We start from the raw sequence: 55437 nt of genomic DNA, 5'->3' as shown, positions 1-55437 counted from the left end.
ACTCTTTGTATTCGTGGTCCCCAATACGCTTGAGCCCCCAGTGGCCGTACATGCGCGCGTGGAGGAAATACTGGTTGATAGCGGTCAGCTCGTTCTTGAGCTGGGCGTTCAGATATTGGATGACCTTCTTATCGCCTTTCATTCTTGGGGCTCCTGCAGGTGCAAGTGATGGACGCACGCACGCGTCCGTTCAAGGCGAGCCCTGTGCTGACCCCAAGCAACAAATGCCACCGAGGCTATGAAGCCCGGGCGGCAGATCGCGGCGAATCAAGAAAAACGAGAAACGGAAAAACTGGGGGGGTCAGGCAGCCAACGCGCTGGCCGTAATGGCTTGATCGTTGGCAACGGGCTCGTCGCGACGCTCGATTATGGCATGCGTGCTTGCACGGCCCAACACCTGATCAACGGGGATGCAGCTCACCGCTTCGGCGAGCACCTGCTTGGCGCAGTCCCGGCATTGTCCACAGCAGGTGCCGACGCCCAGCGTCTCGGCGAGTTCGTCCATTGTCGACACACCCAGACGGGCGGCGCCATGGATTTCGCGGTCGGTCACTTGGTTGCAGATGCAGACGTACACGGGATTCCTCCGCAGCGCTCAAAACGCGCTGTGAAACCAGAATAACAGAGAATGGTAATGAGAACAATTCTTGTTCGACCCCATTCGATCGACAGGGACATGCGGGTGCGCGCGAGCCGTCTTTTCATGGAAAGACGTGCAATTTCAATCACTTAGCGGAGAGATTTCCCTGAAACGGGCGATGCGCCGGCACGACAGTCGCGTGGCCTCGGCGCTTAAAAATTCAGCAGGTCAGGCGCGAGCCAGCGCGCCCAGTGCATCCTGGATTTCAGTGGGTTCACAGGTGTGCAGCAGGCGGTCGGCCTCGCGCATCAGACGCGGGCGGTCTGAGCGCAGGATCTGCTGCTTCACGCTGAGCAGCTGCGATGGATGCATCGAGAACTCGGTGAGCCCCATGCCGAGCAGCAGGCGCGTCATTGCCGAATCCCCCGCCATCTCGCCGCACACCGACACCGGCTTGCCGGCCTGATGCCCTTCGCGGATGGTGCGTGCGATCAACTGCAGCACCGCCGGATGCAGCGGGTCGTACAGATGCGCGACCGCATTGTCGGCGCGATCAATGGCCAGCGTGTACTGGATCAGGTCGTTCGTGCCGATCGAGAGAAAATCCATGCGGCGCAGGAACACCGGCAGGATCAGCACGGCGGCCGGAATCTCGATCATGGCGCCGACCTTGACAGTCGGGTCGTAGGCAATGCCATCGGCGTCAAGCGAGGCCTTGGCTCGCGCGAGCAAGTCCAGCGTCTGGTCGATCTCGCGGGCGTGGGCGAGCATCGGCACGAGAATCTTCACCGGCCCGAAGGCAGATGCCCGCAGCAGCGCGCGCAGTTGCGTGAGGAACATCGCCGGCTCCGACAGCGACCAGCGAATCGCACGCAGCCCCAGCGCCGGGTTGGGCGCGGTCTCGAATACATCGTCGCGGATGTCGAGCGGCTTGTCGGCGCCGATGTCGATCGTGCGGATCGTCACCGGCAAGCCCTGCATCGACTCGACCGCCGTGCGGTACGCGCGGAACTGTTCTTCCTCATCGGGCAGGGCGCCACGCCGGTTCATGAAGAGGAATTCCGAGCGGAACAGGCCCACGCCCACGGCGCCGGCCTTCACGGCAGCGGCTGCGTCCTCCGGCATCTCGATGTTGGCGAGCAGGTCGATCTGCGTGCCGTCGAGCGTGACGGTAGGCGTGTGGCGCAGGCGCTCGAGGCGCTTCTTCTGCAGTTCGCCCTCGCTGCGGCGGTGACGGTATTCCTCGAGGATGGCCTCGCTCGGGTCGACGATGACGATGCCGTTGTCGCCATCAATCACGATGACGTCGTCCTGGCGGATCAGCGCGCTGGCATTGTGCACGCCCACCGCAGCCGGAATATCCAGGCTGCGCGCAACGATGGCGGTATGTGAGGTGCGCCCGCCGAGGTCGGTGACAAAACCTGCGAACGTTTGGCCGCGAAACTGCAGCATGTCGGCCGGAGCAATGTCGTGTGCGACAACGATCATGCCAGCGTCCGGATCGCAGCCCACCGCCACCGGTGCAGGCGCCAGTGCGGGCGCACCGGCCAGCACCTTCAGGATGCGCTCGACCACCTGTTCGATGTCGGCTTTGCGCTCGCGCAGGTATTCGTCTTCGATCTCGCCGAACTGACGGATCAGTTCTTCAAGCTGCGTGGTGAGCGCCCACTCGGCGTTGTAGCGGCGCGTGCGGATCAGTGTCTCGGGCACCTGCGAGAGCAGCGCGTCATCCAGAATCATCGCGTGCACATCGAGGAAGGCGCCCATCTCCTCCGGTGCATCGGCAGGCAGATCGCGCTTGAGCGCAACCAGCTCGCCGCGCACAGCGGCCCGGGCGCTGCGCAGGCGCTCGACCTCGGCATCCAGCTTGTCTTCGTCGACGAGGTAGTGCGACACATCCAGTGCCGCGCGCGCCAGCATGTGCGCACGGCCGATGGCAATGCCGCGCGAAACCGGGATGCCGTGCAGGGTGAATGGCATAGAGACGCTGGCCGAGAACTGCGTTGTGTTGTGGGTTACTCGCCTTCGCCGAAGCGGTCGTTGATGAGTCCGACCAGCCCGTCCATGGCAGCCTGCTCGTCAGGGCCTTCGATCTCCAGCGTGACGGTGGAGCCGATGCCTGCTGCCAGCATCATCACGCCCATGATGCTCTTGGCGTCGACCTGACGGCCGTTGCGCGACATCTTGATCTGGCTGTCGAACTTGCTGGCGAGCTGCGTGAGTTTGGCGGAGGCGCGGGCATGCAGCCCGAGCTTATTGATGATGGTGATATCCCTCTGCAGCATATTTGTCCGGATGGTTGGCAACCTGATTCTGAACGGCTGTCGAGCCGACCTGCAGTACGCCTTGCGCGCCACCGGCCAGTGCCTTGGCAGCAAGTTGTTCGAGTTTTTCGGTGCGATAGCAGATGGCGCGCACCAGCATCGGCAGGTTCACGCCGGCCAGCACGCGCACGCGGCCTGGATCAGCCAGGCGCGAAGCGATGTTGGCGGGCGTGGCCCCGAAGATGTCGGTCAGCACCAGCGCGCCGTTGTCCTCGATCAACTCTGCGAGCTTGGCGCGCGCCTGGGCCAGCACGGCAGCCGGCTCGGCGTCGGGCAGGACGTCGATTGCACCCAGCCGTTCGGGCTGACCGCAATACACGTGTGCAGCACAATCGCGCAGTGCGCTGGCCAACGGCGCATGAGCGATGATCAGAATCCCTGCCATGATCGAAAAGCGAATCGGTGTGACCTCGATTGTATCAGGGCCATTTGGGGCGATTGCGCGCAGTGTGCGGAACTCCCCCGAGCGGAGGACACCCGCCGGAGAGGCTATGCCACCTTTCTAGGCCGAATTCCGGCCAGCCCCACCTAACCCCGCGCCCGGCGACTTGCCCGCAGCCCGCTCGAGCGCGTCGATGAACATGCCGGCCACATTGAAGCCGGTCTGCTGGGTGATTTCCTGGAAGCACGTCGGGCTGGTGACGTTGACCTCGGTCAGGTAGTCCCCGATGACGTCCAGGCCGACCAGCAGCAGGCCGCGCTGCCACAGCACCGGCGCGAGTGCATGCGCAATCACTTGATCACGCTCGGACAGGGGCTGTGCGCGCCCCGTACCGCCGGCAGCCAGATTGCCACGCACTTCGCCAGCCATCGGGATGCGCGCCAGCGAATGCGGCACCGGCGAGCCACCGATCAGCAGGATGCGCTTGTCGCCCTCGCGGATGGCGGGAATGTACTGCTGGGCCATGATCGTGCGCACGCCGTTGTCAGTGAGCGTTTCGATGACGGCACCGAGGTTCATGCCGTCCGGCCCGACGCGGAAAATGCCTGTACCGCCCATGCCGTCGAGCGGCTTGAAGATGACGTCGCCCTGCTCCGCGTGAAAGTCGCGCAGGCGCTTGGCATCGCGCGACACGATGGTCGGCACGGTGAACTCCCGAAACTGCGCAATCGCCAGCTTCTCGGAGTGGTCACGAATCGCCTGCGGCTTATTGAACACGCGTGCGCCCTGCCGCTCGGCAATCTCCAGCAGCCATGTGCTGGTGACGTATTCCATATCGAACGGCGGGTCCTTGCGCATCAGCACGGCGTCAAAGCCGGTGAGCGGCAGCAGACGTGCATCGCCTGCGCGATACCACTCCTGCCCGTCTTCTTCATTGCCGGTCAGGGCGATGGGCGTGGCAACGGTCTCGACCACGTTGCCCGCCAGCGTCAGCTGCGACTGCAGGCACGTGTAGATCGCGTAGCCGCGTGCCGTCGCCTCGCGCATCATCGCGAAGGTGGAATCCTTGTAGATCTTGAACGTCGACAGCGGATCGACGATGAACAGGATGCGCATGGCGGCTCCCTCAACAGCTTGTGCTTAGATCAGCGGGTTCGGGTCGGTCTTCTCAAGCTCGAGCGACGCGGCCAGCAGAGCGAGGCGCGCCACCACGCCATACATGTAGAAGCGGTTCGGCTCGCCGGCGCCCGGCTTGGCGTGGCTGTCGGGCAGCGAGTTCGATGCAAACGGCAGCGGCACGAAATGCATGCCCGGCGCGTTCAAATTCTCGTCCACGCCACGGCCCGTGTGAACCCGGTAGAAACCGCCAACCACATAGCGGTCGATCATATAGACGACGGGCTCGGCCACGGCTTCGTTGATCTTCTCGAAGGTGTGCACGCCTTCCTGCACGATCACTTCGGAGACCTCCAGGCCTTCCTTGACCACGCTCATCTTGTTGCGCTCCTTCCGGTTCAGGCCCTTGACCTCGGAAGGATCGCGCACGGTCATCACACCCATGCCGTAGGTGCCGGCATCAGCCTTGACCACCACGTATGGGGTCTCGGTCACGCCGTACTCCTTGTACTTCTTGGCGGTCTTCTTGAGCACGGTCTCGACCGCGTGGGCGAGTTCTTCCTCGCCGGCGCGCTCATGGAAGTCAAGGCCGCCGCACTTGGTGAAGTACGGGTTGACCATCCACGGGTCAATGTCGATCAGCTTGGCGAACTTCTTGGCCACTTCATCATAGGCGGCGAAGTGGTTGGTCTTGCGACGCTGCGACCAGCCCGCGTGCAGCGGCGGCAGCAGGTACTGCTCGTTAATGTTTTCGAGGATGGGCGGCACGCCAGCCGACAGATCGTTGTTCAGCAGGATCGAGCACGGATCGAAATTCTCCATACCCAGGCGGCGGCCCTTGGTGCCGATGCGCGAAATCGGCTCGATCACCAGGTGCTGTCCATCGGGCAGGTCGATCGGCGTCGGTTCCTTGATGTCTTCGGACAGCGAGCCCAGGCGCACGTTGAGCCCAGCCTGGCGCATGATCTGCGACAGGCGCGCCACGTTCTGCAGATAGAACATGTTGCGCGTATGGCGCTCGGGAATCAGCAGCAGGTTCTTGGCGTCCGGGCAGATCTTCTCGATGGCGGCCATGGCAGCCTGCACGGCCAGCGGCAGCATCTCGGGCGACAAGTTGTTGAAGCCGCCCGGGAACAGGTTCGTGTCGACCGGCGCCAGCTTGAAGCCGGCGTTGCGCAAATCGACCGAACAGTAGAACGGCGGCGTATGTTCCTGCCACTCCAGGCGGAACCAGCGTTCGATGGCGGGCGTGGCGTCAAGAATCTTCTGCTCGAGCTCCAGCAGCGGCCCGTTCAGCGCGGTGATCAGGTGCGGAACCATACCCTTCCTATTGATGTAATTTATCGCCCGATCCGATTGTAGAGGAACAGGCAATAGCTTGCAGACGACAGCGGGCTATCGATATGCGGTCAATGGACGGTTTCGCAAGGGGAGGTGTGTGGCAACGCACAAAACCACACAGAAAACGTGGACAAAAAAAAAGCGCGGGGCTGCCGCGCTTGGGGAATAGCCTGACAGATACGGGGAGCGTTCTGCAGGTGGAGGAAACCACGTCTGCAATGTAAGCGTCCGCATAACGAGAGGCAATTGAAGGTTTTTTACATCGGAGTTAAGGCTCGGTGGCTCAAGCGCCACGCCAACAAAAAACCCGGCACGTGGCCGGGTCTTTTGTTTGATCAGGCAGAGGATCAGTCTTCGTAGGCAGTTTCGCCGTGAGACGTGATGTCCAGACCTTCGCGCTCCTCTTCTTCCGGCACGCGCAGACCGACGATCGCATCGACGATCTTGTACGAGATGAAGGCCACCACGCCAGACCAGATGATCGTGGTCAGCACGCCTTGGAGCTGGATCCACAGCTGGCCGCCGATCGAGTAGCCGTCGGCCACCTTGTTGGCAACGTAGTCGTAGATGCCGGTGCCGCCCAGGCTCGGCGAGGCGAACACGCCAGTCAGCAGCGCGCCGAGGATACCGCCCACGCCGTGCACGCCGAACACGTCGAGCGTGTCGTCCATGCCCAGCATGCGCTTGAGGCCGTTCACGCCCCACAGGCACAGCAGGCCGGCGAGGATACCCAGGGCGATCGAACCCATCGGGCCGACGAAACCGGCAGCCGGGGTGATGGCCACCAGGCCTGCCACGGCACCCGAAGCTGCACCCAGCATCGACGGCTTGCTCTTGCCGATCCACTCGCCGAAGCTCCACGACAGCACGGCAGCGGCGGTAGCCAGCAGCGTGTTGACGAAGGCCAGCGCGGCGGAGCCGTTGGCTTCCAGGGCCGAACCGGCGTTGAAGCCGAACCAGCCGAACCACAGCAGCGAGGCGCCAACCATCGTCAGCGTCAGGCTGTGCGGCTTGAGGGCTTCACGGCCAAAGCCGATGCGCTTGCCGAACAGGAAGGCACCCACCAGACCGGCAACGGCGGCGTTGATGTGCACCACGGTACCGCCGGCAAAGTCCAGCGCGCCCTTCTGGAACAGCCAGCCCGACTTGGACGTCATCACCTCAGCCGCCTTGGCGTCGGTAAAGCCATCCGGACCCGGCCAGAACCAGACCATGTGGGCGATCGGCAGGTAGCTGAAGGTGAACCACAGCACCACGAACAGCAGCACGGCCGAGAACTTGGCACGCTCGGCGAAGGCACCGATGATCAGCGCGCAGGTGATCGCGGCGAACGCGCCCTGGAAGGCGAAGTACGCAAACTCCGGCACCACCACGCCCTTGCTGAAGGTGGCGGCCACCGAATCCGGCGTCAGGCCTTTCAGGAACAGGCGATCAAGCCCGCCGAAGAAGGCGTTGCCCTCGGTGAACGCGAAGCTGTAGCCGTAGATGGCCCACAGGATGATGATGAGCGAGAAGATGCCCGTGCACTGCATCAGCACCGACAGCATGTTCTTCTTGCGCACCAGGCCACCGTAGAACAGCGCCAGGCCCGGCAGCGTCATCAGAATGACGAAGGCAGTAGAGACCAGCAGCCATGCCGTGTCGCCCTTGTTGGGCACGGGCGTGGCCGCAGCCGGAGCCGAGGCAGCAGCCGGCGCAGCAGCAGCGGCTGCTGCCGGAGCGGCGGCGGCATCGGACGCGGGCGCTGCCGCAGGCGCAGCAGCAGCCGGTGCCGACGCTTCGGCAGCCGGCTTGTCCTGCGCAACGGCGGGTGCCGACATCACGGCGCCCGCAAGCACCGCAACAACGGCCCCTGCGGTCAGGAATCGTGTGAACCAGGTTTTCATGTTTTGACCTCTTCCTTGGCAGATTGGGCTTATAGAGCGTCGCCGCCGGTCTCGCCGGTGCGGATGCGGATGACTTGTTCAACGTCGGCCACGAAGATCTTGCCGTCGCCGATCTTGCCGGTGCGCGCAGATTTTTCGATGGCTTCAACTGCGCGCTCGAGCACGTCGTCGGGCACGGCCACTTCGATCTTCACTTTAGGCAGGAAGTCGACGATGTACTCGGCGCCGCGATACAGCTCGGTGTGGCCCTTCTGGCGCCCGAAACCCTTGACTTCCGTCACGGTGATGCCCGACACGCCGACCTCGGACAACGCCTCGCGGACCTCGTCGAGCTTGAACGGCTTGATGACCGCCATGATCAGTTTCATGCTGATTCCTCCTCGATTGGCGACGCCCGACTCGTGAATGGACGCCGCCTCGCCTCGTTGATTAGAAAGTCTTGGTGACCGACAGCAGGGCCGTCGCCTTGCCCATGTAGCTGTTGCGCGTGTTGGTGTAGAACGCGCGTGAAGCATTGGTGTCGATGTACGCCAGCGATGCCGTCCAGCCGCTGCCGAAGTCCTTCGTCACGCCGACCTTCCAGTCGGCATACGAGGCACGCACGGTCTGGTGCGGCACTTGCTGATAGCCGACGTGCAGGTTCAGCGTCAGGCCCCAGAAGCCGGTGTCGAAGTTGCCCGACAGGTCGAAGTACTGGCTATGGTGCGAATCCGGCGTGCCGAACAGGTTCGAGAACGCGTGCGAGTACTTGAACGTGACCGGACCGTAGCCGACTTGCGCGTAGCCTTCCGTGGTGTGCGGGCGCGTGAAACCGTCGGGATAGCTGCCCGGGTAGTAGTACTGCAGCACGCCCACGTCGATGGGCACGTCCTTGACGATCTCGGTCTTGTAGCCGCCGTAGAAGTCCATCTCGATGGGTGCAGACACGCTCGAGTTGGAATCGCTCAGCCAGCTGATCGACGAGTTCCAGTTGCCGACGTAGAAGCCTTCAGGCAGCACGCCACCCGGAATGGCGTAGTCAACCCCGCCCTGGATGGCGGGCTTGTTGTTGGTCTGCATGATGCCGCGATAGCGGTATTGGCTGGCCAGCGTGACGTTGGCAGTCAGTGCAGGTGCCGGAGCGGGTGCTGCGGCAGGTGCATCGGCCGCCGGCGCGGCGGGCGCAGTCTGGGCGATGGCGCTTTGAGTCATACCGGCGGCGGCACCGGTCAACAACACCACACTGGCTGCGTACGCAAATTTCTTCATAACGGCTCTCCCCCTTTTAGAAAGTCGCAACAACGGAACGTTGAAACGTGAAAAAAAGTCGCACCAGTTCTGCAACTGTCATGCCATGTCGATGTAGTGAAGTTAGAGCGAATCTTCGACGGCGATGCCTAGCCCGACTCAGGACTTGCACCAAGGGAATTGGGGACGGATCCGCCAGCGTGATTTGCGCCACCCACCAACGCTTGCAGCAGGCGGCTCCGACCAATGCGGCCTCAGACCGTCATGGCGCGATAAAAGCCATGTGATAGAGTGATTTCAGCGCCGTGCTGCTTAGCGTCGCCCCAGATTTCCAGGTTTCGGATGCTGATCTGTCCCCGTTTGGATGACGCCTGCAATGCCGCATCGCAGCGAGACTTGCCGGGATTTGTGGAGTTGGAGGCGCTCAACGGGTAGCATCCACGCCTTCGGCACTGAAACCACGCGCCTTGTGCCGCTCTGCGCACCATGGCACGGCAATCCACGCGCACAAAAGCGGTGCATGCACCGGCTTGGCGCGGGCAGCACGACCCTCGGAGAACCTCAATGAAACCCACCGATCTCTTTACCGACTTTCAGAACCGCGTCACCGAGGCACTGCGCAACTCGCCGGCCGCCGACATCGAGAAGAACGTGCGCGCGATGATGACCCAGGGCTTCTCCAAGCTTGATCTGGTCACGCGTGAGGAATTTGATGTGCAGTCGCAGGTGCTGGCCCGTACCCGCGCCCGCCTGGAAGAGCTGGAGACGCGCGTGGCCGCGCTCGAAGCGCAGCTCAAGACTGCTGCCCCAGCAAGCACTGGCCAGTAACGCGCAAGCGCCCGGCATCACGCCGGGTGCAGGTATCGCCCCTCGCTGTGCCCGCCGCGGCACCCGTGCTGCGACGCACAGCGAAAAGTTCGATGCGTCGCCTTGTTGCGGCTGATGAACTGATCTAGAACGTCCTTAAGACGCACGCGCAGCAGCGCTTGAGGAGAAGATCATGCAGCATCGTCTCTACTTTCTCTTGCCGGACGTCGCCAGCGCCCGGCGTGTCATGAATGACCTCCTGCTGGCGCGCATCACCGAGCGCCACATCCACTTCGTCGCCAAGGAAGGCGCCGACCTCACCGGCCTGCACGAGGCCAACCTGCTCCAGACCTCCGACATCGTCCATGCCACCCAGAACGGGCTGGTGATCGGCGGTGGTGCGGGCGTGGCCGCAGGTATCGTGGCCGCACTGTTCCCAATCATCGGCGAAGGTCCGCAGTGGGGGATGGTCGGCATCACAACCGTGGTCGGCGCGCTGTTTGGCGCGTGGGCCTCCAGCATGATCGGCAGTTCCGTGCCGAACAGCCGCCTCAAACCGTTCAAGCAGGCGGTGGAGGATGGGCAGATTCTGTTGATGGTGGACGTACCGCGCTCGCGCGTGCCGGAAGTGCGCGCCCTACTGCAGAACACGCATCCTGAAGGCCGCTTCAGCGGTGAAGATTCGGCGATGCCTGCGTTCCCCTGATCGGATCTGCCGACAACAACACCGGAGCCACGTGCTCCGGTTTTTTTTGCATTCAGACTGCGCGTCAAATTTGAATGCAAGCCGAGTGGGCGGCATCACGTGACTGGCACAGTGGCAGGTTCCTCTTACGCCGCGCACTGACACGCCATGCATCCCTGCCCTGCTCTCTGTTCCGTTCGTCATGTCAATCGGAGAACGCCGCGATGAGCCTCGCCGTCCTGCGTTCACGCGCGCTTTCCGGCATCGATGCGCCAGCGGTGTCCGTGGAGGTGCATCTGGCCAACGGGCTGCCGTCGTTCACGCTAGTCCACTCATAATTACTGACTATGCCTGACACCCCCCGCACCACCCCGGCGCCCCTGGCGTACTCGTACATCCGCTTCTCTACAGCCCGCCAAGCCGACGGCGACAGCCTCCGCCGTCAAAATGCTAAAGCTGCGGAGTACGCAGCCCGGAAGGGGCTACAGCTAGACGAGAGTCTGACGTACAGAGACTTAGGTGTCAGTGCATACGACCGCTCAAACGTGACGAAGGGCGCGCTGGGCCTATTCCTAGCCGCCGTAGAGGCGGGTAAAGTCCCGCCAGGGTCTTTCTTACTAGTAGAGCAGCTAGACCGCCTTAGCCGTGCTGACCCGATGAAAGCTATTGATGTTATTCGCACTATCGTGGATGGCGGGGTATCTATCATTACGCTTACTGACGAAAGCGTTATAGACAAGAGTAACGCAAGCGACTTAGGCGTAATGCTTAATGCTATCGTCGTTATGTCCCGCGCTCACGAAGAGAGTAAGCGAAAGTCGCAAATGCTCTCTGATTTCTGGCAAGAGAAGCGCGTACAGCGTCCGCCAGTATTAACCGCAGAATGCCCCCGCTGGTTACGCGTCAAGCCCGACCGCTCCGGTTTCGAGCCTATCCCTGAAAAAGCCGAATCTGTACGCCGGGTAATCGAGCTGATGGCCGGGGGTTTCGGCAACGTGGCAATAGCCCGCCGCGCAAACGCTGAAAAGTGGCCTGTACCGGGCTTAGGCGACTCTTGGCACGCTACCCTAGTATCCCGCATAGCCCGAAATAGGGCAGTGATTGGTGAGCACCAGCCGCACAAAAAGACAGAAGGCGTACGCCTTCCTATCGGCGAACCCTGGCCGGACTATTACCCTGCCGTCGTAGATGAAACTTTATTTAACTTAGCCACGGCAGCACGGGCTAACCGTGCCGACTTGCCGCGCCGCCGTGACAATCGGTATTTGAACGTCTTTCAAGGTGTTATTAAGTGCGCTTGCGGCTCGTCTTTGTCGCGCAAATATAAAGGGTCTAGCGCACAGCCCGGGTACGTCCAGTACCAGTGCACGGACAGAATAAGAGGGGTAACTAACTGCAAATCCATTTCCGCCCTAAAGCTACACCCGGCTTTGTTGCGGGGTATTCTAGAGACTGACGCCGAGGCGGTGGCTGATGATGACTTTACGACGTGGGCAAGGGATGAAGTAACGTCCGCAGAGACAGTACTACGTGAAGAACAAGCGAAACTAGCTAACTTGCTCGATATGCTGGAAGGACTTACAGACCGCAAGGATTCCCCCGCCCTGCTGCTACGTATCCGCCAGCGCGAGCAGTCTATTAACGAACGCAAACAGCACCTAGAGCGCGTTACTAAAGACTTGCTGGCGTTGATGGATATGAACGCGGGTAACCCCGTTGACGGTACTTTGCAGGAGACTTTAGACAAACTGACAGGCGACGAACACATCGACTACCGCGCCGCACTTCACGAAAGAATTTTGCGAGCTATCTCGTCTATCGTTGTAAACACTGCTACTATGTTTGCGTCGATAACTTGGCGCAACGGTCGAGCCGTTACGCAGATACCTCTGGAGTGATGAAAATGAGCATTGACCTTAAAAGTCTTAGTTATGACCAGCTTATGCAGCTTACGCGGGACGCGGAAGCTCTGATAAAAGATGGACGTAAACAGAAGCTTGTAGCCCTGCGCGCTGACATTCGCAAGCAGATTAAAGACGCTGGCTTTACGCTTGACGAGGTCTTAGCGCCTTTGATGCATTCTGCTGATATGAAAGACGCCACACCCGAGGAGTTGGCTAAGCAGAAGCCGTCTAGTACACGGGGTACTAAAGTACCTGCCAAGTACAGCGATGGTGAAAATTCCTGGTCTGGCCGTGGCCAAACCCCGAAATGGTTGGAAGCTCACTTGATGACTGGCAAGACCGTTGCTGACTTTCTAATCAATCCAAAGGAATAAAATGTGGGACTACCTGCTATCCTTTTTGTTCGGAATGTCGAGGGATTTGTACGACGGTGTACCGATGCACATAACGCCGCCTGACAGCCCCGAATTTGGCGCTGACACTTTTCAGCAGGATAGCTTTAGCAGCTCGTCTGACAGCTTTGGCGGTAGTTCGTGGGATTGAGCGGTTGTATTATTCAGCCCCTCCGGTTGTACTATTTGCCCCTTTCGGTTGTACTCACAATACAGACTAACACAGAGAACAGAAACAACAGACGACCTGCGGCCGTCTGTCATACGGTTTGCTAGCGCAAACCTAACAGAAGGCGGGCATAGCCCGCCGGTCGCTTCGCGACATGCAAAGGGGGGCAAGGCCGTTCAGGCCGCAGCCCTAGCCCGCGTCAAGCGGGCTTTTTTACGCGTATAAAACTGTTACCTACACATAGTGTAGAGGGTGGTAGCTCTACACAGTAGTTCGAGGGTGATACCCCCGCTGTTGCTCCCGACAGCGGGGGTTTTCTTTTTTCCAAAACGTATAAAACCGCTGGCTATACGTTTGTATCGGTAATACAACCGACACCCCCTAACTACTGGAGACTACCAATGTCCAAGCTCGCTACAAAGTCCACTAAAGAAAAAGAGGACTACATCCGTAAGATTGACGGACTTTCTACGTTCGCTCGCGTATCACCCTTGACTATGATTGACAGTGCCATTGGCCCGCGTCAACTTAAAGTGTTTCTAATTCTCGCATTACACGCCAAAACTAGCGGTTATGTACGTCTTTCGCAAGAACGCATAGCCGAGATGTGCGGCTTCTTCAGCAAAGGTAAGCCCGACAATGTTTTAGTATCGCGCTTGATTTCCAACGCTAACCACGCTAAACAAAAGAGTGGTACTGGCCCGGGCCTTGTGGAGCTTGGATATGTGCTTAAACACGGGCAGATAGGCCACGACCAAGTGCAAGAGTACACGCTTTTAACGCCCCGCGTTGAGGGTACTAACGTAGTACGTCCGGATGGTACTCATTCTCCGCTGAATTTCCCCACAAATCGCCAAGACCCTGACTATCACGTACAGCGCGACAAGAAAGCCGGTCAAAAGGCTATGGACGAAAACAAAGATATGTGGGCTAATGAAACAGACGTATACACCCGGCAAGACTGCTTAGATGAAGTCGCTGACTTTGAAAAGACTGGCACCGTAACTATTCCCGCAGAGGCATACAAGAAGTTCGGCATAGCGTTACCAGTTAAGTCTATCCCTGTCGTTCCTGATACCCCGGCCAGCCCTAAGTTTGACCCTTCACCGGCCCCCTCGTCTGCCGATATTGAAGAACCCGATTATCAACAGTACACTAAAGAAGAAGTAGCCGCCGCGATAGCGGACTACCACGACGGTTTAGAGATGGACATACCCACCGTAGTTATCCGGCGCTTCGGCTTCAAGTGGCCCGTTCGCCGCATCGGTTCCGAGGCCTAAATAGCAGAAGCCCGCCAAGGGCGGGCTTCTTAATCAACAGCGGGTCTGAATCACACGACTTCTCTGCGCCGGACAGTAGCTATGATGCGGGGCTCACCAGCTAAATCAATCTTAAGTTTTTGGGCTTTTAGCCTGCGTAGCTTATCAACGATGGCACCCCGCGCGTTCGTGATGGCTAGCACTCCTACAACTGTATAGCACCCGTTTTTATATGTTATGTAGGCTCCGTCGCATTCTTTAAATTCTGGTACTAATCCCGCACGCAATCCAGCTTTTCCCACAGCCCCCGCTATGTCTTGTTCGCGCCGCTTTTGCGCTAGAAATTCTATAGTTGTTATGTGTCTTACATAGTCTAGCGTTCCCGCGTCGTACCCGTGATGCGCCCACCCCTTTTCGTAGCCTTCTGCTTCTAGTTCAAGGTTAACTCTATCTGCTCCTTTTCGAGTTAGTATCCACGCGGTATATCCATTCGCCAGTTTTCTAGATTTAACTTCTTCTGCTAGCTTCAATCGCTTCAGCACTAGCTGCGCTTTGTTCGTCGCTACGTGAAGTGTGCTATCTGTATAGACCCACAGGGCGATAGTTCGCGTAGTCATCCAGCCGCACAGCCCTATAGCTTTTAGCGTCTCGATTTCTCGCGCCTTACCCGCTTCGCGGGTATTTGATTTATGAAGTACGGACACGGTGTATCTCCTGTTTAGTTCGATACACCGTGTAGTCACTCCGTGACTAATAGCCCCTTGCGGGGCTATGCGGGACCGTGTGCTCTTCGGTCGCTAGGGCGACACGCACACTAGCGGGCTAGGGCCCGCTTCCCTTGCTGCGCCGAGACGCCCGCTGCGGCGGGCGGCCCCACGCTTCACGCTAGCCGACTGCCGTGGCTGCTATGAACCGCGGGGCCCCCCGCCTTCCAGGCGTCCCGGCGGGGGCTATGTCGCCCCCCAAAAAGCCGGCTATTACGCGTTCGCTAAATAGCCTGGACCGTCGGCTAGGGCCTCCTATTTTCTAGCGTTCGCTAGAAAATTCCCTTTTCGGCTCCCCCCCCATTAAGCGCGTTTCAAATCGTGGGCGATTTGAAAAACTCCGGCTGTACGCCTCCGTTCCCTCCGGGCGCATTTATTACGCGTCGTTGTTGCTATACAAGTTGCTATACGTTTTTAGCGATGGAAAAAACAATACAACTGCGCTAGTGCTTGCGGGCTAGTTGTGCGTCTCCATCCGTTTTCAAGCCCGCACTTAACTTAACTGATGGAGTATCAAAAAATGTCTGAAACTAAAACTGCTGTTGTGACCGGGATTGTTGGTGAACTGGTAGAGGGCGTATCTGCCCGCACCGGTGCTGCTTACCGTTTCCAATCTGTGACTATTCTTCAAAAGGCACGTAATCAAGAGGATACGCTCTTTTTGAAAGATGACCAGCAGCCGTACCCCGCTGGCAAGTATGAGTTTGATGTGGTTTTCGGTCGTGGCAAGGACGGCCGTAAAACGTACTATCTGAATAGCCCACGCGCTATCTAAAAAATGTTTAATTTTTTGCGTGAAATCTTTGACGATAGTAACTATACAAAGTGGGACGTACTTTACTCTATCTTGATTACCGTAGCGGTGATTGGAATAGTAGTTAAGTATGGACCGTGAAGCGGGCTTTTTGCAGCGCTACTGCACTGCAAAAAACCGCAATCTATAGGAATACATGAATGAGCTTAGGACAGTCACAAACTATTCTAATTTGCTCTCCAGGATTACCTGAATTGTCCCCGTGCCCTAGCGGTACGGGTCCAACTACGGTAACAGCGTACGTATTGAGCCCCGCCGCTTCTCAATACATCGACGCTATCTCTACACCTTTTAGCCTAGCCACCGGGTTGGAGCTTTGGGGTGTGGCTATGTCTGTTGTGATATTTTGCTGGTTTATCTCGCATATGTTGAAGCAGGTTATTAAAGCGGTTTATTAACTTTGAGAGTACTTAAATGAACGGTATCGATTTTTCCGGTTTGACTTCTGCTGTGACCTCCGGCGCAGCTTCCATTGGCCCCGCCGTCCTCACGGTCGCTGGTGTGCTGATTGCTGTGAAGCTGACGCAAGTAGCTATCCGCTACGTGCGTGGCGCAGTTCGTTAATCCAGCGTTGACGAAGTTAAAGGGGCTGGCCTCGCGGCCCGCCCCTTTTCTTTTGGAGTAATCTAATGATTAAATTTTTGAAAACTGGTCTAGCTGGACTATTTCTAGCTCTGACTTTTAGCTCTGCCTTTGCGCAGTTCAGTAATGTGGGTCCGCCCGGTTATGCTGAAGCTAACTCGAATCCTGACAATGCTTGGACCGTTGTAGTTCTTCCAAGCGGCTACGTGTGCGCCCTTGGTGGTTATTGTGTCGCTGGTAGCTCTGTCGATGACTTTAACCGCTTCGTCGATAGCTGGAAGTTCTTGGACGGCACACTAAATATGTATCCTGACGGGTCTATCCCGTTTTGGTCTGACCCTGCGCTTATCGCAGAATACAAACAATACCTTTCAGCGTCGCAGTTCGCTGATGCTGGTGGCTTTGCTGGCGCATTGAATTCTGTTGCTATTCCTACTTGCGGTCCAAGTGGATATTGCCTAGACCTTTCAAAAGTGGTTTATCCAATTTCTTCTGATACCGGTACGCTTGCAGTGTTACTAGCAGTCTCCGCCATTATGCTTTCTGCTGTTCTTGTATTGCTCGGTATTCGTGCTGTACGTACTGCTGTTAAATGATTGACTTGTCAACGCTCTTAGCTGCTGTAGACGCGTCTACTATCTCCCCTGCTCTTTTGAAGGTTGCAGGGGTGATGGTATCTATTCTGTTGACTAGCGTAGCTATACGCTACATTCGTGGCGCTGTCGATAGTGACGACGCTACAGAATCTAACGACGATGGAGACGGCTATGAGCGCTGGTGACGCGTGGTATCTACAATTTTTTCTTCTCGGCTTGCTTTGCGGTTGGGCGGTAATCACAGGATTTCGGGGCTAAATGCGGTTTACAGTTATTGCGTTAGCTCTAGCCGTTTGCGCGCTTTCTGTTTCTACAGCTAATGCGCAGGCCCTGCGGCGTCCGATGCCTGTTAGTGACAGTATTGGTCACGTTATTAAAGACGTCGTGGGTAGCCACATTAAAGGGGGCGTTGGTATAGCTCGTGCCGCTGCTAATGATGCAGTGTATGGTACTGCCGTGGGTATCGCGACCGGTGCAGGTATTGATGCAGCCGCAGCCGGTGGCGGTATGATTTTCGGTTTACCAGTTTGGGCTGGTGCTGCGGCAGTTATCGGCGGCATTATTGTTGCCGGTGTTGGCTACGACTTGCTATTTAATCAAGATGGCACCGTTAAAGTACGCGTAGACCCTAACGCACCTTTTGCGCCGAAGGGCCCGCCGACGTGGTTTTATGCCACCTCCGCAGGCGCCCCCGGCTTTCCTTCCGCAGAAGGCCGTGGCTTAGATTATCTATCCGCTATTAACGCCGCTATTACCGCCGCTGGATGTTCAATTGATGTAGCTCCAGGCGGCCCGGGTACCTGCGGATTTGGCACTTGCTATGGTCAAGACAGTTCGGGTAATGGACTTAGCGTCCCCACAGGCGCTTGCGCTTCCGCTCGCTATGATTCTCCGCCTGACGACGCTATTAGTAATCCATTTCCACAAATTGGCGGGGGGTGGTCTACTTTGACTTACGGACAAGCTATTTCTATTTTGTCTGACGATGACTTAGCTAAACCTTTGAGTAACGGCAATATTGCTGATATTGCAAACGGTGTAACTCGTATTGCCTCAAATGTCCCCGGCTATCAAGGGGTACCATACGATTCAGCTAATCCAATTACTCCTGACGAAGTGGGCTCTATTATCAGCAGCGGTACAGCCACTCCGCCGACGTTGGGGGATATGCTTGGTGCGCCCTCAAACCCCGCGCACCCGATTTATACGCCCGACACGGGCACCGGTACTGGTACTAGCACAGGTACCGGCACTAGCACGGGTACGGGTACTGGCACTTCAACGGATACCGGCTCTGGTACTAGCACAGGTAGTACGTCGGGCGTTGGTCAAACCACAACCGGTACCGGCACGGGTACTAGCACTGGTACAGGTACCGCGTCTAACCCGTACACCCCGCCCGGCGCTTCTTCTGCATTACCCCCTGCAATGACCGGTTTTGAAATCGGCGACACCGTTAAGCTAATGCTAGATGCATTTACGCCGTGGCGTAACCTACAGTTTTCGGTAGCTGCTGTGCAGTGTCCGAATCTAAGTATGTCCTTTAGCTTGATGTATCACGATTTTTCGTTTAACTCTACCGCCATTTGCGACATTGCCAATCATTACGAAACATTCGTACAAGCTATGTTGACGTTCGTCTATATCTTGTCCGCCATTGTTATCGTATTTTCAGCATAAAGGGGGTTCAGTGGGTGCATTATTCGTCTGGCTTTTTGAAGCTCTTGTAAGTGCTGGTGTAGCTAAGTTCTTTAGCACTGTACTGCTTTTCTTTTCTGTACAACTATTCATTAGCGCTTTTTTCAATCTTGGCATAGCCCCCTCTTGGCTAGTACCTGCCTCTATTACAGACACTTGGCATAGTTTTTTAGCAGGGGCTAGCGGTATTTCGGGTGAGTTCTCCGCCCGCTTGTTTTGGCTTGCTAACTATCTGATGTTGCCCTACGGCTTAGCGACACTGTTTAATGCCCGAGTTACAGTTTTCATAGTTCGTCGCTTGTTTAAGTAAGTTGCTATACGTAGTTAGCGCGATGGAGGTGCGCTAACTATGCAAATTAACATCTTTGGAAAACCCGGGGACGGTAAAACTTACTCTACTGTTTTCTTCGTAGGGCTATTCGCGCTGGCCGCTGGCCGACGCTGGGTAAGTAACATAAACGGTATTGACGCCGCCGCAATCAACGGCTATCTAAACGCGTTGCCGGGTCGCGCTACGTCTTCTGATAAGACGGACGCGCTGGACCACACCGAGCGCAGGCTATTAAAGCTTATGCGCGAGCAGAGTACCGCAACCGGCGACTATGACTTTAAAGCGCTGATTCTCAACGTTGACGAAGAAGACGTTAAGAAGCCTGACTTTTGGTATAGCCCCGACTTTCCCGCGTCGTCAATTACGCAACCCGGCGACGTTATCACTGTTGACGAAGCCCGGCGCTACTTCGGAAGCGGTATGAAAGTACCCGAGCGCACTATTATGCTGATTCTTAAGCATCGGCACTATGTAGACGCGCGTGGCTATTCGATGGACTTGTACTTTATCGCGCAACAGCCGGGGCACTTGCAACGCGAGGTTTCGGGTAATGCGCAATTTACATACGTCGCACGTCGTATGCTAAGCGCCGGCAAGTACAAACAGAAGAAGTTTCGTCTTGATTATTATGAGGGCGCTATTGGCCTGACTGATATTAAGCGCGGCGACTATTACGATGGAGTCGAAGAAACTCTAAACCCCCGTATCTTTAGCTTGTACAAATCATTTGAAGGTACGAACGGCTTTGAAGCTAGTAATAACACGCCAACTATTTGGAATGTGAAGTTTTGGGGATTACCGCTATTTAAGTTTTGGATTCCTCTATCTTTTGTCGCGTTGGTCTGGGGTGCTTACTATATGTATCACTTCTTTTTTAGCGGCGCGGACATTATTGGAACGCCTCTAAAGACCAAGCCCGCCGCTATCTCTGGTGTGGCTGGTTTAGCGCAACCAAAGGCCATTACGCCGCCCCTGCCCGCCCCCGTACCCTCTGCCGACCCGACAGCCGGTGAATCTACGCTATTCCGTCTTACTGGATTCTATAAACAACAAGGTTATACCTTTGCGATTCTCTCCGACAAAGATAACCGAATTCGCTATGTCTCTGACTTTGAATATATCCAAACTGGACTAGCACCCACTATCAAATGGCACGGCTCCGTTATCTCTTATTGGACCGGTCCCGTTGCTGCTATCCCTCAATTGAAAGAAAAGAATGATGAAAAAAAGTCTAACATTTTTGCTCACTAATGTATTGAGCTTTGCCGCTTTCGCTACTACCGCGCCAGTATTGCCGCCTATCGTGCCGGCTATGCCGTCTCCAGTTGCCACGTTAGATATTTCTGTACCTTACGGGCTATCTATTGTTGAGTTTGCTCGTCAAATTCTGCAAGACGTTTTGAAAGTCGATTTCGTATTTTCTGATGACTTTATTAATGGTACTGACCGGGTAGGCTTTAGCCGTTCCACTCTGGGTAAGGCAGGCTCTGAATCCTTGCTACGTGATGTATTAGCAGAGCGGGGCTATTCTCTTATTCGCAAACCGTCTTATTACTATGTAACGAAGACCGCACCGACGAAGGAAGAAAAGCCCGACGAAACAGACTTTATCTATCGCTTGAAATACCGCGATTTGAATTACATCAGCTCGATGTTGCTTCCTTTGTTTCCTAAAGGTAACTTTACTTTCCAACGAGCACAAACAAACCATAATCCAGCTTCTCCGGCACCCGGCACAGCCGGGGCTAATGCGGGTACTAATACCCCGACTACAGCGACAGTAACACCGAGCGCGCAACAAGGAAAGCCCGTGGATAATGGTACTAGCGCATATTCTCAAATGACGCGCAACGACTTAGACGCTTTTGTGTTCCACGGTACACAGAAAGATATTGACCGGCTGAAGGGTTTACTTCAGCAAGTGGATACACCTGTACCCCGTGCTATCGTTCGGGCTTTCATTCTTGAAGTAGGCACAGACAATAAGGACGCCTCCGCCATTGGCCTAGTTTCTAGTGTGCTTCATAGCAAGCTGGGTGTTAGTTTGACAGGCGGGGCCCCCCTTACTAATTCGCTTACGTTCAGCTCCGGCAGTACTAGCGCCGTGCTTTCCGCTCTATCTACTGATACGCGATTTAACATTAAGACCGCTCCGAGCTTGTACGCTAATACTGGCACTAAAGCCGTGCTGAAAGTTGGTTCGTCTATCCCGACGTTGGGCAGTATTCAAACATTGTCGGGCGGCACTACTCAACAGAGCGTGCAATATCAAGATATCGGTACGATTCTTAACATTACGCCGACTATCGCCGACGATGACATTACAGTACAAGTCGAGCAGGAAATCAGCGGCGCGATTGAGACAACGACTGGAGTAAACAATACTCCAACGCTGACCAAACGTACCCTATCTACTACGCTTTCTATGAGTTCGGGCGATTGGGTACTTTTGGGCGGTCTAACTTCTGATAGCGATACGGGCACCGCTTCCCGCCTCCCTTGGTTTTCTTTCAAGTTGGGTAATAGCACCGACAAAAGCCGGACGGACATTGTTGTACTACTACAAGTAGAGCGTCAGTAATCCCCTTACCGCAAGCCACCTTTTTTGATTAAAAAAGTGGCTTGCTTTTTGTTGTCTGTTGTCGCTATACCTGTTTTTGGAGTTAAACAATGGACTTAACACTTTTGCTCAACGCTATACACGTTGTTGTAGTGAAAATTATCCCTACCGTGCTTCTAGCGGGGGCCGCTTCGTGCTTTCTCGCTGCTATCGCGTTGGGTATCGCTGAAATCGAACGGGCTATCGGCGGCGGCAAGGCAGGCAGCGATGATAGTGATGACGGTGTAAGGTATCGCCGCGTCGAATACAAGTCGGAAGGACGCAAGAGCGTCTACAAGTACGAAAAGATTTAACGAACTGGCCTATCGCTGGCTTTGTATAAAACTTGTAGCTATAGGTTAAGTAAGCAGGAGCTTACGCCTCTTAACTAACTTGGAGCTACTATGTCTATCCTTTCTGTTTCCGATACCCGTTATGCACTGCATACCGCCCCTGACACGTTCACGCTAACTATTCTCCCTTTCTGGAGTGGTCGAGTTCGGCACGGTCGTATCTATGCGCGCTTTGCTGATGATTCCTTTTTCGCAGTCTCTTACACGCGCAACGCTACACGCTGGACTAAAGCAGACACGGACTTGTACAGCTTCCGTCACGGTAGCCCGAAGCATCGAGCACTACTGGAGATACTGCAACTTACCCGCGTGATACCTGACTAATACTTATTCCCCCTTCGGCGCAATCCGAAGGGGGTTTTTCTTCGTAGATAGTCCTAACCTTTCCCCCATTGCATACGCCCCGCCCTGCGGGGCGTTCTTTCGTTGTGTCGTAATTGCACCGGCTCTGGTACACTGTCAGTACTAACAACAAGACTAGCACCATCGTCGGGTTGCCCGACACCGAGGTGAAGGAGAGCAAGGACCGTGTGCGCGCGGCCATCCAGAACAGCCGCTTCGAGTTTCCGGCGCGGCGCATCACCGTCAATCTGGCGCCAGCGGATTTGCCGAAGGAATCCGGGCGATTTGATTTGGCGATTGCGCTGGGCATCCTCGCGGCGAGCCGGCAGATTCCGCACACACATCTGGATGCGCACGAGTTTGCAGGCGAGTTATCGCTCTCGGGCGATCTGCGGCCGATCCGCGGTGCGCTGGCGATGGCGTATGCGCTGTCGCGCAACCCCGCATCCGCAGATGGCGAAGCGCCGCTCACACGCGCTTTCGTGCTGCCCACCGAGAACGCAGCCGAAGCTGCGCTCGTCAGCGGTACCAAGGTGCTGCCTGCGCGTACGCTCATCGAGGTATGCGATCACCTTAGCGCGCCCGACCGCAAACTTGTGCCCGCGCTACCTGCGCCGGTCGATGCGGACATCCGCTATCCAGATCTGTCGGACGTGCGCGGCCAGCCGCAGGCGCGGCGTGCGTTGGAAGTGGCGGCTGCGGGCGGCCATTCGATGCTGATGATCGGGCCGCCTGGCACCGGCAAATCGATGCTGGCGCAACGCTTTCCCGGCCTGCTGCCGGACATGAGCGATGACGAAGCGCTCTCAGCCGCCGCTGTGATGAGCCTGACCACGCGTGGCTTTGATGCCAAGCGCTGGAAGGTGCGGCCGTTCCGGGCGCCGCATCACACCGCATCGGCGGTGGCGATGGTCGGCGGCGGCAATACGCCGAGGCCAGGCGAGATCTCGCTGGCGCACCAAGGCGTTCTATTTTTGGACGAACTCCCCGAGTTCGAGCGCCGTGTTCTCGAGGTCCTGCGCGAGCCGCTGGAGACCGGCCACATCACCATCTCGCGCGCCGCGCACCAGACCGACTTCCCCGCCAGCTTCCAGTTGATTGCCGCCATGAACCCGTGCCCCTGCGGCTATCGCGGCCATCCGCTGCGCGCGTGCCGCTGCACGCCAGACCAGGTGGAGCGCTACCAGGCACGCATCTCCGGTCCGCTGCTCGATCGCATCGATGTGCAAATCGAAGTGCCGACGCCCTCGCAGGAAGAACTGCTGGACGGACCGCCGGGCGAGCCTACGGTCAACGTGGCCGAGCGCGTGTCCGCTGCGCATGCGCGGCAACTCAAGCGCCAGGGCAAGCGCAATACGCTGCTGGCCGGCCACGAGATCGATCTGCACTGCGCCCGCACGGATGCCGCCGATGGCCTGCTGCGCCACGCGATGACGCGCTTCTCTTGGTCTGCCCGCGCCTATGCACGCGTGCTCAAGCTCGCCCGCACCATCGCAGATTTGGCAGGCGATGAGCAGATCGATGCGGTACACGTGGGTGAGGCGATCCAGTATCGGCGTGGGGTGAAGGCGGATTGATGCAGTACTCAACTTTCACAGGAGAAAAACGAATCACCCCATTAACACCCTGATACGTCCCATCCCCTTTGTGGGCCAAGGTCTCCACAGAATATCTTTAGAATTTATGCTCAAGAAATTAGTTATCGCCTTTTCAGTACTTGCGACCACTGCATGCACGACGGTACAGCACGTCCCACTAACGAACGACGTCTCCCAAAAGTTGCAAGGAGAGAGCCTCTCGGTGACAACGTATTCGACGCCAAGCTTCACGGCCATGACTGCCGGCAAAGCCATGTTTGGTGCCATTGGCGGAGTTGCCATGGTTGCCGCAGGCAATAGCATCATCAAAGAAAACGATATCCAAGATCCGGCAAGAAAAATTGGACAACATCTCGCAGAGAAACTGGTTGCCGCTCACGGCATGCGTTTAGTTGACGACACCAACAAGACGGCAGAGGACGACAAGGTCGAAACCCTTGTGACTACATATCCAGACTCGAAATTTTTGCTTGATGTAGGCACCTGACCCTACTGACCCTACACCGGAATTAGTGACCCTACACCGGAATTAGTACCGTCCAGAAGTGGAAATTTCCGGCGTCGTTGATTCGTCCGCCGAGGTGTTTTTCCTTGCCTGACGGGCGAATTCGGCGGGTGTCGCCCACTGCAGTGCGGAGTGGGGACGGCTCTCGTTGTAGTACCTCCGCCAGTCGGCGATTTTGCTCCGAGCATCGTCCAAGGACAAGAACCAGTGCTCGTTCAGGCATTCCTGCCGGAACCGCCCGTTGAAGCTTTCCACCTTGGCATTGTCGGTCGGCGTGCCTGGCCGGCTGAAGTCGAGTTCCACGCCGTGCTCGTATGCCCACCGGTCCATCGCCTTCGAGATGAATTCGCTGCCATTGTCCACCTTGATGGTCTGAGGCGCGCCGCGCTCGGCAACCACTTCGTCAAGCACTCGCACAACGTCTTCCCCTTCAGGCTTTGGCCGACTTCGATGGCCAAGCTTTCTCTGGTGTAGTTGTCCACCACGGTCAACGCGCGCAGGCGCCGACCATCAAACAAGGCATCGGATACAAAGTCCATGCTCCAGATTTCGTTGATAGCCGTGACGATGCTCTTGGGCTGGCGTAGCCGCGCCGACTTGTTGCGCTTGGGACGCTTATGCCGCAGCGACAGACCTTCGGCCCGGTACAAGCGATAAACACGTTTGTGATTGTCTTTCCAGCCTTCCCGCTGCAGCATCACGTGCACCCGGCGATAGCCGTAGTGCACGCGTGTGGCCGCTATCTCTTTGATGCGTGCAAGCAATGCCGACGAGTCCCGAGCAACCGACCGATACCCATACAGCGAGCGTGACATGTGGAACAACGCGCAAGCCTTAGTCAGGCTCACACGATAGCGGTCACGCAACTCGTCAATCAGCGTGCGCTTGCGGGAAGGCTTCAGAGCTTTTTTGAGAGCACGTCCTGCAGCATGGCCTTATCCAGGCTCAGGTCCGCCACCAGCCGCTTGAGCTTCGCATTCTCCTCCTCGAGCTGCCGCATCCGGCGCAGCTCCGAAGGGCCGACGCCCCCGTACTTCTTCTTCCAGTTGTAGAAGGTCGCCTCGCTGATGCCCAGCTTGCGACACACCTCCTCGACCTTCGTACCCAGTTCCGCTTGCTTGAGCGCGAACGCTATCTGCGCCTCAGTGAACTTGCTCGTCTTCATGGCATGTCTTCCATTTCAAATCATGAAAATCATGCCGGATTCTCTACTTCTCAGCTGTACTGTTTCTTGGTGTAGGGTCAACAACCCTTCAATGGATGTTCTCTTACTACCCAACCGATTGGGCGCACTACCGGGTCACATATGCTGCTCGCCTGAGACTCATTGAAACGTCGTCAAAGCAAATTCTTGCGGAAAGTATGTGCAGTGGCGTCCAAGGCGACGACAACAATCCCCCCTCGAAAGACCAGCTACTCGACAATCAAGCGACGCTGCTCAAGAAGTACCTAGATCAAGCCGCAAATGGCTGCGTTGAGGCATTTGCTCGGGACGTTCTGGTGCTGTAACTAAAAATGCACTGATGGGACGGATGCGTGCGAGGGGGCAGCCCGCTACGCGCATCCGCAGATCGATGCCGTGCATGTGGGTGAGGCGATCCAGTATCGGCGTGGGGTGAAGGCGGACTAACGCTCGTCCGCGCGCTGGCCGTCGATCAGCTTGGCCAGCAGCTTCGCCAACTGCCGCTGCTCGGCGTCCGTCAGCACCGAGAGCACGGCACGCTGGTTCTCCACATGCGCGCTGACCGCCTTGTCGATCAACGCAAACCCCGCCTTGGTGAGCGCAACGAGCGTGCCGCGGCCATCTTCCGGATTGGGGCGGCGCTCAACCCAGCCAGCCTGCTGCAGGCGATCGATGCGATTGGTCATGCCGCCCGAAGACATCATCGTCGCGTCGTACAGCGCGGTAGGCGTGAGCGCATACGGCGCGCCGCTGCGGCGCAGGGTGGCGAGCACGTCGAACTCGCCGGGTTGCAGGCCGAAGTCCGCGAAGAGCGGGTTCAGCCGTTCACGCGCGATGACGAGCGCCGCCTCGCCCAGGCGCCCGAGTAGCAGCATCGAGCCGACATCCAGGTCTGGGCGCTCGCGATTCCATTGTTCGACAGCCTGTGCAGCGCGGTCCATTCTCCCTTCCTCCAGCGGTGGTTATCTTGACGTCGAGACAACTCGTTTTTATCTTGACGTCAAGATAGTGCGATACCGAGCGATGCAACGCAAGCCGACTGTCACAGCCGACCCGGCTGACGCGTCTTGCAGGTATCCCTCATTCCCTTGCTGGAGCCCAAGATGAGTTCAACCTCGATCACCGCAGACGATGCCTCGTGGCTCGATCTGTTTCGCGGTGCCAATGCGCTGCGCGTGCTGGTGCTGGCCGCCGGCGTGGCGCTGCACGCCATCAACCTCTACCTGACCACGACGATCCTGCCGAGCGTGGTCGACGACATTGGCGGCGTGGCCTTCTATGCGTGGAATACAACGCTGTTCATCGTCGCGTCGATTACCGGGGCGGCGGTGGCCGCGCAGGTGATCCAGCACATCGGGCCTCGCGGTGCGTACCTGCTGGGTGCGGCGGTGTTCGGTGGCGGCTCGGCGTTGTGTGCGCTGGCGCCAGCCATGCCCGTGCTGCTGGTCGGCCGCGTACTGCAGGGGCTGGGCGGCGGCGTGCTGCTGTCGGCGCCGTATGTGTTGATGCGCAGCGTACTGCCCGAACCCCTGTGGCCGCGCGCGCTGGCGCTGCTCTCGGGCATGTGGGGCATTGCGACGCTGCTCGGGCCGGCGGTCGGCGGCATCTTTGCGCAGTACGCGACGTGGCGGCTGGCGTTCTGGTCGCTGGTCGTGCTGATCGCGCTGGCGGCCGCCGCCGCGATGGTCGTGCTGAAACCGGCGGCCACCCAGACGGAACATCCGACGCCCGTGCCGGCACGTCAGCTCGTGCTCCTGGCGGTGGCCGTGGTGGCCGCTTCGTGGGCCAGCGTGAGTGACACGCCGTGGCTTGGCGCGCTCGGGTTGATCGCAGCGGGCATCACGCTGCTGGCGATCCGACGCGTAGAGATGCACTCATCCCGCCGCATCCTGCCCGCCGATGCCTACACGGGCCGCACTGCGCTCGCCGCACTGTATGGCGTGTCTGCGCTGCTGGCCGTCACCGTCACCTGCACGGAGATCTTCGTGCCGCTGTTCCTGCAGCGGCTGCACGGGCAGAGCCCGCTGATAGCCGGCTACATCGCGGCAACGGCCTCGGCCGGCTGGACGCTGGGGGCCATCCTGAGCGCCGCGTTGCGCGAGGCGTCGGTCACGCGCGTGATCCGCCTGGCGCCGTGGGCATGTGCGCTGGGTCTGCTGGTACTGGCATTTCTGGTGCCGATGGGCGCGGGCGATGCGTGGGTGACTGCGCTGATCATCGTCGCGCTGACGCTGGTGGGGTTGGGTGTGGGCGTTGTGTGGCCGCATCTGTGCAACCGCATCATGACCGCGGCACCGGCGGAAGACCATGACCGTGCATCGGCGTCGATCGTGACGGTGCAACTGGTGGCGACGGCATTGGGAGCGGCGTTGGGCGGCGTGGTGCTCAACACGCTGGGCGCGGCGGGCCCGGCTCCGGATCTGGGCGCTGCATCGCGCTGGCTGTTCCTGCTGTTTGCAGTGGCGCCGGTGGGGGCGCTGGTGATTGCGCGCACGGGGCTCGACGCGCGGCCAGCCCCGCAGCCACGTTAATCGTCAGGCAGTCTGTCGCTTCATGAAGAACAGCGCCGCGCCCAGGCTCATCAGCGTGCCGCCGAACACGCGGCGCTGCCAACGCAAGGCGCGCGGATTGCGGAACACGCGCTGCGCACGCTCGGCCAGCAACGCATAACCGTGCAGAACCACCAGGTCGATGCACACCATCGTTGCCGCCAGGATACAGAGTTGCTGTAGCAGCGGCCGGGCGGGGTCAATGAACTGCGGCAGCACGGCCGCCATAAACACGATGCCCTTCGGGTTCGTCAGGTTGGTCAGCAACCCGGTCAGGAAGCGGCGGCGCGCGCTGCTGCCCGACGCCTGTCCGGCCTCACCTTCAGCGGCCTGGCCGATCCGGATGGGCGAGCGCCACTGCATAACGCCCAAATAGATCAGGTACAGCGCACCGACGATCTTGACCGCCATAAAGGCGTGCTCGGATGCCACCAGCACTGCACCGAGCCCCGCACCCGCAATGAACAGGATCGCGGTCATCCCGATCTCCATCCCCACGATCGTCACCGATGTACGGCGCATACCGTGCGTCAACCCGTGGCTCATGCACAGGATCACGCCCGACCCGGGTGCGATGGCCGTCACGGTTGTTGCAACGAAGAACGCCAGCCAGACCTGAAATGTCATGAGAGGCTCCTTTGCGGGAATGCAGGGGCGATGCGGCGCCCCGCCGATCAGTTGGTCTGACGCTTCACGAAGAACAGCGCGGCGCCGATGCTCATCAGCATGCCGCCGAAGAAACGGCTCTGCCAGCGCAGCGCACGCGGGTTGCGGAACAGGCGTTGCGCACGCGAGGCCAGCAACGCATAACCGTGCATGACGATCAGGTCGACGAACACCATCGTTGCCGCCAGGATGCCGAGTTGCGACAGCAGCGGCTTGGCCGGATCAATGAACTGCGGCAACACGGCCACCATGAACAGGATGCCCTTGGGGTTCGTCAGGTTGGTGAGCAGCCCGACCAGGAAGCGGCGGCGAGCACTGCTGCCCGACACCCGAGGTGACGCATTGTGGGGTTCGCCTTCGGCCGGCTTGGCGATCTGGATGGGTGTGCGCCACTGCACGATGCCCAGATAGATCAGGTACATCGCGCCGACGATCTTGATGGCCGTAAAGGCATGTTCTGACGCGATCAGCAACGCGCCCAGCCCGGCACCCGCAATGAACAGAATCACCACGATGCCAAGTTCCAGCCCGGCAATCGTGACCGACGTGCGGCGCACGCCATGTGTGAGCCCGTGGCTCATGCACAGGATCGCGCCCGAGCCCGGCGAAATAGCGATCACCCAGGCAGCCAGAAAGAAGGCGAGCCAGACTTGCAACGTCATGATGGTTCCCCGTGATGTGATGTGTGAGGTGCGGCGGAAGACGACGATTGTGCACCGCCTGCGGCCAGCGCGCTTGGGCCTAATTGTTTGAGCACCCCGCCTAGATTGGATCGTCAACTGCTCGCGGATGCATCATCGCTGGGATCTGGGCTACGAGCGCATCGATGGCAACCCGCGTCTTGCAACGCAGATGGCGCACCTGCGGCCATACCGCATGGATTTCCTGAGAGCAGACACGGTAGCTCGCTAAGACAGGAACCAACGCTCCGCTTTGTACATATCACCGACAGCGCCTCATCACGCGACATGTCCTTCGACGCAATCGCTGCCGACTTTGGCCAGCGCATTCAACAGCCCCGCGCGCAGCGTGGTCAGCGCCCGGCTCTTTTCATCGAGTTCTGCGAGCTTGGCTTGCAAACATGCAACCTTTTGCTCAACAGCGAACGTCGGACTGTCCCAGACATGAATGACGTCGCTGATTTCTGCGAGGGTGAAACCCAATGCTTTCGCGTGGATGATCAGCCGTATCCGCTGTAGCGAGACTTCGGAATAGCGCTTGTAAGTATTCGTCGCGTGAGGTTGTGCTGCTTTGTCCAGCAACCCCGTCCGCTCGTAATAGCGCACGGTATCGCGCGAAACGCCCGCCCGCTTGCATAGTTCGCCGATGCGCATGCTGCCTCTTCCTACCCAATGTTGTGGACCGTCATTAGGGCTTGACCGTTGCCTTTAGTCAACGGTTTACAGTCCGGCCCACTTTCCACTTCATCAGCAGGCCATGAAAGACAGTTTCGATTTTCGCGGAAAAACGGCACTCATCACGGGAGCATCGTCAGGTATCGGGCGCGAGTTCGCCTACGCGTTAGCCAAACGTGGCGCGAAACTCCTGCTGGTTGCACGCGCTCGCGACAAGCTGCACGATCTGACCGCTGAATTGCGCCGCGACTACGCCTGCGACGCTGATTTCCTGACGGTTGACCTGAGCGCAACGGACGCCGTCCCGACTGTGGCGCATCTTCTCAAAGCGACCGGCACGGTCGTCGATGTCCTCATCAACAACGCGGGCTTTGCGGCTTACGGACGCTTCGAGACGATTCCGTGGGTGCGCCAACGCGATGAAGTGCTGGTGAACTGCATGGCAGCGATCGAGCTGACCCATCTTCTGCTGCCGGGGATGCAGGCGCGATCCGATGGCGCCGTCATTAACGTCGCGTCAACAGCTGCATTTCAGCCCGATCCCTACATGGCGATCTACGGCGCAACCAAGGCCTTTCTTTTGTCATTTTCGGAAGCGGTTTGGGCCGAGAACCGGCATCGCGGCATTCGGGTTCTCGCGCTATGTCCGGGTGCGACGCAAACCGGCTTCTTTGATGTCGTTGGCGCAAAGGAAGCGGCGGTCGGCACGCCGATGCCTGTCGCGCGCGTGGTGCAAGACGCGTTGTGGGCGCTGGATCGCAATCGAAGCTATCGGATTGTCGGGACGCAGAATCGGCTGCTTGCCAATTTGCAAAGGCTGTTGAGCCGCGAGATGTCGGCGCGCCTGGTTGAGAAAATCCTTCGACCGAGAGGCGCTCGGGAACTACAGGCAGGGGATGCCAGCGCGTAGAGCACGGCCGGGTGGCCGGTCAAGGTTGAGGGCCGCGGATCGTTTTCGGTGGATAGCTCGCCAGCACGACCGAGGTCGTGACCGGTCCGAATCTGGCCAGCGCATCGATTGCCACTTCGAGTTGTGCCATCTCTTCGACCACGATGCGGACGAAGAAGCAATCCTCGCCGGTGATCCGGTGCGCCTCGACGATTTCAGGCATCGCTTCGAAGGCGCTCAGGCACTGCTTGATCTGAGCATGGGTGGTGCGGATCCGCACGATCGCTGCGATGCCACGCCCAACGAGACCCGGATTGATCCGCGCCCCATATCCCTCGATGACGCCTTGCTCCTCCAGTCTTTTGATGCGGGCAGTCACCGCTGGTTGCGACAGTCCGATCTGTTTTCCCAGCTCGGTATTCGTCATGCGCGCATGCGCTTGTAGCGCCTCGAGAATGCGCCAGTCGAGTCGATCCAGCTCCACCGCCTTTGGTTTCATTCGTATAGACCCTTCAATTCCGTGCAATCGAAGCCAGTGAGCAACGATTTCATTTGTTCGGCCATTCTGACAGAGACCATCGGCTTTTACACTGGACACTCATTCAAGGAGGCTAAACATGAGTCAACGCGTTCTGATCGTGCCCGGTTACGGCAATTCCGGAGCAACGCACTGGCAGAGCATCTGGGAGGCTGCGAAGCCAGGACACTGGCGTCGCATGAAGGTCGAAGACTGGGATCACGCCGTCTGCGACGAATGGGTGGCGGCAATCGATCGTGACGTGGCGGCGCTTGGTCCCGATACGATCATCGTCGCGCATAGTCTCGGGTGCCTCGCGGTTGTGCATTGGGCCGCGCGTCACGCGGCCCCAATTCGCGGTGCGCTGCTCGTCGCTGCTCCAGACCCATCGGCATCGGCCTTTCCCAGCGCCTCGTGCATCGGGTTCTCGCCCGTACCGTCAGCAACATTGCCATTTCGCAGCATCGTGGTTGCCAGCAACAACGATCCCTATGCGGCGATCAGTTATGCAACGTCCTGCGCCAGTGCATGGGGCAGCGAATTTCTCGACGTCGGAGCACGCGGACATTTGAATGCCGCGAGTCAACTGGATGACTGGGCTGAGGGATACCAGCTTCTGCGGCATTTTGATGCGAGCGCACTAGCCTGACAGGCAATCTCGCAAGCGAATCTCTTGTCTGATGTTCAGTTCAAGACGCAATCCTCACGTTCTGCGTCTGGCCACCGCGCAAGCCCTGGCCGGCGCCAACTCGACGGACGTCTATACGACCGGCGCCATCATCGGCAACATGCTGGCACCGAACCCGGCGCTGGCAACGTTGCCGCGCGGTCAACATCGACTGCCTGATCGAGATCAGGATCTGCTGATTCGCCGGACGTCTTAATTTCTAGAGCACAGCTCTAGTAAGGATGGAAGCTGGCGAGAAATTGCTCGACCTGCTCCTGCTGCCGAGCATCCCGTGCGGCGTCACCGGATTCCAGCACGACCGCCTGATAGGCGTGCTTGCCCGTGGCGACCACGCGGGCGGTCAGGCGGCGCGGCGCGGGGTCGTCACCGCCCGCGCCCTGGGCAACAAGCTCCACGGCTGGCAAGGACAGCGGCGGTTGTGCAGCTGTCTTCACGGCGATGTCGCGCACAGCCACGTTGCCCTGGAGGTTGGCCGACAGCCCTGCACGCAGAGCATCCACCGCTTGCTGGCGCCAGACCGGATCATCCGCCGGCAACACCACCACGCCGATGGCGAACAGCGTGCCGTCAATGCTGGCGGCCTGCATGGTCATCGGCAGGCGCTGGCCGTTGATGGCGATGGGGCGGGCCTCGGCGGTGGGCTTGGCGGGATAGTCGACGGTGTAGGCGCCTTCGTCAGAGCGCACCGTGCGCCAGTCGTACTTAGGCGAGCACGCCATCAGTAGCGCACACGCCGCCGCGACTAAACCTATCCGCCAACCTGCCGTTGTTGTGACTGCCACGCCGCCTCCGTCTTGTTTTGTCGGGTCACCAGCGGCCTATTATCGGACAGAGACCGCCGCCTCATCCCCAAGGACAGCGCCATGCCTCCCCTGACCACCACCCTGCGAGCCCTGCGCGGCGACATCACAGCACTCGACTGCGATGCCATTGTCAACGCCGCCAACAGCTCGCTGCTGGGCGGCGGCGGCGTGGACGGCGCCATCCACCGCGCCGCCGGGCCGGCATTGCTGGAGGCGTGCCGCGCACTCCACGGCTGCCGCACCGGGGAGGCCAAGCTCACGCCGGGCTTCAGCCTGATCGCGCGCTACGTCATCCACACCGTCGGGCCGATCTGGCGGGGCGGCCGCCAGGACGAGGCGACGCTGCTTGCCGCCTGCTATCGCAACAGCCTGGCGCTCGCCCGGCAGCACGGGGTGCGCACGATCGCGTTTCCGTGCATCAGCACCGGCGTGTACGGTTTCCCGCCGCACCTGGCCGCGCCGATTGCCGTGCGCATGGCCCGCGAGCACGGCACCGGCCTCGACGAGATCACCTTCTGCTGCTTCTCCGCGACGGATCTGTTGCTTTACGAAACGGCGCTTGGCAGCGGAAAGTGAAGCTGAAATCGCAATAGACAGAATGTCGCAGCCAGCCAGCGGGCTCGGCGCGACGGGCCTACAATAGACATTTGTTCCCCATTTCCGGAGCCGTTGCCGATATGGCCTCGACCCTGACCTCCTCTGCTGCCACGCCCGCTGCTGCTTCCGGCCGCCGCTGGCTGCTGCCCGTCATCGTGCTGGTGCTGGCGGTTGCCGGCTGGTTCGGCTGGCGCGCGTTCTCGCCGTCGCAACAGGTGCCTACCGCCACCTTCACGCTGCTCGATGGGCAGAAGCTGTCCACGCAAGACTTGAAGGGCAAGGTCTACCTCGTCAACTTCTGGGCGACGAGTTGCACCACGTGCGTCAAGGAAATGCCCAACATGATCCAGACGTACAACAAGTACAAGGGCCAGGGCCTGGAGTACGTGGCCGTGGCGATGAGCTACGACGCACCGATGTACGTGATGAACTTCAGCCAGACGCGCCAGTTGCCCTTCAAGGTGGCAATGGACGCCGATGGGTCTGCCGCCAAGGCTTTCGGCGACGTGCAACTCACCCCCACCACCTTCCTGGTCGACCGTGACGGCCGCATCCTCAAGCGCTACGTGGGCGAGCCGGAGTGGAGTTCGTTCGATACGCTCCTGAAGGACACGCTGGGCAAGCAGGCCTAAGCGCGCTCCCCCCATCAGAACGCCCGGTCGATGCCGGGCGTTTTTGTTTGCGAGCGCGGAGCCTTCCACAGAAGGTTCACGCAGTGCTGCTGCAATGGCAGTCCATGAACGCACCGCAAGAGGGAGCAATCGCATGGCCAATCACTACTGCATGTTCAAGGGCAAGCTGAAATTTGGCGTGCCCTACCTCGATGGCTACAACGGCAATCCGCACTACGCCATCGTGGCGGAGACGCCGGACGGCGCGGAGTTTGTCGTGCTCGCCAACGTGAAATCCGACTCGACCATGCCCGGTGCGGGCGAGGCCGGCTACCACGTGCTCTATCAGTGGACGCAGGACTTCAAGCTGCCGATGACAGCCGACCTGGCCGCGCTGGAACCGGGCCTGCATCAAGACGGCTTCCCTCGCATCGATTACGTGCGCGACACGGGCATGGTCGACTTCCCGAACATGCAGCCGATTGCGCTCGATACCGCCACCGAGCACAACGACATCAACGCGCTGGTCGACACCATGCTCACGCTCGACCGCACCGCCGCGCCGATCGACTACGTCTACCACGGCAGCTCCGGCGACGACGGCCGCAAAGGCTGGCCGCCGCGCGCTGACGTGACCGTCTACGGCTTCGGCTACCTGTTCGAGCCGCAGCACAACGGCCTGCACGAGACGCACATGAACCAGGGCAACCCGGTCGTGCATCAGCCCGGCGTGAAAGACCATTCGCGCGAGAACGGCACGCAGCAGGACGGCGCCGTCATCGTGGAGATCGACGGCCAGTTTCAGGCGCTGTTCATTGCGTTCCAGACGCAGCGGGTTCCGACGGATGAGCGCGGGTATCCGGTGCTGGGTGCCAAGCCGATTCTTGGCTGAGTGCCCATGAAAAACGCCCGGTTGGTGCCGGGCGCTCTTGTTGCAGCAATCAACTCAACTGCTGTGAGGTTGTGCCGTATTTGTCCCACAGCTTGTTGCGGAACCGGTTCTCTGGGTCCAGGCGTGCCTTGAGTGCCAGCAACTGCGACGCCTTCGGATACGCGCGTGCGAACTGTGCCGGCGTTGCGTGCAACTGATACGGCAGGTAGTACGTTCCACCCAATGCCAGGGCAGCATCGATCAGTTCGCGCGTCCAGATACCGACCCGCTTCTGGTCTGCGGCGGACATGCCTTGCCAGTAGTACAACACAAACGAAAAGACCTCCTCTTGCGCCCAAGCCAACCACGAACCCGTATCGGCCGGTGCATGGCGAATGGAGATATTGATCGCGTGGACGTGATGGTTGCGCAAGATTGCAGCGATGCGCGGCGCGAACGCATCGAACTGCGCTACCGGTATGAAATATTCCTGGAGCGCATAGAGACTGCCTCCCGCCGCCAGCGGGCCAAGCGACGCCACATCGAGACTGGCCTCGTAATTGCGCCGTACCACCGGATGACTGAGATAGCGCAGTGGATCGACCACGTCCTTGCGAACCAGATCACCGCCGGGAAGCTTGGCAACGCCCCACATCACCGCTTGATCGATCTTGTAGGACTGCCCCTGCGGGACAAGCCGATCCTGGACCGTGACCGGCTTGTCGGTCGAAAACCAACTGACTGCAGTCGCCTGATTGAAGTGAGGCGGCGCCAGGTCGGCGTTGTGCATGACCACGTGCGGATCTCCCCGCACCTGCTCCCGAAAGAACACTGGGTAGCGACTCACAGGCATGCGATGTACACGGCGCTCCATCACCACATTGGGCACCAGATCCAGCTCTGCTTCAGTGATGACACCGATCGCTCCATAGCCACCGATTGCGGCATGGAACAGATCTGCGTTGCTCGTGCGTGAGGCCTCCACCAGCGAGCCATCTGCAAGCGCCAGCTGAATCGCACGCACCGAGTTGATTACCGGACCCGCGCCGACGTAGCGCCCGTGTGCGTTCACCGACAGCGCGCCACCGACGGTGAAGTTGGCATAGCTCTGCATGATCTTCACCGACAGATCGTCGGGATCGATCACCGTTTGTAGATCGCGCCAGCGCATGCCCGTCTGCACGCGCACCACCTTGGCTGCTGCGTCATAGCGCACCACACGGTTGAACTGCCGCATGTCCAGGTGCAGGCTATGCTCGGCGGCAATCTGCCCGCCCATGCTATAGCGTGCGCCCCCGATGCTGATTGGACCCGGCCACTGGACGATTGCCTGACAGACGTCACCCGCTGTGCGTGGAGCCCGTTGCTGGTCAACCCAGGTAGGGTTGAGGCCTGTCACATCGTTGATCAACACCGCCGAGGATGTCGACCACGCTGACCATGGACGCAACGCTGAGAGTGCCGCACCCGTCGCTACAGTCTGCAGCAGCCTGCGGCGCGCAGGGTCGGGGAGCGTAGCCGCAACGCGTGCATCCTCCGATCCCGGATCGTTCTGCTCCATCCCCCCTCCTCTTCCGCACCGCTAGGGCGCAGCGGTTTCTTCTGGGTGCAGCACCGACTATCCGAACATGGTGTTACAGGCCGTACCGCTTGATCTTGTCGTACAGCGTGGCACGGCCCATCTGCAGGATGTCCGCCGCCTGGTGCACCGAACCACCCGTGCGCGCCAGCGTTTCGGCAATGACCGTACGCTCGTAGCGCTCCACGCGCTCCTTGAGCGGCATGCCGTCTTCCGAAGCATCCGTCACGACTGGCGTGCGACCGACGCCGAGCACGAGGCGGTCCGCCGCGTTGCGCAGCTCCCGCACATTGCCGGGCCAGCTCGATTGCATCAACTCGTGGCGCTGGCGCTCGGCCAGCATCGGCAGCGGGCGCTGGTAGCGCACGGCGGCTTCCAGCAGGAAGTGCTCGAACAGCGGGATGATGTCTTCGCGGCGCTCGCGCAGCGGCGGCAGGTCGATGGCGACCACGTTCAGGCGGTAGTACAAGTCGCGCCGGAAGCCCCCGGCATCGATCAGCGCCTCCATGTCGCCCTTGGCGGCGGCAACGATGCGCACGTCAATGCGTACCGACTCGTTGGAACCCAACCGCTCCAGCGCGCCTTCCTGCAGCACACGCAGCAGCTTCACCTGCAGCGCGATCGGCATGCTCTCGATCTCGTCGAGGAACAGCGTGCCGCCCGAGGCGTGCTCCAGCTTGCCGATGCGCCGCTTGCCCGCACCGGTGAACGCGCCGGCCTCGTGGCCGAACATCTCGCTCTCGAAAATCGCCTCGGGCACCGCGCCGCAATTCAGTGCGATGAACGGCTTGTCGTGACGCGGCGACAGCATGTGCAGGCTGCGTGCGACCAGTTCCTTGCCGGTGCCGGTCTCACCGTTGATGAGCACCGGCGCATCGGTGGTGGCCACGTTCTCGATCAACGCACGCACCGCGCCCATCGCCGGCGAGCGGCCGATGATGCGTGTACCCGCCGCCGGCCCCGCCAGCTCGCGGCGCAGCGCGCGGTTTTCCAGCTCCAGCGCGCGGCGCTCAACGGCGCGGCGCACGGTCTCGGTCAGGCGTTCAGCAGGGAACGGCTTCTCGATAAAGTCGAACGCGCCATCGCGCATCGCCTGCACGGCCATGGTGATGTCGCCGTGGCCGGTGACGAGCACAACGGGAATCCCCGTGCCGAACGACTGACAATGCGCAAGCACGTCCAGGCCACTGGCGCCTGGCAAGCGCAGGTCGCTCACCACCACGCCGGGAAAGTTGGCGTCGATCTTGCCGACGGCTTCTTCGGCGCTGCCGAACGCCTGCACGTTGAAGCCGGCCAGCTCCAGGCTCTGCGCGGTGGCCTGGCGCACAGGCGGGTCGTCTTCGATGAAGAGAACGTTCAAGCCTTCGGACATGGGTCGTATGCGTATGAGAAACGGGTCAGGATGGAGTGGCCGAGGTCACCTCGGCGCGTACCAGTGTCAGCGTAAATTGCGCGCCGCCACCCGGTACGTTCGCGGCCGAGAGTGAGCCGCCGAAGTCGCGCGCGATGCTGGTGGAAATCGCAAGCCCCAGGCCCAGGCCCTGGCCGATCTCCTTGGTGGTGAAGAAGGGCTCGAACAGGTGCGGCATGGCGTCGGGCGGAATGCCGGCGCCATTGTCGCGCACGGCAATACTCAATTGCGACGGCACGCCCTCGGCGGGACCAATGTCGATGTCGATGCGGCCTGGGCGCCCGGCTTCGCTGGTGCCGATGGCATCCAGCGCGTTGCCGATCAGGTTGATGAGGACCTGCTCAAGCTTCAGTTCATCGGCCCGGACGATGGCTTCGACTTCGGGCACGCGCCAATGCAGTTCGAGCCGCACGTCGCCCAGGCGCGGACGCAGTAGCGCCAGCGAGTGATCGAGCGCCACGCGCACCTGCACGTCGCTGTGCTTGCGGCGCGAGCGTCCTGCAAACAGCTTGAGCTGCGCGGTGATCTTGCCCATGCGCTCGGTCAGGTCGGCAATGGCTTGCAGGTTGTCGGTGGCGGCGCCGTGCTGGCCGCGCTCCAGCAGGATGCGCGTGTTGTCGGAAAAGGTGCGCAGCGCGGCCAGCGGCTGGTTCAACTCGTGCGTGATGCCGGCGGCCATCTGGCCAAGCGCGGCAAGCTTGCTGGCCTGTACGAGTTCGTCTTGCGTGGCGCGCAGTTCGGCCTCGGCGCGGGTGCGGTCGACGATCTCGTGCTGGAGCTGTTCGTTGGTGGCCATCAGGTCGGCCGTGCGGTCTTCAACGCGGCGTTCGAGCTGGTCATACGCAGTTTCGAGCATCCTGCGGCTGCGCAGCATTTCCATCATGCGCAGACGGCGCTGGCGCCAATAGAACAGCAGCAGGCACGCAAACGCAAAGGCGAACGCGGCGGCCACCGTGGCGCTGCGCGCGGCACTCATCACCGGGTCCACAGGGGTGAGGTACATCAGCGTCCAGTCCGGTTCGACCAGATCGCGCGAGACCTGCAGATAGCGCGTGGCATTGAGGCGCTCACCGATGCGCACAAGCTCGGCGCCCTCGGGCAAGCGTCCGGTCAAGCGCAGGAAGGCAGGTGCCTCGGGCTGCAATGGCAGTGGCGTGATCTGCTTGCGGTAGTACTGGCGGGTGGATTCCAGCTGCGCCTGCAGATGCGACGTCAAGGGCTCGACGGTGCGGTACTGCCATGCCGGTACGGACGACAGGAAGATCACGCCGTTCTCGTCGGCCACCATCACCGGCTCCGACGCATCGTGGCTCGCGCGGCCGAACCATTCGAGGTTGAGCTTGACCACCGTCACGCCAATCACGCGGCCGTCTTGCATGACGGGTTGCGAGATGTAGTAGCCCGGCTCTTCACGTGTGATGCCGATACCGTAGAAACGCCCGACGTGGCCCGCCGCCGCCTGCTGGAAATACGGCCGGAACAGATATTCCGCGCCGACAAAACTGTCGGGCTGGTTGTAGTTGGAGGCCGCCATCGCTCGGCCGCTGGGGGCGATCACGTACGTGGCCGTGGCGTGTGCGCGGTCATTGACCTCGCGCAGGTAGCGATTGGCACGCTCGACGTTGGCCAGCGTCGGGTTGGCCAGCAGATCGTGGATGAACGGATGCAGCGCCACCAGCGCCGGCAGGTATTCGTAGCGGTCGAGCGTGCTCTTGAGGTTGGCGGCGTAGCGGTCGACACGGCCGCCGGCGGCTTGTTGCGCCTGCGCGAGACCGCGGTTCCACGTCACCACAAAGGTGGTCGCGCACACTACGGTCATCAGTGCCACGAGCCCGGCCGCCACCAGCCACCAGAACCCGCGTCGCGAGCCGGAGGCGCTGGTGAATGAGAAATCGGGATCGGACATCGGCTGGAGTTGGGCGACGGGGAGTATCTTCGCCTTGTCTTCCAAAGCCATGCTGGCCGTCGTGCGTGTCACGAGGCGCTCCAAATAAGAAGCGGGGCCGTCTGGAAGACAGGCCCCGCAATCATACGCTTTCAAGCGGCGGCGCCCGCAGGCGCCTGCCCAGGCTGGTGGATCAAGCTGCCGGGGTGGCCGGCACGCCTTCGTCGCTGCGGTTGCCCGACAGCACACGGGCCAGCTTGGCGCGATCCAGCTCGCGTTCCCACGCCGAGATCACCACGCAGGCCACACCGTTGCCGGTGATGTTGGTCAGCGCGCGGCACTCGCTCATGAAGCGGTCGATCCCCAGGATCAGCACCATGCCCGCCACCGGAATCGTCGGCACCACGGCCAGCGTGGCGGCCAGCGTGATGAAGCCCGCGCCGGTGATGCCCGATGCGCCCTTGGACGTCAGCATGGCCACGGCCAGGATGGTCAGTTGCTGCGTCCAGGTCAGCTCGATGTTCAGCGCCTGCGAGATGAAGATCACCGCCATCGTCATGTAGATGTTGGTGCCGTCCAGGTTGAACGAGTAACCGGTCGGAACCACCAGGCCCACCACCGACTTCGAGCAGCCCAGCTTCTCCATCTTTTCCATCAGGTGCGGCAGCGCCGATTCCGACGAGCTCGTGCCCAGCACGATCAGCAGCTCTTCCTTGATGTACGCGACAAAGCGGAAGATGTTGAAGCCGACCAGCCGCGCGATGATGCCCAGGACCACCACCACGAAGATGATGGCCGTCAGGTAGAACGTGCCCACCAGCTTGAGCAGCGGCACCAGCGAGATCACACCGTATTTGCCGATGGTGAACGCCATCGCACCGAACGCGCCGATCGGGGCCACGCGCGTGATGACGTGCACGATGCGGAAGAACACGTGCGAGATCTGGTCGATGAAGTCCGTGACCATCTGGGCACGGTCGCCCATGGCCGAGAGCGCACCGCCAAACAGCAGCGCGATCAGCAGGATCTGCAGGATGTCACCCTTGGCGAAGGCATCCACCACCGTGCTCGGGATGATGTTCAGCAGGAAGTCCACCGTGCTGGCCGATTGCGCCTTGGCGGCGTACTGCGCCACGGCCTTGGCGTCGATGGTGTGCACGTCAACGTTGAAGCCCGCACCCGGGTTGAAGATATGGCCGGCCGCCAAACCAATCACCAGCGCGAAGGTCGAGACAACCTCAAAGTAGAGCAGCGCCTTGCCGCCCACGCGGCCCACCTTCTTCATGTCGCGCATGCCGGCAATGCCGGAGACGACCGTACAGAAGATGATCGGCCCGATCACCATCTTGATCAGTTGGATGAAGCCATCGCCCAGCGGCTTCATCTTCACGGCCAGTTCGGGCGAATAGTGGCCCAGCAGAACGCCGATGACGATGGCCGCCAGCACCTGTACGTACAGGATTTTGTAGAACGGTTTTTTCATGTCTTCCTCGAGTGTCACAGACCGGCCGTACGCTCAACTGCTCGCCCGGTCCGACCCGCCCTGGTGTGGTCTCTCTCCTGCCTCGCTACGCCGACGCATCCGGCGTTTCCCGCGGCAGGGCGTTCGTTATTGCAAGGGCTATGCCAGTGTTGATTTTCTTGACCGACAACCCGCCAGCCCTTGTGCCGCCTAGCGCCAGCCTGGTGTGCTTACGATGGCACTCGGCCCACCCGTCGTCAATCCCGGAATCCGCGCACACGGGCGTCCAGACATCCGGAAAACGTGTTGCGACGCAGCATCGCGCGACCAACTCACGGGAAGTCGCCACCTTGGGGCCGTATAATGCCGGCTCGTTACGCAAATCCACACTGTGCGCCCGGTGCCTGGAAGCCTTCCAGATCCTGCCCCGTGCGCCGTCACCTCAGCCCTCTGAGCCTGTCCTGTCCGCCCATGAGCAGCCACTACCAGCACCACGTTTTCTTCTGCCTGAACGAACGCGAGGACGGCTCGCGCTGCTGTGCCGACTTTGGCGCCAAGGCCATGCAGGAATACGCCAAGAAGCGCTGCAAGGAACTCGGCATCAACGGCGAAGGCCGCGTGCGCATCAACAAGGCCGGCTGCCTCGACCGCTGCGAACTCGGTCCGGTGCTGGTGGTCTACCCCGAGGCCGTCTGGTACACCTTCGTTGACAAAGAAGACATCGACGAAATCATCCAGAGCCACCTGATTGAAGGCAAACCGGTCGAACGGCTGATGGTCGACCGCCCTGCCAACGCCTGAGCCGCTTGAGACTGACTGCATCCGCGCATCTGTATTTCCATGAACGTGCATACCGAAGAACGCCTGATTCCCGGCCCGGTCGGACAGATCGACCTGTCGATTGACCTGCCCGATGCGACCATGGGCGCGCCGCGTGGCCTGGCACTGGTTGGTCATCCGCACCCGCTGTTTGGCGGCACCAAGGACAACAAGGTCGCGCAGACCTTGGCACGCACCTTCGTCGGCCTCGGCTATGCGACGGTGCGCCTGAACTTCCGCGGCGTGGGCAAGACCGAAGGCACGCACGACAACGGCATCGGCGAGCAGGACGACGTGCTGGCCGTGCTCGACTGGATGCGTACGCAAACCGAATGGTCGGCCGATGTGGCCACGCTGCCGCTGGCACTCGGCGGCTTCTCGTTCGGCAGCTTCGTCATCTCGCATGTGGCACGCCGCCTGGCCGAGGCCGGCACGCCTGCCGAGCGCCTGGCGCTGGTCGGCACCGCCACCTCGCGCTGGGACGTGGCGCCGGTGCCGGCTGACACCATCATCATCCACGGCGAGCAGGACGACACCGTGCCGCTCATCGACGTACTCAACTGGGCGCGCCCGCAGGAATTGCCCGTCATCGTCATTCCAGGCGCGGATCATTTCTTCCACCGCAAGCTGCACCTGATCAAGCAGCTCATTGCCGGCGCCTGGGCGCCACGGCCCTAACCCCTTTGTTTTCCCGGATGCCGCGCCTCCCCCCGTGCGCGGCATCGTTGAACCCTAAGTAGACCGCAGGACCCGCCATGCAGACCCGTTTCACCGCTTCCGTCTTCTCTTCCGCCGCTGTCACCGTTGTTGCCGCAGCCACGCTTGTCACGGCGTTGCCAGCCGCGGCGCAGTCCGTGCCTGCCCCGCAAGTCGCGGCCCGCTCGTGGATGCTGACTGACGTGACCAGCGGCCAGGTGCTCGCTGGCGCCAACATGGACGAGCGCATCGAGCCCGCCTCGCTCACCAAGCTGATGACGGCCTACCTGGTCTTCGAAGCCGTGCGCGACGGCAAGCTCAAGTACGACCAGATGATCACGCCCACGGAGACCGTGCGCACCGTCAAGACCGACGAATCGCGCATGTTCCTGCAGCCGGGCAAACCCGCCTCGGTGCGTGAGCTGACGCAGGGTCTGATCATCCAGTCGGGCAACGATGCAGCGCTTGTGCTGGCCGAGGCCGTGGGCGGCACCGAGACCAACTTCGTGATGCTGATGAACCGCGAAGCCGAACGCCTGGGCATGAAGAACACGCACTTCGCCAATGCCGCTGGCCTGCCCGACCCGAACCACTACAGCACGGCACGTGATCTTTCGATCCTGACGTCGGCGTTGATCAAGAACTTCCCGCAGGACTACAAGTTCTACTCGCAGAAAGAATTCACCTATAACAACATCAAGCAGCCCAACCGCAACCGTCTGCTGTGGCTCGACCCGACCGTTGACGGCGGCAAGACGGGCCACACCAAGTCGGCCGGTTACTGCCTGGTCACGTCGGCCAACCGGCCTCTGCCGGATGTGCCGGGTGCGAACCGTCGCCTGCTGTCGGTCATCGTCGGCACCAAGAGCGACGCCATCCGCACACAGGAAAGCCTGAAGGTCCTGAACTACGGCTACCAGTTCTTCGACACGGTGCGCCTGTACCAAGCCCAGGCGCCGCTGCAGACGCCTGACGTGTACAAGGGCCAGGCCAAGACCGTGAAGCTGGGCGTGGCCGAAGACAAGTGGATCACCGTGCCCAAGGGCGCAGGTGCGCGCCTGAAGCCGGTGCTTGAGCGCAAGGAACCGCTGATCGCCCCGATCACGCAGGGCCAGCAGCTCGGCACGGTCAAGGTGATGGATGGCTCGACCGTGGTGTCGGAATTCCCGGTGGTGGCGCTGGAAGCCGTGCCGGAAGCCGGCTTCATTGGCCGCACGATTGACTCGGTCAAGCTGTGGTTTAAAAAGAAGTAATCGACCCCATTTACTTCGACATGACCTCTTCGCACACACCCCCGCCGCCGGGCCACATCCCCCCCGAGCAATCGCTGATCGAGTATCCGAGCGACTTCCCCATCAAGGTGATGGGGGCGATGCAGGATGATTTTGCCGAGACGATCGTCAAGCTGGTTCAGCAGCACGATCCGGAGTTCCACGCCGGTCGTTTGGAAATGCGTCCGTCGTCGAGCGGCAATTACCTCGGCCTGACCGTCATCGTGCGCGCCACCAGCCGCGAGCAGCTCGATGCGCTGTACCAGGCGCTGACGAGCCACCCGATGGTCAAGATCGTGCTGTAAGGCGCCTCGCGCACCAAGCAAAACGCCCCGGTCATGCCGGGGCGTTTTGCTTTTGCGAATGCCGATCCGGCGTCACCCTTTGGCGACGTGGCCCAGGCAGACGGTGTTGTCGTCCATCAGCCGCTCCAGCTTGAGCTTGAACGCGGCAATCTCCGGCAGCAGCCACGCGCGAAACGCCTGCATCTTGGGCGTTTGCAGCGCGCTGTGCGGGCAGACGAAGTAGTAGTTCCACGGGCACGGCGTCGTCGTTTCGAACAGGCGCACCACGCGGCCCGCAAGCAACTCGTTGAACGCCAGTGTCGGACGGATCAGCGCAATGCCCTGCCCGGCCGCCGCGGCCTGCAGTAGCAGCGATGAATCCTGGAACATCAGCCCGCCGCGCGGCTCGACAAACCCGGGCACGCCGGCCGCCTCGAACCAGGGCGTCCAATCCTCCCCCTCGCTGCGCAGCAGGGTCATGGTCGCCATCTCGGCCACAGTGCGCGGCAGGCGCCCATCGTTGAACGACGGGCTGCAGATCGGGAAGAACACGTCGTCGAGCAGCTTCTCCACATACAGGCCCGGATAGTTGCCCGAGCCCATGCGCAGCGCCACATCCACCTCTTCGCGCCCGAAATCGACCAGCGCGGGGCTGGAAAACAGCTCCACCTCCAGTTCGGGGTGCTTTTCGATGAAGGTGCCGATATGCGGCGTCAGCCAGCGCGCCGCAAACGACGGCATGGTGCTGATGGCCAAACGGTTGTCACGGTTGCCGGCGCGCAACTGATGCGTGGCCTGGGCGATCTGATCAAGCGCCTCACGCACGCGATCGGCGTAGACACGGCCCGCATGGGTGAGCGTGACGCGCTTGCCGCGCCGCTCGAACAGCGGCACGCCCAGCTCCTCCTCCAGCGTGCGCATCTGATGGCTGACCGCACCGTGCGTGACGAACAACTCCGTCGCCGCGCGCGAAAAACTCTCATAGCGGGCCGCCGCCTCGAACACCCGCAGTGCGCCCAGCGGTGGCAGGCGCATCGGTTCGCGGATCTCCGTCATATTCCCTCCGGATTTTCGTTGCGCCGCCTCTTATCTCTATGTGAGCCGCGCTATCAAAGACAACAATATATATCGTTTTGTACTAGGCAACCAACCACCTAGACTACTTCCACGGCAGGCCCCGCCTCGATGCCGTGAAGGAGCCGATCATGAAAGCTGTACTAACAAAAATTGTATTCACTCTCCAACCCGGCGAAGTGGTGGCATTGCGTATGCCGGCGAACCAGAACCTGCGGGTTGAAGAGGCCTATGGCCGTGACGTATGGGTCACGCACGAGAACAAAGCCGGTGACGAATGGCTGCACGCCGGTGGCAGCGTCGCGGTGAAACGCGGCGAGGAAATCGTCGTCTCGGTCGACCCGAAAGCTGCTGGCCCGGTGTCGCTGGCCGTGGAAGCGCTGGACGGCCACATGCCGCGCAAGCCGTGGCACGTGACGGACGGCTGGCGCCATACGCTCGCCGCGCTCGGCTGGAACGAGCACGCCGAAACGCCGATCGTGGCAGCCTGAGTTGACCACCTGAGCACGCCGAACCTGTTTTAGCCTCCTTTTGCGGCAGTTGCCGCGAAAGCCCGATGCCGGTGCGATGCCTCCCATCGCACCGGCATCGTTTTTTGGGGCCAACCCTACGAGCCAACTGGGCAAAGGCACCCGGCGCCATCGGCGGCCCTGCGATACACTCGCGAGCATGATTCCGATTGACATCGTCGAACGCGGCTTTCAGGACTACGCCGACAGCTTCGACGCGATGCAGACGTTCACCGCCGAGCGCGGCCCCGACACCCCCGACACGATCTGGCTGGTTGAACACCCGCCGGTGTTCACGCTCGGTCTGGCCGGCGATCCGGCACATCTGTTGGCCCCCGGCAACATCCCGTTGGTCAAAGTCGACCGTGGCGGACAGATCACCTACCACGGCCCCGGCCAAGTCGTTGCCTACCTCTTGCTGGATCTGCGCCGCCGCGGGCTGTTCGTGAAGGCGCTGGTCGACGCCATTGAGGCGGCCGTCATCGAGACGCTCGCCACGTATAATGTCGCCTCCGAACGCAAGGCTGGCGCCCCCGGCATCTACCTGTCGAACGGGCCGCACCAAGGCGCCAAAATCGCCGCGCTGGGGCTGAAGATCCGCAACGGCTGCAGCTACCACGGCGTGAGCCTGAACCTGGCGATGGACCTCTCGCCCTTCACGCAGATCAACCCGTGTGGCTATGCCGGCCTGGAAACCGTCGACATGGTGACCGTCGGCGCCCACGACGCGTCCGGGCGCTTGGTCGATGCAACCGACTGGCACCCCGTTTCCCGCGTACTAGCCGATGCGCTGGTCGCCCAATTGCAGCAACGCGCGCAAGCGCAACCCGCCGAGACCGCTACTGCGTAGCGCCTGGCAAGCAGGACCTGACCCAAGCGTGTGTCACAAGCACACGCGGAGAACACGATGACCGATTCCGCCACCGGCGCCGCTGAAAGCGTCGTCACTTCCGCCCCGTCGAACAAACCGTACGACGCCACGGCCAAGCAGAAGTCACTCGACAAGACCGCGCGCATCCCCATCAAGATCGTGCCGGCCGAGAAGCTCAAGAAGCCGGACTGGATTCGCGTGCGTGCCGCCACCGGCAACTCGCGCTTCTACGAGATCAAGGACATCCTGCGCGCCAACAACCTCGTGACGGTGTGCGAAGAGGCGAGCTGCCCGAACATCGGTGAATGCTTCGGCAAGGGCACGGCCACGTTCATGATCATGGGCGACAAGTGCACGCGCCGTTGCCCGTTCTGCGACGTCGGCCACGGCCGCCCGGACCCGCTCGACGCGCGCGAGCCGGAAAACCTGGCCAAGACCATCGCCCAGCTCAAGCTCAACTACGTCGTCATCACCAGCGTCGACCGTGATGACCTGCGTGACGGCGGTGCCCAGCATTACGTCGATTGCATCTCGCGCACGCGTGCGCTGTCGCCGGCCACGCGCATCGAAGTGCTGGTGCCGGACTTCCGCGGCCGCCTGGAAAAGGCACTGGACATCCTCCAGGAATGCCCGCCGGACGTGATGAACCACAACCTCGAAACCGTGCCGCGCCTGTACAAGCAGGCCCGCCCGGGTGCCGACTACGCGCACTCGCTCAAGCTGCTGAAGGACTTCAAGGCCCGCAACCCGAATGTGCCGACCAAGTCCGGCCTGATGGTCGGCCTGGGCGAGACGGATGAGGAAATCCTCGAAGTCATGCGCGACATGCGCGAGCACGATATCGACATGCTGACCATCGGCCAGTACCTGGCGCCGTCGGGCCACCACCTGCCGGTGCTGCGCTACGTGCACCCGGACACCTTCAAGATGTTCGAGGAGAAGGCCTACGAGATGGGCTTCACGCACGCCGCCGTGGGCGCCATGGTCCGCAGCTCGTACCACGCCGATCAGCAGGCGCACGAAGCCGGCGTGGTCTGATCGCCAGCCAGAAACGCTGCACAAACAAAGAGGGCCTTGGGGTTGAACCCAAGGCCCTTTTGCTTTGGTGCAGTTCGATTAGACGTTCGAAGCAGCGTCCTTCGGATACGAGGCATCGCCGTTCCACGACAGGTAACCGTAGGTGTCGGCCTGACGGTCGGCACCTTGCGTGTACGGGTCGAACTTGGCAGCAGCGCCGTCGGTGTACGGATCAGCCTTGGCGATTGCACCATCGGTGTACGGGTCAGCCTTACCGGCGGCACCTTGGGTGTACGGGTCAAAGCGATCACCCTTCCACGACAGATAGCCGTAGGTGTCGGCTTGGCGGTCACCACCTTGCGTGTACGGATCAGCCTTGGCAATCGCGCCGTCGGTGTACGGGTCAGCCTTACCGGCGGCACCTTGGGTGTACGGATCAAAGCGATCGCCCTTCCACGACAGATAGCCGTAGGTGTTGGCTTGGCGGTCGGCACCTTGCGTATAGACGTCGTACTTGGCGGCAGCGCCTTGGGTGTACGGATCGGCCTTGGTCACGGCTTGACCGTTGGTGTACGGCTCCTTGGCTTGTGCGGCGGCGGCCGGTTGGGCCGACAGCAGTGCTGCAGAAGCGGACACGGTGGCCACCAGGGCCAGCAGGGTGTTACGGGAGAAAGCGGTTGCGAGACGGGTGTTCATGATCGGCTCCTTTATGTGCCTAGATGTTCGGTTGCGCTCAGTTCGTTGCGCTTGAGAGCAGAATAGATCGTTGCCTTTCAAGAATAAATAACCGCATCAAGAAAAGACTGTTCTCCATAAATCAACAATTGGCATGCGCACAGTACAGCGCAGTCGTGGCGCCAAACCTAGGGCAGACATTACGGTGCGCTACAGCGCGGCGTTGTCAGTGGCTGGCGGCCGAGGGTCAGCGATGCCTTGGCGTAGAAGCGCCAAGGCGTGCGCACAGACCCTGACGCTGGAGCAGCATCGTGCACTCCAGTGCCGTCACGCTGAATCGGTTCAGACCGTCACAACAATCTTGCCGAACTGCTGATTGGATTCCAGATAGCGGTGGGCCTCGACGATCTGCTCCAGCGGGAACACACGGTCGATGACCGGCTTGAGCGCGCCAGAGGCCAGCCCATCGAGGATGAACTGCTTGGCGGCGGCCAGCTTGGCGGGATCGCGCACGACCAGCTTGTACTGATAGCCCTGCACCGTCAGTTGCTTGCCCAGCACCGGGAACAGCGGGAACGCCGTCGCCCCCGTGCTCAGCGCGCCGTACTCGGGCAAGACCGGCGGCCTACACCCAAGCTGCGCAGCTTCATTGACGCGGTGATCGCCGCATTCGGCAAATAAACGCGGTCGAAAAAAAAAACCGCGCCCGAAAGCGCGGTCTTGGTGATGCAGTACGAACCTATTCATTGGCCGGCCGCCCCGGGCGCGGAGCACTCGGGGCCTCGGCTACGAGCCTCCCCGCTTGCACGTTCTTCCACCAGCCCAGCAGCGTCAGCGCGAACCAGAAGAACTGCGAAAGAAACGATGCCAAATTGAACGCCCCCATCAGCGAAATCAAAATGCAAATGGGGCCGACCAGGTTCAGGCGAACGACGAATGCACCAGCGGGCGGCTTGTGCAACACCTGCACTGCAAAGTGCGCCGTCACGTAAGCGGCAACGCCAACCAGTCCAACAACGTCGGTAAAACCCAGGGAAGCCATGGTGCTGTGATGCTCAGGGCAAAGGTGGCGAGAGAAGCGTCTTGGAGGTACGTGCGCTTACTGTTGTGCTGGCTGCCCTGGGCGCGGCGCGCTTGGCGCCTCAGCCACCGGCCGCCCTGCCTGCTTGTTGCGCCACCACCCCATCAACGTCAATCCAAGCCAGAAGAATTGCGTGAGGAACGAGGACAGGTTAAACGCGCCCATCAGCGAAATCAGGATGCAGATCGGCCCAATCATGTTGAGGCGGACAGCAAACGGCCCCGTGGGCGGTTTGTGCAGCACCTGCACGCCAAAGTGCGCAGTAACGTAAGCGGCGACGCCGACCAGACCGACAACGTCGGTAAAACCCAGGGAGGCCATGGTGTGTTGCTCTCAGAGCGAAGGTTGTGGGGAAAGGGTTGAAGGAAGGACGCCGCCTGCCGCTCAGTACGTCGCCGTCAGCTTGAGCACGACCGTGCGCCGGCCGAGCGTCATGCGGTCGGCGCTGTTGCGCGCCGACACCTGATGGGCATAAGCAGACGCGTCCGCCCCCGTGAAGGCGGCGGATAGCGTCAGGAACTTGTTGATGGGCCGCGACAGCTCGACGCGGTAATCGGTAAAGCTGAATGCGCTGTGGTTGCGCACATGCTCGTGCCCAACGTGCAGGCCGAGTGTGAAATCGTTGGACAGCGGCACGTCCCAGTTGGCCTCGGCATAGGTCGAGCCACGGCTGCCTTTGTCGATGCCGTCGGCCAGCGAGTTGCCATCAAAGCCGAAGTAGTTCGACAACGATGTCCACAGCTTGACCGACACGCCGCGCCAACCGGTGCCAACCATCCACTCCGTGTAGCCGTAGCCGGTGGCCGGGCCGCCCGCAAAGGCCTTGTCATAGCGGGCACCCGGATACCAGTAGCGATACAGCCCGGTGGTCAGCTCGATGTCGTGCGCGACGGTGGTGGCGTAGCCAACGTAGGTGTCGATCTCCGTGTGGCCGCCGGCGATGACGTGGTCGCTGATCTGCGAGCCCCACGCGCCGATGTAGAGGCCGTTCGGCATCGCGTAGTCGATGCCGGCCTGCAGCGCAGGCTTGCCCCACGTCTGGCGCAGGCCGCGTGACACGTACTGCGAGACGACGGAAGCGTTTGCCGTCCAGCGCTTGTCGTCGCTGGCCGGTGCCTCGTCGGCAAACACAGGCAGCGCGGCAGCGCATGCCGCCGCCCCGCCCAGCATCGTCGCGACCCTCGGCCAGCGCATCGACCAGCGCATTAGGCCGTCACCAGTTCGCTGGCGACCAGCGGTTTGGCGGGCGCCTGCAGCGGCGATTTGCCGTGCACGTAGAACGCCGCATCCGAACGCGCCAGCGGCGCCACACCGCGAATACGGTCAGCGATCTTTTCGGCCATCATGATCGTCGGCGCGTTCAGGTTGCCGGTGACGATGCGCGGCATGATCGACGCATCCACCACACGCAGGCCTTCCAGCCCGTGCACGCGGCCTTCGTTGTCGACCACGGCCATCGGATCATCGGCCGGGCCCATCTTGCAGGTGCAGGATGGGTGCAGTGCAGTCTCGGCGTGGTTGCGCACGAAGGCGTCGATTTCGGCGTCGGTCTGCACACTCGGGCCGGGGCTGATCTCGCGGCCGCGGTACTGGTCGAATGCGCGCTGCGCGATGATGTCGCGCGTGATGCGCACACCGGCACGGAACTCGCGCCAGTCCACGTCATGCGCCATGTAGTTGAACAGGATGCGCGGCTTGTCACGCGGGTCGCGCGAGGCAAGCTTCACGTAACCCGTGGACGGCGAGCGCATCGACCCGACGTGGCACTGGAAGCCGTGCATCTTCACCGGGTTGCTGCCGTCGTAGTTCACCGCCAGTGGCAGGAAGTGGTACTGGATGTTCGGCCACTCGAAGCTGTCATCGCTACGGATGAAACCGCCTGCCTCGAAGTGGTTGCTGGCGCCGGGGCCGGTGCCGTTCATGTACCACTCCAGGCCGACCTTCGGCTTGTTGTACCAGAGCGTTGATTCGTAGATCGACACGGGGCGCAGACACTCGTACTGGATGTACATCTCCAAGTGATCCTGCAGGTTCTCACCCACACCCGGCAGATGCGCGACCGAGTGGATGCCCATGGCGCGCAGCTCGTCGGCGTTGCCCACACCCGAACGCTGCAGCAACTGCGGCGAAGCGATGGCGCCGCTGGTGACGATCACTTCGCGACGCGCACGCCACGTTTCACGGTTGCCATCCATCAGCGCCTCGACGCCCACGGCACGCGTGCCCTCGAAGATCACGCGGTCGGCCAGCACGCGCGGCAGCACCGTCAGCGTGGAACGCTTGCGTGCGGTATCCAGATAGCAGAGCGACGTGCTGGCGCGACGGCCCTTGGCCGTCACGGTGCGGTCCATCGGGCCAAGGCCCTCCTGGCGATAGCCGTTCAGATCGTCGGTGGCCGGAATGCCAGCCTGCTCACCGGCTTCGATAAAGGCATGGAACAGCAGGCTGTTGTCCTGCTTGGGCGTGGTGACCTGCAGCGGGCCAGCATCGCCGTGCCAGTCGTTGGCGCCCTTGTCGTACGTTTCCGACTTGCGGAAGTACGGCAGGCAATCCGCATACGTCCAATCGTCGAGTTGGAAATCGCTCGCCCAGCGCTCGTAGTCCATCGCGTTGCCGCGGATGAAACACATGCCGTTGATGAGTGACGAGCCGCCCAACCCCTTGCCGCGCCCTTGCGACATGCGGCGGTTGTTCATGTGCGGCTCGGGCTCGGTCTCGTAGGCCCAGTTGTACGTCGTGCCTTGCAGCGGATAGGCCAGCGCGGCCGGCATCTGCGTGCGGAAATCCCAGCGATGGTCCGGGCCGCCGGCTTCGAGCAGCAGCACGGTCACGTCGGGGTCTTCGGTCAGGCGCGCGGCCAGCACGCAGCCAGCCGAACCTGCGCCCACGATGATGTAGTCGTATTCCTGTACGGTGTTTGTCGTCAAAACAAGCCCTCCCTGGTTACGCAGCGTCCGTGCCAAACCAGCCCATCGGGGCCGGTGCGAGGTTGATGTAGCTGTGCTTGAGTTCGGTGTACTCGTCCAGGCCACCGCGGCCGAGTTCACGGCCAATGCCGCTGGCCTTGTAGCCGCCCCACGGTGCCTCTGGGAAGTACGGGTGATAGTCGTTCGCCCACACCGTGCCGAAGCGCAGTGCGCGGGTGACGCGGTTGGCGCGGTCCAGATCGCGCGTCCACACCGCACCGGCCAGGCCGAATGGCGTGTTGTTGGCGCGGCGCACGGCCTCTTCTTCGGTGGTGAAACGCTCGATGGTCAATGCCGGGCCGAAGATCTCTTCGGTGGCGATCTTCATGTTGTCGTTCACGTTGGTGAGCACCGTCGGCTCCAGCCAGAAGCCACGCTCGAACTGCGTGCCTTCCGGCACCTTGCCGCCACAGCGCAGCACGGCGCCCTCGGCCACACCGGCTTGCACCATGTTGATGATCTTCTGGCGCTGGAACGCCGATTGCACTGGGCCCATCTGGGTGCCGTCTTCAAAGCCGTTGCCGATGCGGATGCGCTTCACGCGCTCGACCAGCGCTTCGACAAAGCGGTCGTGGATGCCGTCTTGCAGCATCAGACGCGAGCCGGCCGAGCACACCTGGCCAGCGTGGAAGAACGCGGCGTTGACGGCGTGATCGACAGCGGCATCGAAGTCCGCATCATCAAAGATGATGTTCGGGTTCTTGCCGCCCAGCTCCAGGCCGATCTTCTTGAAGTTGCCGATGGCGGCATTCATGACCGCCGCGCCAGCAACAGCACCACCCGTGAACGAGACCAGATCCACGTCCAGGTTGCGCGACAGTTCGGCACCGGCTTCACCGGCACCCGTGATCAGGTTGAACACGCCCGCCGGCACGCCCACCTCAATCAACAGCTCGGTAAAGCGGTGCGTGGTCAGCGGCGTCAGGTTGCTCGGCTTGATGACGATGGTGTTGCCCGCACCCAGTGCCGGCGCGATCTTCCATGCGGCTTGCAGCAGCGGGTAGTTCCACGGCGTGATGAGGCCGCACACGCCCACCGGCTCGCGCAGCGTGCGGCTGATGACGTGCGACGGGGCTTCGTTCACCAAGCCCGACTCGGTCGCAACCAGGCCGGCAAAGTAGCGGAACGTGGCGGCAATGCCGTCCATGTCCCAGCGGCTTTCAATGATGGTCTTGCCGGTGTTCAGCGATTCGAGCGTGGCGAGGTTCTCGGCATCGGCGTCGATGGCATCGGCAATGCGGTTGAGCAGGCGGGCGCGCTCGCGCGTGCCGGTGTTGCGCCACGGGCCTTCGTCAAACGCGCGGCGGGCAGCGGCGATGGCGCGCTGCGCATCAGCCACGGACGCGTCGGCGGCCTGCGTCAGGACGTTTTCGTTGGCGGGATCGATGATGTCGCGGTATACGCCGCCTTCGGGCTGCACCCACTGGCCGTCGATATACAGATCAAGACGGGGCGCCAGCGTGGCGGAACGAAAATCGGTGGAAAGAGAAGCTTGCGTCATATCCAGTAGCCCTGTTGATGGCTGGCGCACACAGAAGACGGCGCCCGAAATGCCGACACCGTAGCGCCTGAACAGACGAGATTCGGTGCGGTGACCCAGAAATTCACTGTTGGTGTTTTTATTTACCTTTAGAGAATTATGGACTAGTCTAGGAAAAATTAGTTGCCTCCGGCCAATCGTTAAGACCTAACGATCACATAATTGGATAGTTTTTCGCTATTTTTGAGGCGTTATACTGTCGCGAATCACTCTCAGTAAATTCCGCTCCATGACCGCTGCTTCACTCCCGTCGTCTGACGGCCCGCTCGATGACGACAGCTTTGCCGGCCGCCTCAAAGGCGTGCTGACGCGCGGCCGCATCCAGCTCAAGCAGGTGGCGGCGGCGCTGGGCGTGTCGCCCTCGGCGGTGCACAAGTGGACGCGCGGCGGCGAGATCGAATACGCCAACCTGCTGGCGCTGGCGCGTTTCCTGAACGTGAACTGGCTGTGGCTGCGCTACGGTGATCGCGCGCTGGCCGACTTGGAAGCCAACCTGAACACCGACGCCCGCGCCCGTGAAGGACGCCAGAAGCACCTGGCCGCCATCATGGAAAGCGAGGCGCGCATGACCTTCGCGCAGGAGATTTCCGGGGTGGTCACGTGGGAGTGGAATCTGCTGACGGACGCGGTGGCGTACTCACCGAATGCCGCGCGCCTGTTCGGCCGGCCGATCCGCACGCTGGAAGATTTCTGGCAGTGCGTCGCGGCCGAAGACGCACCGGGTGTGCAGGCCGCCATCGCGCAGAACCTGGCCGAGGGCGGTGTCTACGCCCATGAGTTCCGCATCAACCCGGCGCCGGACACCGTGCGCTGGATCGTCTCGCGCGCCACGCTCGTGCGGGATGCGCAGGACCGCCCGGTCAAGATGATCGGCCTGAGCCTGGACATTACCGAGCGCCGCACGGCCGAGGCCGCGTTGCGCGACTCGGAAGCGCTGCTCGCCAAAGCACAGCAGATCGCCCGCCTCGGGAGCTGGGTCTGGGAACCCGGCAGCGACGCCTGCCGCTGGACCGACGAGGCCTACCGCATCTTCGGCTGGGTGCCGCAGGCCACGCCGGTGACGATGGCGCGCTACCTGAATGCCATCGTTCCCGCCGATCGCGCCCGCGTGCAGGCCGTGCTGGACCAGGCCGTGACTACGCGCCAGCCGTATCGCGTGGAATACACCATCGCCCTGCCCGACGGCACGCGCCGCCATATCCACGAGGAAGGCGAGGCGCAGGATTCGACGGCCGCCACGCCCACCATGATCGGTGCCGCGCAGGACGTGACCGCTGAGGTGGAAGCGCAAGCCGCCTTCCGCGACAGCGAAGC

58 protein-coding genes and 3 pseudogenes (2 of these 61 cut by a window edge) are annotated in these 55437 nt (G+C 60.9%); 30 read left to right on the top strand and 31 right to left on the bottom strand.

Features of this window, described 5'->3' with window-relative positions; all coding sequences use genetic code 11:
- The 11 genes from bfr to V6657_RS01345 all read right to left on the bottom strand — a co-directional run.
- Window positions 1-142 carry the beginning of a bacterioferritin gene (bfr, locus tag V6657_RS01395; RefSeq protein ID WP_048933881.1) on the bottom strand. 338 nt of this gene lie to the left of the window's left edge, so only the first 142 of its 480 coding nucleotides appear in the window; its start codon is at window positions 140-142; its stop codon lies off the left edge, out of view.
- Window positions 143-301: 159 nt separating this feature from the next.
- A complete protein-coding gene (locus tag V6657_RS01390; protein ID WP_048933880.1) occupies window positions 302-577 on the bottom strand; it encodes a bacterioferritin-associated ferredoxin in 276 nt (91 codons plus the stop codon).
- A 231-nt stretch (window positions 578-808) separates the two neighbouring features.
- Window positions 809-2560, bottom strand: coding sequence for a phosphoenolpyruvate--protein phosphotransferase (gene ptsP, locus V6657_RS01385; protein ID WP_048933879.1), 1752 nt, complete (start codon window positions 2558-2560; stop codon window positions 809-811).
- Window positions 2561-2595: 35 nt separating this feature from the next.
- Window positions 2596-2865 (bottom strand): HPr family phosphocarrier protein, encoded by a 270-nt coding sequence (locus tag V6657_RS01380; protein WP_021196342.1) that lies wholly within the window; start codon window positions 2863-2865, stop codon window positions 2596-2598.
- The gene (locus V6657_RS01375; RefSeq protein ID WP_048933878.1) at window positions 2834-3289 is read right to left on the bottom strand and encodes a PTS sugar transporter subunit IIA; all 456 of its coding nucleotides are present in this window, start codon (window positions 3287-3289) and stop codon (window positions 2834-2836) included. The genes V6657_RS01380 and V6657_RS01375 overlap by 32 nt, the downstream gene beginning before the upstream one ends.
- A 117-nt stretch (window positions 3290-3406) precedes the next feature.
- Window positions 3407-4402 carry a glutathione synthase gene (gshB, locus tag V6657_RS01370; RefSeq protein ID WP_048933877.1) on the bottom strand — a complete coding sequence of 332 codons (996 nt, stop codon included), beginning with the start codon at window positions 4400-4402 and terminating at the stop codon, window positions 3407-3409.
- 24 nt (window positions 4403-4426) lie between these two features.
- On the bottom strand, window positions 4427-5722 hold the full coding sequence (gshA, locus tag V6657_RS01365; RefSeq protein ID WP_048933876.1) for a glutamate--cysteine ligase: 1296 nt from the start codon (window positions 5720-5722) through the stop codon (window positions 4427-4429).
- Window positions 5723-6090: 368 nt separating this feature from the next.
- Window positions 6091-7629, bottom strand: a complete 1539-nt coding sequence (gene amt, locus V6657_RS01360) for an ammonium transporter (protein WP_048933875.1) — start codon at window positions 7627-7629, stop codon at window positions 6091-6093.
- A 29-nt stretch (window positions 7630-7658) separates the two neighbouring features.
- The gene (locus V6657_RS01355; RefSeq protein WP_021196337.1) at window positions 7659-7997 is read right to left on the bottom strand and encodes a P-II family nitrogen regulator; all 339 of its coding nucleotides are present in this window, start codon (window positions 7995-7997) and stop codon (window positions 7659-7661) included.
- Between the two features lie 61 nt (window positions 7998-8058).
- A complete protein-coding gene (locus tag V6657_RS01350) occupies window positions 8059-8877 on the bottom strand; it encodes a TorF family putative porin (protein ID WP_048933874.1) in 819 nt (272 codons plus the stop codon).
- A 233-nt stretch (window positions 8878-9110) separates the two neighbouring features.
- Window positions 9111-9284 (bottom strand): hypothetical protein, encoded by a 174-nt coding sequence (locus V6657_RS01345; RefSeq protein ID WP_160315294.1) that lies wholly within the window; start codon window positions 9282-9284, stop codon window positions 9111-9113.
- Window positions 9285-9420: 136 nt separating this feature from the next.
- Between V6657_RS01345 and V6657_RS01340 the strand changes: the two genes are divergently transcribed.
- The 6 genes and pseudogenes from V6657_RS01340 to V6657_RS01315 all read left to right on the top strand — a co-directional run bounded on the left by V6657_RS01340 (window position 9421) and on the right by V6657_RS01315 (window position 14093).
- Complete coding sequence (locus tag V6657_RS01340; RefSeq protein ID WP_021196335.1) at window positions 9421-9684, top strand: accessory factor UbiK family protein; 264 nt, start codon at window positions 9421-9423, stop codon at window positions 9682-9684.
- 172 nt (window positions 9685-9856) lie between these two features.
- A complete protein-coding gene (locus V6657_RS01335; RefSeq protein ID WP_048933873.1) occupies window positions 9857-10369 on the top strand; it encodes a hypothetical protein in 513 nt (170 codons plus the stop codon).
- A gap of 203 nt (window positions 10370-10572) precedes the next feature.
- Window positions 10573-10677 (top strand): annotated as a pseudogene (locus V6657_RS01330) (magnesium chelatase subunit ChlI); the annotation flags it as partial.
- A gap of 18 nt (window positions 10678-10695) precedes the next feature.
- Window positions 10696-12246, top strand: coding sequence for a recombinase family protein (locus V6657_RS01325; RefSeq protein ID WP_338754855.1), 1551 nt, complete (start codon window positions 10696-10698; stop codon window positions 12244-12246).
- Window positions 12247-12251: 5 nt separating this feature from the next.
- Complete coding sequence (locus tag V6657_RS01320) at window positions 12252-12626, top strand: H-NS histone family protein (protein WP_338754854.1); 375 nt, start codon at window positions 12252-12254, stop codon at window positions 12624-12626.
- A 588-nt stretch (window positions 12627-13214) separates the two neighbouring features.
- A complete protein-coding gene (locus V6657_RS01315; RefSeq protein ID WP_338754853.1) occupies window positions 13215-14093 on the top strand; it encodes a hypothetical protein in 879 nt (292 codons plus the stop codon).
- Between the two features lie 50 nt (window positions 14094-14143).
- Here the strand turns inward: V6657_RS01315 and V6657_RS01310 are convergent, their stop codons facing one another.
- The gene (locus V6657_RS01310) at window positions 14144-14776 is read right to left on the bottom strand and encodes a hypothetical protein (protein ID WP_338754852.1); all 633 of its coding nucleotides are present in this window, start codon (window positions 14774-14776) and stop codon (window positions 14144-14146) included.
- A gap of 580 nt (window positions 14777-15356) precedes the next feature.
- Between V6657_RS01310 and V6657_RS01305 the strand changes: the two genes are divergently transcribed.
- The 9 genes from V6657_RS01305 (at window position 15357) to V6657_RS01265 (ending at window position 24236) form a co-directional block, all read left to right on the top strand.
- Entirely contained in the window at window positions 15357-15611 is a 255-nt protein-coding gene (locus V6657_RS01305; protein WP_338754851.1) for a hypothetical protein, read from the top strand.
- A 453-nt stretch (window positions 15612-16064) separates the two neighbouring features.
- Window positions 16065-16214: a hypothetical protein gene (locus tag V6657_RS01300; RefSeq protein ID WP_338754850.1), complete on the top strand. Its 150-nt coding sequence runs from the start codon at window positions 16065-16067 to the stop codon at window positions 16212-16214.
- 65 nt (window positions 16215-16279) lie between these two features.
- Window positions 16280-16828, top strand: coding sequence for a hypothetical protein (locus tag V6657_RS01295; RefSeq protein ID WP_338754849.1), 549 nt, complete (start codon window positions 16280-16282; stop codon window positions 16826-16828).
- A 258-nt stretch (window positions 16829-17086) separates the two neighbouring features.
- Window positions 17087-18508, top strand: coding sequence for a hypothetical protein (locus V6657_RS01290; RefSeq protein WP_338754848.1), 1422 nt, complete (start codon window positions 17087-17089; stop codon window positions 18506-18508).
- A 367-nt stretch (window positions 18509-18875) separates the two neighbouring features.
- Window positions 18876-20108, top strand: a complete 1233-nt coding sequence (locus V6657_RS01285) for a zonular occludens toxin domain-containing protein (protein ID WP_338754847.1) — start codon at window positions 18876-18878, stop codon at window positions 20106-20108.
- Window positions 20074-21438 (top strand): hypothetical protein, encoded by a 1365-nt coding sequence (locus V6657_RS01280; RefSeq protein ID WP_338754846.1) that lies wholly within the window; start codon window positions 20074-20076, stop codon window positions 21436-21438. The genes V6657_RS01285 and V6657_RS01280 overlap by 35 nt, the downstream gene beginning before the upstream one ends.
- An 89-nt stretch (window positions 21439-21527) precedes the next feature.
- Window positions 21528-21770 carry a hypothetical protein gene (locus V6657_RS01275; protein ID WP_338754845.1) on the top strand — a complete coding sequence of 81 codons (243 nt, stop codon included), beginning with the start codon at window positions 21528-21530 and terminating at the stop codon, window positions 21768-21770.
- A 476-nt stretch (window positions 21771-22246) separates the two neighbouring features.
- Window positions 22247-23728, top strand: coding sequence for a YifB family Mg chelatase-like AAA ATPase (locus V6657_RS01270; protein WP_338754844.1), 1482 nt, complete (start codon window positions 22247-22249; stop codon window positions 23726-23728).
- Between the two features lie 106 nt (window positions 23729-23834).
- Window positions 23835-24236 carry a hypothetical protein gene (locus V6657_RS01265; RefSeq protein ID WP_048933871.1) on the top strand — a complete coding sequence of 134 codons (402 nt, stop codon included), beginning with the start codon at window positions 23835-23837 and terminating at the stop codon, window positions 24234-24236.
- A 42-nt stretch (window positions 24237-24278) separates the two neighbouring features.
- Here V6657_RS01265 and V6657_RS01260 read toward each other — a convergent pair.
- Window positions 24279-25419, bottom strand: a pseudogene (locus tag V6657_RS01260) (IS3 family transposase).
- A 461-nt stretch (window positions 25420-25880) separates the two neighbouring features.
- Entirely contained in the window at window positions 25881-26378 is a 498-nt protein-coding gene (locus V6657_RS01255) for a MarR family transcriptional regulator (protein WP_048933337.1), read from the bottom strand.
- A 162-nt stretch (window positions 26379-26540) separates the two neighbouring features.
- On the opposite strand from V6657_RS01255, the gene V6657_RS01250 reads away from it, so the two are divergent.
- Window positions 26541-27968, top strand: coding sequence for an MFS transporter (locus V6657_RS01250; RefSeq protein WP_048933336.1), 1428 nt, complete (start codon window positions 26541-26543; stop codon window positions 27966-27968).
- 3 nt (window positions 27969-27971) lie between these two features.
- Here the strand turns inward: V6657_RS01250 and V6657_RS01245 are convergent, their stop codons facing one another.
- From V6657_RS01245 to V6657_RS01235, 3 genes are all read right to left on the bottom strand, one after another.
- Window positions 27972-28613: a LysE family transporter gene (locus tag V6657_RS01245; protein ID WP_048933335.1), complete on the bottom strand. Its 642-nt coding sequence runs from the start codon at window positions 28611-28613 to the stop codon at window positions 27972-27974.
- A gap of 47 nt (window positions 28614-28660) precedes the next feature.
- Entirely contained in the window at window positions 28661-29314 is a 654-nt protein-coding gene (locus tag V6657_RS01240) for a LysE family transporter (protein WP_048933334.1), read from the bottom strand.
- A 297-nt stretch (window positions 29315-29611) separates the two neighbouring features.
- The gene (locus tag V6657_RS01235; RefSeq protein ID WP_048933333.1) at window positions 29612-29986 is read right to left on the bottom strand and encodes a heavy metal-responsive transcriptional regulator; all 375 of its coding nucleotides are present in this window, start codon (window positions 29984-29986) and stop codon (window positions 29612-29614) included.
- A 103-nt stretch (window positions 29987-30089) separates the two neighbouring features.
- On the opposite strand from V6657_RS01235, the gene V6657_RS01230 reads away from it, so the two are divergent.
- Window positions 30090-30917 carry an SDR family oxidoreductase gene (locus V6657_RS01230; RefSeq protein WP_048933332.1) on the top strand — a complete coding sequence of 276 codons (828 nt, stop codon included), beginning with the start codon at window positions 30090-30092 and terminating at the stop codon, window positions 30915-30917.
- A 19-nt stretch (window positions 30918-30936) separates the two neighbouring features.
- Here the strand turns inward: V6657_RS01230 and V6657_RS01225 are convergent, their stop codons facing one another.
- Window positions 30937-31395, bottom strand: a complete 459-nt coding sequence (locus V6657_RS01225; RefSeq protein ID WP_048933331.1) for an Lrp/AsnC family transcriptional regulator — start codon at window positions 31393-31395, stop codon at window positions 30937-30939.
- Between the two features lie 118 nt (window positions 31396-31513).
- Here V6657_RS01225 and V6657_RS01220 point away from each other — a divergent pair, with 118 nt between their 5' ends.
- Together V6657_RS01220 and V6657_RS01215 are read left to right on the top strand one after the other, a co-directional pair.
- On the top strand, window positions 31514-32062 hold the full coding sequence (locus tag V6657_RS01220) for an alpha/beta hydrolase (protein ID WP_048933330.1): 549 nt from the start codon (window positions 31514-31516) through the stop codon (window positions 32060-32062).
- Between the two features lie 31 nt (window positions 32063-32093).
- Window positions 32094-32237 (top strand): annotated as a pseudogene (locus V6657_RS01215) (MFS transporter); the annotation flags it as partial.
- 76 nt (window positions 32238-32313) lie between these two features.
- On the opposite strand, the gene V6657_RS01210 reads toward V6657_RS01215, so the two are convergent.
- Window positions 32314-32820, bottom strand: a complete 507-nt coding sequence (locus tag V6657_RS01210) for a hypothetical protein (protein WP_248694796.1) — start codon at window positions 32818-32820, stop codon at window positions 32314-32316.
- Between the two features lie 144 nt (window positions 32821-32964).
- Here V6657_RS01210 and V6657_RS01205 point away from each other — a divergent pair, with 144 nt between their 5' ends.
- The 3 genes from V6657_RS01205 to V6657_RS01195 all read left to right on the top strand — a co-directional run bounded on the left by V6657_RS01205 (window position 32965) and on the right by V6657_RS01195 (window position 35004).
- Complete coding sequence (locus tag V6657_RS01205) at window positions 32965-33480, top strand: O-acetyl-ADP-ribose deacetylase (protein ID WP_048933327.1); 516 nt, start codon at window positions 32965-32967, stop codon at window positions 33478-33480.
- A gap of 101 nt (window positions 33481-33581) precedes the next feature.
- On the top strand, window positions 33582-34133 hold the full coding sequence (locus tag V6657_RS01200; RefSeq protein WP_048933326.1) for a TlpA disulfide reductase family protein: 552 nt from the start codon (window positions 33582-33584) through the stop codon (window positions 34131-34133).
- 133 nt (window positions 34134-34266) lie between these two features.
- Window positions 34267-35004: a DUF2278 family protein gene (locus V6657_RS01195; protein ID WP_048933325.1), complete on the top strand. Its 738-nt coding sequence runs from the start codon at window positions 34267-34269 to the stop codon at window positions 35002-35004.
- A 49-nt stretch (window positions 35005-35053) separates the two neighbouring features.
- On the opposite strand, the gene V6657_RS01190 is transcribed toward V6657_RS01195, so the two are convergent.
- The 4 genes from V6657_RS01190 to V6657_RS01175 all read right to left on the bottom strand — a co-directional run bounded on the left by V6657_RS01190 (window position 35054) and on the right by V6657_RS01175 (window position 41341).
- Window positions 35054-36262, bottom strand: coding sequence for an FAD-binding oxidoreductase (locus V6657_RS01190; RefSeq protein WP_248694797.1), 1209 nt, complete (start codon window positions 36260-36262; stop codon window positions 35054-35056).
- Window positions 36263-36617: 355 nt separating this feature from the next.
- Window positions 36618-37934, bottom strand: coding sequence for a sigma-54 dependent transcriptional regulator (locus tag V6657_RS01185; RefSeq protein ID WP_048933324.1), 1317 nt, complete (start codon window positions 37932-37934; stop codon window positions 36618-36620).
- 25 nt (window positions 37935-37959) lie between these two features.
- Window positions 37960-39930 carry a sensor histidine kinase gene (locus tag V6657_RS01180; protein WP_048933353.1) on the bottom strand — a complete coding sequence of 657 codons (1971 nt, stop codon included), beginning with the start codon at window positions 39928-39930 and terminating at the stop codon, window positions 37960-37962.
- Between the two features lie 121 nt (window positions 39931-40051).
- Window positions 40052-41341 (bottom strand): dicarboxylate/amino acid:cation symporter, encoded by a 1290-nt coding sequence (locus V6657_RS01175; protein WP_048933323.1) that lies wholly within the window; start codon window positions 41339-41341, stop codon window positions 40052-40054.
- 450 nt (window positions 41342-41791) lie between these two features.
- On the opposite strand from V6657_RS01175, the gene V6657_RS01170 reads away from it, so the two are divergent.
- The 4 genes from V6657_RS01170 (at window position 41792) to V6657_RS01155 (ending at window position 44411) form a co-directional block, all read left to right on the top strand.
- Window positions 41792-42121, top strand: a complete 330-nt coding sequence (locus V6657_RS01170) for a ferredoxin (protein WP_048933322.1) — start codon at window positions 41792-41794, stop codon at window positions 42119-42121.
- A gap of 39 nt (window positions 42122-42160) precedes the next feature.
- Window positions 42161-42817, top strand: coding sequence for an alpha/beta hydrolase (locus V6657_RS01165; protein ID WP_048933321.1), 657 nt, complete (start codon window positions 42161-42163; stop codon window positions 42815-42817).
- 77 nt (window positions 42818-42894) lie between these two features.
- Window positions 42895-44088: a D-alanyl-D-alanine carboxypeptidase family protein gene (locus V6657_RS01160; protein ID WP_048933320.1), complete on the top strand. Its 1194-nt coding sequence runs from the start codon at window positions 42895-42897 to the stop codon at window positions 44086-44088.
- Window positions 44089-44108: 20 nt separating this feature from the next.
- The gene (locus V6657_RS01155) at window positions 44109-44411 is read left to right on the top strand and encodes a DUF493 family protein (protein ID WP_021196295.1); all 303 of its coding nucleotides are present in this window, start codon (window positions 44109-44111) and stop codon (window positions 44409-44411) included.
- A gap of 72 nt (window positions 44412-44483) precedes the next feature.
- On the opposite strand, the gene V6657_RS01150 is transcribed toward V6657_RS01155, so the two are convergent.
- Window positions 44484-45446: a transcriptional regulator GcvA gene (locus V6657_RS01150; protein WP_048933319.1), complete on the bottom strand. Its 963-nt coding sequence runs from the start codon at window positions 45444-45446 to the stop codon at window positions 44484-44486.
- A gap of 149 nt (window positions 45447-45595) precedes the next feature.
- Here V6657_RS01150 and V6657_RS01145 point away from each other — a divergent pair, with 149 nt between their 5' ends.
- The 3 genes from V6657_RS01145 (at window position 45596) to lipA (ending at window position 47882) form a co-directional block, all read left to right on the top strand.
- Window positions 45596-45955 carry a DUF2917 domain-containing protein gene (locus V6657_RS01145; protein ID WP_048933318.1) on the top strand — a complete coding sequence of 120 codons (360 nt, stop codon included), beginning with the start codon at window positions 45596-45598 and terminating at the stop codon, window positions 45953-45955.
- Window positions 45956-46133: 178 nt separating this feature from the next.
- Window positions 46134-46823, top strand: a complete 690-nt coding sequence (lipB, locus tag V6657_RS01140) for a lipoyl(octanoyl) transferase LipB (RefSeq protein WP_048933317.1) — start codon at window positions 46134-46136, stop codon at window positions 46821-46823.
- A gap of 57 nt (window positions 46824-46880) precedes the next feature.
- Window positions 46881-47882: a lipoyl synthase gene (gene lipA / locus V6657_RS01135; RefSeq protein WP_048933316.1), complete on the top strand. Its 1002-nt coding sequence runs from the start codon at window positions 46881-46883 to the stop codon at window positions 47880-47882.
- Window positions 47883-47960: 78 nt separating this feature from the next.
- On the opposite strand, the gene V6657_RS01130 is transcribed toward lipA, so the two are convergent.
- From V6657_RS01130 to V6657_RS01100, 7 genes are all read right to left on the bottom strand, one after another.
- Window positions 47961-48557 (bottom strand): hypothetical protein, encoded by a 597-nt coding sequence (locus V6657_RS01130; RefSeq protein WP_048933315.1) that lies wholly within the window; start codon window positions 48555-48557, stop codon window positions 47961-47963.
- Window positions 48558-48878: 321 nt separating this feature from the next.
- Window positions 48879-49151 carry a zinc-binding dehydrogenase gene (locus V6657_RS01125; RefSeq protein WP_048933314.1) on the bottom strand — a complete coding sequence of 91 codons (273 nt, stop codon included), beginning with the start codon at window positions 49149-49151 and terminating at the stop codon, window positions 48879-48881.
- Between the two features lie 124 nt (window positions 49152-49275).
- The gene (locus V6657_RS01120) at window positions 49276-49578 is read right to left on the bottom strand and encodes a hypothetical protein (RefSeq protein ID WP_048933313.1); all 303 of its coding nucleotides are present in this window, start codon (window positions 49576-49578) and stop codon (window positions 49276-49278) included.
- 57 nt (window positions 49579-49635) lie between these two features.
- Window positions 49636-49938: a hypothetical protein gene (locus tag V6657_RS01115; RefSeq protein ID WP_048933312.1), complete on the bottom strand. Its 303-nt coding sequence runs from the start codon at window positions 49936-49938 to the stop codon at window positions 49636-49638.
- Window positions 49939-50001: 63 nt separating this feature from the next.
- Window positions 50002-50823 (bottom strand): TorF family putative porin, encoded by an 822-nt coding sequence (locus tag V6657_RS01110; protein ID WP_082170155.1) that lies wholly within the window; start codon window positions 50821-50823, stop codon window positions 50002-50004.
- Window positions 50823-52544 (bottom strand): choline dehydrogenase, encoded by a 1722-nt coding sequence (gene betA, locus V6657_RS01105; protein WP_048933310.1) that lies wholly within the window; start codon window positions 52542-52544, stop codon window positions 50823-50825. The genes V6657_RS01110 and betA overlap by 1 nt, the downstream gene beginning before the upstream one ends.
- Window positions 52545-52560: 16 nt before the next feature.
- Window positions 52561-54084: an aldehyde dehydrogenase family protein gene (locus V6657_RS01100; RefSeq protein ID WP_048933309.1), complete on the bottom strand. Its 1524-nt coding sequence runs from the start codon at window positions 54082-54084 to the stop codon at window positions 52561-52563.
- Window positions 54085-54352: 268 nt separating this feature from the next.
- Between V6657_RS01100 and V6657_RS01095 the strand changes: the two genes are divergently transcribed.
- Window positions 54353-55437, top strand: the 5' portion of a protein-coding gene (locus tag V6657_RS01095) for a helix-turn-helix transcriptional regulator (protein ID WP_082170154.1). Its footprint extends 361 nt past the window's final position; 1085 of the gene's 1446 nt are visible here — the first part of the coding sequence; it begins with the start codon at window positions 54353-54355; its stop codon lies off the right edge, out of view.

It is taken from the genome of Ralstonia sp. RRA, from assembly GCF_037023145.1.
Lineage (GTDB): Bacteria > Pseudomonadota > Gammaproteobacteria > Burkholderiales > Burkholderiaceae > Ralstonia.
This window is presented reverse-complemented; position numbering and strand designations above follow the sequence as displayed.

Excerpts from the sequence above, each read along its gene's own strand:
- ptsP (WP_048933879.1), bottom strand. The coding sequence starts at position 2,560 with ATGCCATTCACCCTGCACGGCATCCCGGTTTCGCGCGGCATTGCCATC.
- V6657_RS01380 (WP_021196342.1), bottom strand. The coding sequence starts at position 2,865 with ATGCTGCAGAGGGATATCACCATCATCAATAAGCTCGGGCTGCATGCC.
- V6657_RS01375 (WP_048933878.1), bottom strand. The coding sequence starts at position 3,289 with ATGGCAGGGATTCTGATCATCGCTCATGCGCCGTTGGCCAGCGCACTG.
- gshB (WP_048933877.1), bottom strand. The coding sequence starts at position 4,402 with ATGCGCATCCTGTTCATCGTCGATCCGCTGTCGACGTTCAAGATCTAC.
- gshA (WP_048933876.1), bottom strand. The coding sequence starts at position 5,722 with ATGGTTCCGCACCTGATCACCGCGCTGAACGGGCCGCTGCTGGAGCTC.
- amt (WP_048933875.1), bottom strand. The coding sequence starts at position 7,629 with ATGAAAACCTGGTTCACACGATTCCTGACCGCAGGGGCCGTTGTTGCG.
- V6657_RS01355 (WP_021196337.1), bottom strand. The coding sequence starts at position 7,997 with ATGAAACTGATCATGGCGGTCATCAAGCCGTTCAAGCTCGACGAGGTC.
- V6657_RS01350 (WP_048933874.1), bottom strand. The coding sequence starts at position 8,877 with ATGAAGAAATTTGCGTACGCAGCCAGTGTGGTGTTGTTGACCGGTGCC.
- V6657_RS01340 (WP_021196335.1), top strand. The coding sequence starts at position 9,421 with ATGAAACCCACCGATCTCTTTACCGACTTTCAGAACCGCGTCACCGAG.
- V6657_RS01335 (WP_048933873.1), top strand. The coding sequence starts at position 9,857 with ATGCAGCATCGTCTCTACTTTCTCTTGCCGGACGTCGCCAGCGCCCGG.
- V6657_RS01325 (WP_338754855.1), top strand. The coding sequence starts at position 10,696 with ATGCCTGACACCCCCCGCACCACCCCGGCGCCCCTGGCGTACTCGTAC.
- V6657_RS01320 (WP_338754854.1), top strand. The coding sequence starts at position 12,252 with ATGAGCATTGACCTTAAAAGTCTTAGTTATGACCAGCTTATGCAGCTT.
- V6657_RS01315 (WP_338754853.1), top strand. The coding sequence starts at position 13,215 with ATGTCCAAGCTCGCTACAAAGTCCACTAAAGAAAAAGAGGACTACATC.
- V6657_RS01305 (WP_338754851.1), top strand. The coding sequence starts at position 15,357 with ATGTCTGAAACTAAAACTGCTGTTGTGACCGGGATTGTTGGTGAACTG.
- V6657_RS01300 (WP_338754850.1), top strand. The coding sequence starts at position 16,065 with ATGAACGGTATCGATTTTTCCGGTTTGACTTCTGCTGTGACCTCCGGC.
- V6657_RS01295 (WP_338754849.1), top strand. The coding sequence starts at position 16,280 with ATGATTAAATTTTTGAAAACTGGTCTAGCTGGACTATTTCTAGCTCTG.
- V6657_RS01290 (WP_338754848.1), top strand. The coding sequence starts at position 17,087 with ATGCGGTTTACAGTTATTGCGTTAGCTCTAGCCGTTTGCGCGCTTTCT.
- V6657_RS01285 (WP_338754847.1), top strand. The coding sequence starts at position 18,876 with ATGCAAATTAACATCTTTGGAAAACCCGGGGACGGTAAAACTTACTCT.
- V6657_RS01280 (WP_338754846.1), top strand. The coding sequence starts at position 20,074 with ATGATGAAAAAAAGTCTAACATTTTTGCTCACTAATGTATTGAGCTTT.
- V6657_RS01275 (WP_338754845.1), top strand. The coding sequence starts at position 21,528 with ATGGACTTAACACTTTTGCTCAACGCTATACACGTTGTTGTAGTGAAA.
- V6657_RS01265 (WP_048933871.1), top strand. The coding sequence starts at position 23,835 with ATGCTCAAGAAATTAGTTATCGCCTTTTCAGTACTTGCGACCACTGCA.
- V6657_RS01255 (WP_048933337.1), bottom strand. The coding sequence starts at position 26,378 with ATGGACCGCGCTGCACAGGCTGTCGAACAATGGAATCGCGAGCGCCCA.
- V6657_RS01250 (WP_048933336.1), top strand. The coding sequence starts at position 26,541 with ATGAGTTCAACCTCGATCACCGCAGACGATGCCTCGTGGCTCGATCTG.
- V6657_RS01245 (WP_048933335.1), bottom strand. The coding sequence starts at position 28,613 with ATGACATTTCAGGTCTGGCTGGCGTTCTTCGTTGCAACAACCGTGACG.
- V6657_RS01240 (WP_048933334.1), bottom strand. The coding sequence starts at position 29,314 with ATGACGTTGCAAGTCTGGCTCGCCTTCTTTCTGGCTGCCTGGGTGATC.
- V6657_RS01235 (WP_048933333.1), bottom strand. The coding sequence starts at position 29,986 with ATGCGCATCGGCGAACTATGCAAGCGGGCGGGCGTTTCGCGCGATACC.
- V6657_RS01230 (WP_048933332.1), top strand. The coding sequence starts at position 30,090 with ATGAAAGACAGTTTCGATTTTCGCGGAAAAACGGCACTCATCACGGGA.
- V6657_RS01225 (WP_048933331.1), bottom strand. The coding sequence starts at position 31,395 with ATGAAACCAAAGGCGGTGGAGCTGGATCGACTCGACTGGCGCATTCTC.
- V6657_RS01220 (WP_048933330.1), top strand. The coding sequence starts at position 31,514 with ATGAGTCAACGCGTTCTGATCGTGCCCGGTTACGGCAATTCCGGAGCA.
- V6657_RS01210 (WP_248694796.1), bottom strand. The coding sequence starts at position 32,820 with ATGGCGTGCTCGCCTAAGTACGACTGGCGCACGGTGCGCTCTGACGAA.
- V6657_RS01205 (WP_048933327.1), top strand. The coding sequence starts at position 32,965 with ATGCCTCCCCTGACCACCACCCTGCGAGCCCTGCGCGGCGACATCACA.
- V6657_RS01200 (WP_048933326.1), top strand. The coding sequence starts at position 33,582 with ATGGCCTCGACCCTGACCTCCTCTGCTGCCACGCCCGCTGCTGCTTCC.
- V6657_RS01195 (WP_048933325.1), top strand. The coding sequence starts at position 34,267 with ATGGCCAATCACTACTGCATGTTCAAGGGCAAGCTGAAATTTGGCGTG.
- V6657_RS01190 (WP_248694797.1), bottom strand. The coding sequence starts at position 36,262 with ATGGGCGGGCAGATTGCCGCCGAGCATAGCCTGCACCTGGACATGCGG.
- V6657_RS01185 (WP_048933324.1), bottom strand. The coding sequence starts at position 37,934 with ATGTCCGAAGGCTTGAACGTTCTCTTCATCGAAGACGACCCGCCTGTG.
- V6657_RS01180 (WP_048933353.1), bottom strand. The coding sequence starts at position 39,930 with ATGGCTTTGGAAGACAAGGCGAAGATACTCCCCGTCGCCCAACTCCAG.
- V6657_RS01175 (WP_048933323.1), bottom strand. The coding sequence starts at position 41,341 with ATGAAAAAACCGTTCTACAAAATCCTGTACGTACAGGTGCTGGCGGCC.
- V6657_RS01170 (WP_048933322.1), top strand. The coding sequence starts at position 41,792 with ATGAGCAGCCACTACCAGCACCACGTTTTCTTCTGCCTGAACGAACGC.
- V6657_RS01165 (WP_048933321.1), top strand. The coding sequence starts at position 42,161 with ATGAACGTGCATACCGAAGAACGCCTGATTCCCGGCCCGGTCGGACAG.
- V6657_RS01160 (WP_048933320.1), top strand. The coding sequence starts at position 42,895 with ATGCAGACCCGTTTCACCGCTTCCGTCTTCTCTTCCGCCGCTGTCACC.
- V6657_RS01155 (WP_021196295.1), top strand. The coding sequence starts at position 44,109 with ATGACCTCTTCGCACACACCCCCGCCGCCGGGCCACATCCCCCCCGAG.
- V6657_RS01150 (WP_048933319.1), bottom strand. The coding sequence starts at position 45,446 with ATGACGGAGATCCGCGAACCGATGCGCCTGCCACCGCTGGGCGCACTG.
- V6657_RS01145 (WP_048933318.1), top strand. The coding sequence starts at position 45,596 with ATGAAAGCTGTACTAACAAAAATTGTATTCACTCTCCAACCCGGCGAA.
- lipB (WP_048933317.1), top strand. The coding sequence starts at position 46,134 with ATGATTCCGATTGACATCGTCGAACGCGGCTTTCAGGACTACGCCGAC.
- lipA (WP_048933316.1), top strand. The coding sequence starts at position 46,881 with ATGACCGATTCCGCCACCGGCGCCGCTGAAAGCGTCGTCACTTCCGCC.
- V6657_RS01130 (WP_048933315.1), bottom strand. The coding sequence starts at position 48,557 with ATGAACACCCGTCTCGCAACCGCTTTCTCCCGTAACACCCTGCTGGCC.
- V6657_RS01120 (WP_048933313.1), bottom strand. The coding sequence starts at position 49,578 with ATGGCTTCCCTGGGTTTTACCGACGTTGTTGGACTGGTTGGCGTTGCC.
- V6657_RS01115 (WP_048933312.1), bottom strand. The coding sequence starts at position 49,938 with ATGGCCTCCCTGGGTTTTACCGACGTTGTCGGTCTGGTCGGCGTCGCC.
- V6657_RS01110 (WP_082170155.1), bottom strand. The coding sequence starts at position 50,823 with ATGCGCTGGTCGATGCGCTGGCCGAGGGTCGCGACGATGCTGGGCGGG.
- V6657_RS01100 (WP_048933309.1), bottom strand. The coding sequence starts at position 54,084 with ATGACGCAAGCTTCTCTTTCCACCGATTTTCGTTCCGCCACGCTGGCG.